Annotated in this window: 49 protein-coding genes, 1 tRNA gene, 1 other RNA gene and 2 pseudogenes; 22 read left to right on the top strand and 31 right to left on the bottom strand. The window is 65.2% G+C overall.

The window, feature by feature from the left end; all coding sequences use genetic code 11:
• The first annotated feature begins 72 nt into the window (after nucleotides 1–72).
• The 3 genes from AC1DIM_RS01030 (at nucleotide 73) to AC1DIM_RS01020 (ending at nucleotide 1,818) form a co-directional block, all read left to right on the top strand.
• Complete coding sequence (locus AC1DIM_RS01030; protein ID WP_477708635.1) at nucleotides 73–390, top strand: putative quinol monooxygenase; 318 nt, start codon at nucleotides 73–75, stop codon at nucleotides 388–390.
• Nucleotides 391–466: 76 nt separating this feature from the next.
• Nucleotides 467–760 (top strand): DUF503 domain-containing protein, encoded by a 294-nt coding sequence (locus AC1DIM_RS01025; protein WP_477708634.1) that lies wholly within the window; start codon nucleotides 467–469, stop codon nucleotides 758–760.
• Nucleotides 761–876: 116 nt separating this feature from the next.
• Complete coding sequence (locus AC1DIM_RS01020) at nucleotides 877–1,818, top strand: hypothetical protein (protein WP_477708633.1); 942 nt, start codon at nucleotides 877–879, stop codon at nucleotides 1,816–1,818.
• Nucleotides 1,819–1,887: 69 nt separating this feature from the next.
• Here AC1DIM_RS01020 and purL read toward each other — a convergent pair whose 3' ends face one another.
• The 3 genes from purL to purS are packed head-to-tail and all read right to left on the bottom strand — an operon-like array spanning nucleotide 1,888 to nucleotide 5,220.
• Entirely contained in the window at nucleotides 1,888–4,197 is a 2,310-nt protein-coding gene (gene purL / locus AC1DIM_RS01015; RefSeq protein ID WP_477708632.1) for a phosphoribosylformylglycinamidine synthase subunit PurL, read from the bottom strand.
• Complete coding sequence (gene purQ, locus AC1DIM_RS01010) at nucleotides 4,194–4,967, bottom strand: phosphoribosylformylglycinamidine synthase subunit PurQ (RefSeq protein ID WP_477708631.1); 774 nt, start codon at nucleotides 4,965–4,967, stop codon at nucleotides 4,194–4,196. The genes purL and purQ overlap by 4 nt, the downstream gene beginning before the upstream one ends.
• A 1-nt stretch (nucleotide 4,968) precedes the next feature.
• The gene (gene purS / locus AC1DIM_RS01005) at nucleotides 4,969–5,220 is read right to left on the bottom strand and encodes a phosphoribosylformylglycinamidine synthase subunit PurS (RefSeq protein ID WP_066287204.1); all 252 of its coding nucleotides are present in this window, start codon (nucleotides 5,218–5,220) and stop codon (nucleotides 4,969–4,971) included.
• Nucleotides 5,221–5,495: 275 nt separating this feature from the next.
• Between purS and AC1DIM_RS01000 the strand changes: the two genes are divergently transcribed.
• The 5 genes from AC1DIM_RS01000 (at nucleotide 5,496) to AC1DIM_RS00980 (ending at nucleotide 15,826) form a co-directional block, all read left to right on the top strand.
• Complete coding sequence (locus AC1DIM_RS01000) at nucleotides 5,496–5,681, top strand: hypothetical protein (RefSeq protein ID WP_477708630.1); 186 nt, start codon at nucleotides 5,496–5,498, stop codon at nucleotides 5,679–5,681.
• Between the two features lie 234 nt (nucleotides 5,682–5,915).
• Nucleotides 5,916–8,879, top strand: a complete 2,964-nt coding sequence (locus tag AC1DIM_RS00995) for an exo-alpha-sialidase (RefSeq protein WP_477708629.1) — start codon at nucleotides 5,916–5,918, stop codon at nucleotides 8,877–8,879.
• 197 nt (nucleotides 8,880–9,076) lie between these two features.
• Nucleotides 9,077–11,299: a beta-glucosidase gene (locus tag AC1DIM_RS00990; RefSeq protein WP_477708628.1), complete on the top strand. Its 2,223-nt coding sequence runs from the start codon at nucleotides 9,077–9,079 to the stop codon at nucleotides 11,297–11,299.
• A gap of 203 nt (nucleotides 11,300–11,502) precedes the next feature.
• Entirely contained in the window at nucleotides 11,503–12,519 is a 1,017-nt protein-coding gene (locus tag AC1DIM_RS00985; protein ID WP_477708627.1) for a LacI family DNA-binding transcriptional regulator, read from the top strand.
• A gap of 265 nt (nucleotides 12,520–12,784) precedes the next feature.
• On the top strand, nucleotides 12,785–15,826 hold the full coding sequence (locus AC1DIM_RS00980; protein WP_477708740.1) for a S8 family serine peptidase: 3,042 nt from the start codon (nucleotides 12,785–12,787) through the stop codon (nucleotides 15,824–15,826).
• An 80-nt stretch (nucleotides 15,827–15,906) separates the two neighbouring features.
• On the opposite strand, the gene AC1DIM_RS00975 is transcribed toward AC1DIM_RS00980, so the two are convergent.
• The 4 genes from AC1DIM_RS00975 to AC1DIM_RS00960 are packed head-to-tail and all read right to left on the bottom strand — an operon-like array spanning nucleotide 15,907 to nucleotide 18,300.
• Nucleotides 15,907–16,323, bottom strand: a complete 417-nt coding sequence (locus AC1DIM_RS00975; protein WP_477708626.1) for a YegP family protein — start codon at nucleotides 16,321–16,323, stop codon at nucleotides 15,907–15,909.
• Entirely contained in the window at nucleotides 16,320–17,261 is a 942-nt protein-coding gene (locus tag AC1DIM_RS00970) for a 3-methyladenine DNA glycosylase (protein ID WP_477708625.1), read from the bottom strand. Before AC1DIM_RS00970 ends, AC1DIM_RS00975 begins: the two co-directional genes overlap by 4 nt.
• The gene (locus AC1DIM_RS00965) at nucleotides 17,230–17,793 is read right to left on the bottom strand and encodes an SSI family serine proteinase inhibitor (RefSeq protein WP_477708624.1); all 564 of its coding nucleotides are present in this window, start codon (nucleotides 17,791–17,793) and stop codon (nucleotides 17,230–17,232) included. The genes AC1DIM_RS00970 and AC1DIM_RS00965 overlap by 32 nt, the downstream gene beginning before the upstream one ends.
• Nucleotides 17,794–17,817: 24 nt before the next feature.
• Nucleotides 17,818–18,300 carry a MarR family winged helix-turn-helix transcriptional regulator gene (locus AC1DIM_RS00960; RefSeq protein ID WP_477708623.1) on the bottom strand — a complete coding sequence of 161 codons (483 nt, stop codon included), beginning with the start codon at nucleotides 18,298–18,300 and terminating at the stop codon, nucleotides 17,818–17,820.
• Nucleotides 18,301–18,380: 80 nt separating this feature from the next.
• Between AC1DIM_RS00960 and AC1DIM_RS00955 the strand changes: the two genes are divergently transcribed.
• Both AC1DIM_RS00955 and AC1DIM_RS00950 read left to right on the top strand, forming a co-directional pair.
• Entirely contained in the window at nucleotides 18,381–18,623 is a 243-nt protein-coding gene (locus AC1DIM_RS00955) for a hypothetical protein (RefSeq protein WP_477708622.1), read from the top strand.
• Nucleotides 18,624–18,753: 130 nt separating this feature from the next.
• Nucleotides 18,754–18,969, top strand: a complete 216-nt coding sequence (locus AC1DIM_RS00950) for a hypothetical protein (protein ID WP_477708621.1) — start codon at nucleotides 18,754–18,756, stop codon at nucleotides 18,967–18,969.
• 95 nt (nucleotides 18,970–19,064) lie between these two features.
• On the opposite strand, the gene AC1DIM_RS00945 is transcribed toward AC1DIM_RS00950, so the two are convergent.
• Nucleotides 19,065–20,423 carry an aspartate kinase gene (locus AC1DIM_RS00945; protein ID WP_477708620.1) on the bottom strand — a complete coding sequence of 453 codons (1,359 nt, stop codon included), beginning with the start codon at nucleotides 20,421–20,423 and terminating at the stop codon, nucleotides 19,065–19,067.
• 239 nt (nucleotides 20,424–20,662) lie between these two features.
• On the opposite strand from AC1DIM_RS00945, the gene AC1DIM_RS00940 reads away from it, so the two are divergent.
• Together AC1DIM_RS00940 and AC1DIM_RS00935 are read left to right on the top strand one after the other, a co-directional pair.
• Nucleotides 20,663–21,613, top strand: coding sequence for an ABC transporter ATP-binding protein (locus AC1DIM_RS00940; protein ID WP_477708739.1), 951 nt, complete (start codon nucleotides 20,663–20,665; stop codon nucleotides 21,611–21,613).
• Nucleotides 21,610–22,761 carry an ABC transporter permease gene (locus AC1DIM_RS00935; RefSeq protein ID WP_477708619.1) on the top strand — a complete coding sequence of 384 codons (1,152 nt, stop codon included), beginning with the start codon at nucleotides 21,610–21,612 and terminating at the stop codon, nucleotides 22,759–22,761. The genes AC1DIM_RS00940 and AC1DIM_RS00935 overlap by 4 nt, the downstream gene beginning before the upstream one ends.
• Nucleotides 22,762–22,767: 6 nt before the next feature.
• Here AC1DIM_RS00935 and recR read toward each other — a convergent pair whose 3' ends face one another.
• The 4 genes from recR to AC1DIM_RS00915 all read right to left on the bottom strand — a co-directional run bounded on the left by recR (nucleotide 22,768) and on the right by AC1DIM_RS00915 (nucleotide 27,370).
• Nucleotides 22,768–23,367 carry a recombination mediator RecR gene (recR, locus tag AC1DIM_RS00930; protein ID WP_354217118.1) on the bottom strand — a complete coding sequence of 200 codons (600 nt, stop codon included), beginning with the start codon at nucleotides 23,365–23,367 and terminating at the stop codon, nucleotides 22,768–22,770.
• A 78-nt stretch (nucleotides 23,368–23,445) separates the two neighbouring features.
• Entirely contained in the window at nucleotides 23,446–26,817 is a 3,372-nt protein-coding gene (locus AC1DIM_RS00925; RefSeq protein ID WP_477708618.1) for a DNA polymerase III subunit gamma and tau, read from the bottom strand.
• Nucleotides 26,818–26,867: 50 nt separating this feature from the next.
• An RNA gene (ffs, locus tag AC1DIM_RS00920) (signal recognition particle sRNA small type) lies at nucleotides 26,868–26,964 on the bottom strand.
• Between the two features lie 40 nt (nucleotides 26,965–27,004).
• Nucleotides 27,005–27,370, bottom strand: a complete 366-nt coding sequence (locus AC1DIM_RS00915) for a hypothetical protein (protein WP_477708617.1) — start codon at nucleotides 27,368–27,370, stop codon at nucleotides 27,005–27,007.
• Nucleotides 27,371–27,648: 278 nt separating this feature from the next.
• Here AC1DIM_RS00915 and AC1DIM_RS00910 point away from each other — a divergent pair.
• Nucleotides 27,649–27,736 (top strand) — tRNA-Ser (locus tag AC1DIM_RS00910).
• 54 nt (nucleotides 27,737–27,790) lie between these two features.
• Here AC1DIM_RS00910 and AC1DIM_RS00905 read toward each other — a convergent pair.
• Nucleotides 27,791–28,708 carry an oxygenase MpaB family protein gene (locus tag AC1DIM_RS00905; RefSeq protein WP_477708616.1) on the bottom strand — a complete coding sequence of 306 codons (918 nt, stop codon included), beginning with the start codon at nucleotides 28,706–28,708 and terminating at the stop codon, nucleotides 27,791–27,793.
• 111 nt (nucleotides 28,709–28,819) lie between these two features.
• Here AC1DIM_RS00905 and AC1DIM_RS00900 point away from each other — a divergent pair.
• Nucleotides 28,820–29,551: pseudogene (locus tag AC1DIM_RS00900) on the top strand (M23 family metallopeptidase); the annotation flags it as partial.
• 74 nt (nucleotides 29,552–29,625) lie between these two features.
• Here AC1DIM_RS00900 and AC1DIM_RS00895 read toward each other — a convergent pair.
• Nucleotides 29,626–30,384 carry a hypothetical protein gene (locus AC1DIM_RS00895; RefSeq protein WP_477708751.1) on the bottom strand — a complete coding sequence of 253 codons (759 nt, stop codon included), beginning with the start codon at nucleotides 30,382–30,384 and terminating at the stop codon, nucleotides 29,626–29,628.
• Between the two features lie 118 nt (nucleotides 30,385–30,502).
• On the opposite strand from AC1DIM_RS00895, the gene AC1DIM_RS00890 reads away from it, so the two are divergent.
• Nucleotides 30,503–31,030, top strand: a complete 528-nt coding sequence (locus AC1DIM_RS00890; protein ID WP_477708615.1) for a glutathione peroxidase — start codon at nucleotides 30,503–30,505, stop codon at nucleotides 31,028–31,030.
• Between the two features lie 123 nt (nucleotides 31,031–31,153).
• Nucleotides 31,154–32,083, top strand: coding sequence for a phosphodiesterase (locus tag AC1DIM_RS00885; protein ID WP_477708614.1), 930 nt, complete (start codon nucleotides 31,154–31,156; stop codon nucleotides 32,081–32,083).
• A 42-nt stretch (nucleotides 32,084–32,125) separates the two neighbouring features.
• Here AC1DIM_RS00885 and AC1DIM_RS00880 read toward each other — a convergent pair whose 3' ends face one another.
• A complete protein-coding gene (locus tag AC1DIM_RS00880) occupies nucleotides 32,126–33,601 on the bottom strand; it encodes a stealth family protein (protein ID WP_477708613.1) in 1,476 nt (491 codons plus the stop codon).
• Nucleotides 33,602–33,864: 263 nt separating this feature from the next.
• Complete coding sequence (locus tag AC1DIM_RS00875) at nucleotides 33,865–34,794, bottom strand: Cof-type HAD-IIB family hydrolase (RefSeq protein WP_477708612.1); 930 nt, start codon at nucleotides 34,792–34,794, stop codon at nucleotides 33,865–33,867.
• Between the two features lie 174 nt (nucleotides 34,795–34,968).
• Between AC1DIM_RS00875 and AC1DIM_RS00870 the strand changes: the two genes are divergently transcribed.
• Together AC1DIM_RS00870 and AC1DIM_RS00865 are read left to right on the top strand one after the other, a co-directional pair.
• Nucleotides 34,969–35,268, top strand: coding sequence for a type II toxin-antitoxin system VapB family antitoxin (locus AC1DIM_RS00870; protein WP_477708611.1), 300 nt, complete (start codon nucleotides 34,969–34,971; stop codon nucleotides 35,266–35,268).
• Nucleotides 35,261–35,932: a LytR C-terminal domain-containing protein gene (locus AC1DIM_RS00865; RefSeq protein WP_477708610.1), complete on the top strand. Its 672-nt coding sequence runs from the start codon at nucleotides 35,261–35,263 to the stop codon at nucleotides 35,930–35,932. The genes AC1DIM_RS00870 and AC1DIM_RS00865 overlap by 8 nt, the downstream gene beginning before the upstream one ends.
• A 71-nt stretch (nucleotides 35,933–36,003) precedes the next feature.
• Here AC1DIM_RS00865 and AC1DIM_RS00860 read toward each other — a convergent pair whose 3' ends face one another.
• Both AC1DIM_RS00860 and AC1DIM_RS00855 read right to left on the bottom strand, forming a co-directional pair.
• Entirely contained in the window at nucleotides 36,004–36,645 is a 642-nt protein-coding gene (locus tag AC1DIM_RS00860; RefSeq protein WP_477708609.1) for a TetR/AcrR family transcriptional regulator, read from the bottom strand.
• Between the two features lie 39 nt (nucleotides 36,646–36,684).
• Complete coding sequence (locus AC1DIM_RS00855) at nucleotides 36,685–37,383, bottom strand: DsbA family oxidoreductase (RefSeq protein WP_477708738.1); 699 nt, start codon at nucleotides 37,381–37,383, stop codon at nucleotides 36,685–36,687.
• 186 nt (nucleotides 37,384–37,569) lie between these two features.
• On the opposite strand from AC1DIM_RS00855, the gene AC1DIM_RS00850 reads away from it, so the two are divergent.
• Both AC1DIM_RS00850 and AC1DIM_RS00845 read left to right on the top strand, forming a co-directional pair.
• The gene (locus tag AC1DIM_RS00850) at nucleotides 37,570–38,631 is read left to right on the top strand and encodes a glycosyltransferase family 4 protein (RefSeq protein ID WP_477708608.1); all 1,062 of its coding nucleotides are present in this window, start codon (nucleotides 37,570–37,572) and stop codon (nucleotides 38,629–38,631) included.
• Nucleotides 38,632–38,703: 72 nt separating this feature from the next.
• Complete coding sequence (locus tag AC1DIM_RS00845; RefSeq protein ID WP_477708607.1) at nucleotides 38,704–40,851, top strand: amylo-alpha-1,6-glucosidase; 2,148 nt, start codon at nucleotides 38,704–38,706, stop codon at nucleotides 40,849–40,851.
• A 9-nt stretch (nucleotides 40,852–40,860) separates the two neighbouring features.
• Here AC1DIM_RS00845 and AC1DIM_RS00840 read toward each other — a convergent pair.
• The 12 genes and pseudogenes from AC1DIM_RS00840 to AC1DIM_RS00785 form a co-directional block, all read right to left on the bottom strand.
• Nucleotides 40,861–41,398: pseudogene (locus AC1DIM_RS00840) on the bottom strand (N-acetyltransferase family protein).
• Nucleotides 41,399–41,428: 30 nt separating this feature from the next.
• Nucleotides 41,429–42,469, bottom strand: coding sequence for a Gfo/Idh/MocA family protein (locus AC1DIM_RS00835; protein WP_477708606.1), 1,041 nt, complete (start codon nucleotides 42,467–42,469; stop codon nucleotides 41,429–41,431).
• 4 nt (nucleotides 42,470–42,473) lie between these two features.
• Nucleotides 42,474–43,358, bottom strand: coding sequence for a TolB family protein (locus tag AC1DIM_RS00830; RefSeq protein ID WP_477708605.1), 885 nt, complete (start codon nucleotides 43,356–43,358; stop codon nucleotides 42,474–42,476).
• A gap of 11 nt (nucleotides 43,359–43,369) precedes the next feature.
• Entirely contained in the window at nucleotides 43,370–44,371 is a 1,002-nt protein-coding gene (locus AC1DIM_RS00825) for a sugar phosphate isomerase/epimerase family protein (protein WP_477708604.1), read from the bottom strand.
• Nucleotide 44,372: 1 nt separating this feature from the next.
• A complete protein-coding gene (locus AC1DIM_RS00820) occupies nucleotides 44,373–45,569 on the bottom strand; it encodes a Gfo/Idh/MocA family protein (RefSeq protein ID WP_477708603.1) in 1,197 nt (398 codons plus the stop codon).
• Between the two features lie 10 nt (nucleotides 45,570–45,579).
• Nucleotides 45,580–46,698, bottom strand: coding sequence for a Gfo/Idh/MocA family protein (locus tag AC1DIM_RS00815; protein ID WP_477708602.1), 1,119 nt, complete (start codon nucleotides 46,696–46,698; stop codon nucleotides 45,580–45,582).
• Complete coding sequence (locus AC1DIM_RS00810; RefSeq protein WP_477708601.1) at nucleotides 46,695–47,444, bottom strand: sugar phosphate isomerase/epimerase family protein; 750 nt, start codon at nucleotides 47,442–47,444, stop codon at nucleotides 46,695–46,697. The genes AC1DIM_RS00815 and AC1DIM_RS00810 overlap by 4 nt, the downstream gene beginning before the upstream one ends.
• A 46-nt stretch (nucleotides 47,445–47,490) precedes the next feature.
• Complete coding sequence (locus AC1DIM_RS00805; RefSeq protein WP_477708600.1) at nucleotides 47,491–48,384, bottom strand: carbohydrate ABC transporter permease; 894 nt, start codon at nucleotides 48,382–48,384, stop codon at nucleotides 47,491–47,493.
• Nucleotides 48,384–49,340 (bottom strand): carbohydrate ABC transporter permease, encoded by a 957-nt coding sequence (locus AC1DIM_RS00800; protein WP_477708599.1) that lies wholly within the window; start codon nucleotides 49,338–49,340, stop codon nucleotides 48,384–48,386. The genes AC1DIM_RS00805 and AC1DIM_RS00800 overlap by 1 nt, the downstream gene beginning before the upstream one ends.
• Nucleotides 49,341–49,352: 12 nt before the next feature.
• Nucleotides 49,353–50,681, bottom strand: coding sequence for an ABC transporter substrate-binding protein (locus AC1DIM_RS00795; RefSeq protein ID WP_477708598.1), 1,329 nt, complete (start codon nucleotides 50,679–50,681; stop codon nucleotides 49,353–49,355).
• A gap of 105 nt (nucleotides 50,682–50,786) precedes the next feature.
• On the bottom strand, nucleotides 50,787–51,602 hold the full coding sequence (locus tag AC1DIM_RS00790; protein WP_477708597.1) for a hypothetical protein: 816 nt from the start codon (nucleotides 51,600–51,602) through the stop codon (nucleotides 50,787–50,789).
• On the bottom strand, nucleotides 51,599–52,714 hold the full coding sequence (locus AC1DIM_RS00785; protein WP_477708596.1) for a Gfo/Idh/MocA family protein: 1,116 nt from the start codon (nucleotides 52,712–52,714) through the stop codon (nucleotides 51,599–51,601). Before AC1DIM_RS00785 ends, AC1DIM_RS00790 begins: the two co-directional genes overlap by 4 nt.
• Nucleotides 52,715–52,911: 197 nt before the next feature.
• Between AC1DIM_RS00785 and AC1DIM_RS00780 the strand changes: the two genes are divergently transcribed.
• Complete coding sequence (locus AC1DIM_RS00780; protein WP_477708595.1) at nucleotides 52,912–54,141, top strand: ROK family transcriptional regulator; 1,230 nt, start codon at nucleotides 52,912–52,914, stop codon at nucleotides 54,139–54,141.
• 17 nt (nucleotides 54,142–54,158) lie between these two features.
• Here AC1DIM_RS00780 and AC1DIM_RS00775 read toward each other — a convergent pair whose 3' ends face one another.
• Complete coding sequence (locus AC1DIM_RS00775; RefSeq protein ID WP_477708594.1) at nucleotides 54,159–55,121, bottom strand: D-2-hydroxyacid dehydrogenase family protein; 963 nt, start codon at nucleotides 55,119–55,121, stop codon at nucleotides 54,159–54,161.
• 160 nt (nucleotides 55,122–55,281) lie between these two features.
• Between AC1DIM_RS00775 and AC1DIM_RS00770 the strand changes: the two genes are divergently transcribed.
• Entirely contained in the window at nucleotides 55,282–56,478 is a 1,197-nt protein-coding gene (locus AC1DIM_RS00770; protein WP_477708593.1) for an MFS transporter, read from the top strand.
• The last annotated feature ends 174 nt before the right edge of the window (nucleotides 56,479–56,652 follow it).

Below are 56,652 nucleotides of genomic sequence, written 5' to 3'. Positions count from 1 at the left end.
TGTCCGAACAGCGTTTCCGGGACGCCATGGCCTCGGCTGGGTAGTTTAACCATCACCAACGGAAGGAAACCCATGATCTTTATCGTGGTTAAGTTCAAGGTCAAGCCCGACTGGTCCGGGCGCTGGCTCGGTCTCGTGGACGACTTTACGAAGGCTACCCGGGAGGAGCCCGGGAACCTCTGGTTCGACTGGTCCCGCAGCGTGGATGATCCGAACGAGTTTGTCCTGGTGGAAGCCTTCAAGGACGATGCCGCCGGGGACCACGTCAACAGCGCGCACTTCAAGCAGGCCATGGCTGCCATGCCGCAGGCCCTGGCCGAAACACCCCGGATCATCAGCCGCCAGCTCGACGGCGAGGGCTGGGACCGGATGGGCGAACTCACCATCTGACCCCCATCGATTGCTCCGTAGCGGCCCTTTTGACGCTTCATAACGGCGGTTACGGAGCAATCGATACGATAAGTGCATGTGGGTTGGCTGGATTGAATTCGACATCCTCCTGGGAGATGTCCAGAGCCTGAAGGAAAAACGTTCCGTCATCAGGCCGCTGCTCGCTGAGGTCAAGCGCCGCTTCGATGTCTCAGTTGCCGAGGTGGGGGACCACGATCAGTACCGGCGCTCGCAAGTGGGCGCAGGACTCGTGGCAGCGGACCGGGCGCACCTCGTGGAGGTGCTCACCGCCGTCGAACGTTTTGTGGCCGCGCGCCCGGAGCTTGAACTGCTCAGTGCCCGGCAGCGGGAGCTCCACAGCGAGGACTGACCCATCGATTGCTCCGTACCGGCCCTTTTGAAGCGTCAAAAGGGCGCCTGCGGAGCAATCGATGAAGGGTGTGGATAACTTCTGCAGTGTTCGCCGTCTTCTGCTCTGATGAAGCCATGAAGACCCCGCGCCCGCTGCCTGCGGAATTACAGGACCGCCCGTTCACAGTGGTTGAGGCGGCGCGCGCCGGGGTGTCGCAGAAGCGACTGCGACACCCGGCACTAAAGCGCCTCGGCAAGGGAATCCGGTCGGAAATCCCGACGGCGGAGCTCCCTTTGAGTGACAGGGTCCGGCCCTTCATCGAGGTCAACGAGCGATGCGCCGCGTCGCACGTCACCGCGGCGGAGATGCTCGTGCTGCCGCGCCGTCAGCAGACAGGGAATCCAGCGATGTTTCATGTGACCAGGCCTGAGGGCTCGGCACACCTGAACAGGCCGCATGTCATCGTGCACCGAATGAAGCTCTATAGCGACGAGGTCACCACAGTTGACGGGATTCCCGTAACCACACCGGAGCGGACGTGGCTGGACATGGCGGAAATGCTGACGGTGGACGAGCTTGTGGCCATGGGAGACAGCTGCGTTCGAGTACCGCGGGTGTCCTTTGAGGAACGGGACATGCCCCTGTGTAGTCTGGCCGACCTTCAGAGGATGATCGACAGGCATAAGGGAAAGCGCGGCCTGCGTAAGGCCAAGGAAGCCATCAAACTCATCCGGGTGGGTTCGGACTCGCCGCGGGAAACACTGCTTCGCCTGGCTATCGTGAGGGCCGGGCTGCCGGAACCGGAGTTAAACGTGCCCATCATTTCGGAAGATGGCGTGAGGCATCACGAGCCGGACCTGTCGTATCGGAAGTACCGGATCGGGGTGGAGTATGAAGGCGAACACCACGGTGAGGACGGGCAGATCGTCCGGGACATTGCCCGTTCCGAGAACTACCAGGCCCTGGGATGGACTGAGGTCCGCATCTCGAAGCGGCACATGCTGAACGACGCCAAGCCCGCGGTGGCCAAAATCCGCACGGCCTTGATCCAGGCGGGCTGGCGAAAGGGCCATTAAGTAACGATTGCTCCGTAACCGCCGTTTTGAGGGTTCAAAAGGGCGTTTACGGAGCAATCGAGGAAGGGGTTAGCCGAAGTACTTCGGCAGCGTCCCTTCGTGGGCTTCGCGGAGGGCCTCCAGCGACATGGTGTCCACGCCGTTGATCTCCAGCTGGTTGCTCGCGGCGTCCACCACGCCGATCCGGACGTGGGCAAAGCCGCGGGCCGTGCACATGTCCTTAAAGCGGACTTCCTCGGAGCGGGGCACGCCAACAATTGCGCGGCCCTGGGACTCGGAGAACAGGGCCGTGAACAGGTCAACTCCGTCGCGGTCCAGGACGTCCTGCAGCGCGATCCGGGCACCCACGCCGTAGCGCAGTGAGGACTCCACGAGTGCTGCCGCGAGGCCGCCTTCGGAGAGGTCGTGGGCGGAGTCCACCATGCCGTCGCGGGAGGCATTGATCAGGATTTCACCCAGCGCGCGCTCGGCGGCGAGGTCAACCTTGGGCGGAAGTCCGCCAAGGTGGCCGCGCATGTTGGCCCACTCGGAACCATCCAGTTCAGCCGCTGTTGTACCCAGCAGGTAAATGGCCATCCCGTCCTCACGCCAGCCTGACGGCGTGCGGCGCGCGACGTCGTCGAGCTTGCCCAGCACTGCCACCACGGGGGAGGGGTGGATGGGGGTGGTTCCGGTCTGGTTGTACAGCGAGACGTTGCCGCCGGTGACCGGGATGCCGAGCTCCATGCAGGCATCGGACAGGCCGCGGATGGCTTCGGCGAGCTGCCACATGACGTCCGGGTCCTCGGGGGAGCCGAAGTTCAGGCAGTCGCTGACGGCCATCGGCACGGCGCCGGAGGTGGCCACGTTGCGGTAGGCCTCGGCCAGGGCCAGCTGCGCGCCGTAGTACGGATCCAGGTAGGTGTAGCGGCCGTTGGCGTCGGTGGCCAGGGCAACGCCCAGGCCGGTTTCCTCGTCCACCCGGACCACGCCGGCATCGTCCGGGAACGCCATGGCGGTGTTGCCGCCGACGTAGCGGTCGTACTGGTTGGTGATCCATGCCTTGGAGCACATGTTCGGTGAGGCCACGAGCTCGGTGACGGCGGCAGCCAGTTCCGCGGGGCCGGCGGGGCGGCCGGCGTCCTGCACGGAGCCGGTGAAGGAATCGGACTGGACCGAGTCCTGCCATGAGGGACGGGCATATGGGCGGTCGTAGACCGGGCCGTCGTGTGCCACGGTGCGCGGGTCAACGTCCACGATGACGACGCCGTCCCACGTGATGATGAGGCGGCCGGTGTCGGTGACCTCGCCGAGCCAGGAGTACTCCACGGCCCACTTTTCCATCACAGCTTCGAAGGCTTCGATGTTCTCCGGGGTGACCACGGCCATCATGCGTTCCTGCGACTCGGACATCAGGATTTCGCCCGGAGTCAGCGTGGGGTCGCGCAGCAGCACGGAGGTCAGCTCAACCTGCATGCCGCCGTCGCCGTTGGATGCCAGTTCGGACGTGGCGCAGGAGATGCCCGCCGCGCCGAGGTCCTGGATACCCTCAACGAGGGAGCCCTTGAACAGCTCCAGGCAGCACTCGATCAGGACCTTCTCGGCGAAGGGGTCACCCACCTGCACGGCCGGGCGCTTGGAAGGCTTGGTGTCATCGAAGGACTCCGAGGCCAGCACCGAGGCGCCACCAATGCCGTCGCCGCCGGTGCGGGCACCGAACAGGACCACCTTGTTGCCCTTGCCCGAGGCGTTCGCGAGGCGGATGTCCTCGTGGCGCATCACGCCAACGGCCAGCGCGTTGACCAGCGGGTTGCCCTGGTAGATGGAGTCGAAGACCATTTCGCCGCCGATGTTCGGCAGGCCCAGCGAGTTGCCGTAGCCGCCGATGCCTGCCACGGCACCGTGCATAACGCGGGCGGTGTCCGGGTGGTCGATGGCACCGAAGCGCAGCGGATCCATCACGGCCACGGGACGGGCGCCCATGGAGATGATGTCGCGGACAATGCCGCCGATGCCGGTTGCCGCACCCTGGTAGGGCTCAACGAACGACGGCGAGTTGTGGGATTCTATCTTGAAGGTCACGGCCCAGCCGTCGCCCAGGTTGGTGACGCCGGCGTTTTCGCCGATGCCCACCAGCATGTCCTTCTTCATCTCGTCGGTCACCTTGTCGCCGAACTGGCGCAGGTGGTTCTTCGAGGACTTGTAGGAGCAGTGCTCGCTCCACATGACGGAGTACATGGCCAGTTCGGCGCCGGTGGGGCGGCGGCCCAGGACCTTAACTACCTCATCGAACTCGTTCTGCTTCAGGCCCAGTTCGGCCCAGGGCAGTTCGGTGTCCGGGGTCTTGGCAGCGTTCTCCACCGTGTCGATGTTGAACTTCTTGCTGGTTTCCGTGGTCACTTGGCGCCTCCCACAATCTTGTTCAGTACGGAGGTGAAGAAGCCGAGGCCGTCGGTATCGGACCCGCCGATGCCGTCCAGGGATTCGGGGCCGAAGCCAACCTCTGTGGCGTGCTCCGGGTGGGGCATGAGGCCCACCACGTTGCCGGCGGCGTTGGAGATGCCGGCGATGTCGCGGCGTGAGCCGTTCGGGTTGMAGCCCACGTAGCGGAAAGCCACGCGGCCTTCGGCCTCGAGCGCGTCCAGGGTTTTTTCGTCGGCGATGTACTGGCCRTCCTGGTTCTTCAGCGGMACMGTGATYTCCTGGCCGKCCTCGTAGTCCAGGGTCCACGCGGTGTTGCTGTTCTCAACCCGCAGGACCTGGTCGCGGCACAGGAACTTCAGATGGTCGTTYTTGATCATGGAGCCGGGCAGCAGGTGCGACTCGGTCAGGATCTGGAAGCCGTTGCAGATGCCCAGGACAGGCAGCTTGGCGTCGGAGTTCGCGGCGTCGATGATTTTGGCCATCAGCGGAGCGAAGCGGGCGATCGCGCCGGCGCGAAGGTAGTCACCGTAGGAGAAACCGCCGGGAATCACGACGGCGTCAACGTCACCCAGGGTGGTGTCCGCGTGCCAGAGCGGCACTGCGGTGCCGCCGGCCAGGCGGACCGCGCGCGCGGCGTCGCGGTCGTCCAGCGTGCCGGGGAAGGTCACGACGCCGATGCGGGCACCTGCGAGCCGCGGATTGGCGGCGACGGCGACTGCCTCGCCGATCAAAGGAAGCTCAGTCATGTCAGGCCTCGACGACCTCGACGTTGACGACGTCCTCGATCACGGGGTTGGACAGCAGGGTCTCGGCCGCTTCGCGGGCCTGGGCCAGGATCGCGTCCGTCACCTCGCCGTCGACCGTCAGTTCAAAACGCTTGCCCTGGCGGACAGAGCTAAAGCCGGTGAAGCCCAGGCGGGGCAGTGCACCCACGATGGCCTTCCCCTGCGGGTCCAGAATCTCGGGCTTGGGCATGACGTCAACAACGATCCGGGGCATCCGGCAACTCCTGTGCGTGAGCTTTGGGTAAGGGCGCAGCGGAGTGGTGCCGTCTTACGCCGTTCCAGAAATGTTGGGGGACCTGCTGTTTTGAACAGTGCCTTTAACAGTGAGGACGGGCGCTCCGCGAGCTTGCTAGCTCATTCTACCGGCCTGAGCCCCGGACCCCGTATTCGGTGGGCCCCGTCACTCTCATCGGCCGCTGAGGTCCCTCCGGGAGTGGAATAACGACGGCGGCTCTGGCCCCGCGGAGGCAGCGTCACTAGGATGGCGGAATGGCTGAGAAATCGAAATCCGTACTGTTACCGGTGATGGCCCTGGCTGTATTCGCCGGGTTAGGCCGCATGGTCATGCAGAAGATCAAAGCCGACCGGGCGGCCCGGGAAACCCGCATTGCCGGCCCCGTAGACGAAAAGACCCGCCAGTGGATCAGCGACGTGGTGCGCACCCCCAGGCAGTAGGCCAACCCCCACAGAACCAGGATTATCGAAGCGGGCGTCCCCAAAGGGGCGCCCGCTTTTCCGTATGCGCCAGGGCGCTCACCTGCGCATCTTTCGGAATCTCCTAGCCATGTGACGCTCTACACATTATGGTCATAGGATGTCGTATGTGGCACGTGGTATCCCTTGAGGGTAAGACCGCCCGCACGGCAAATTCTCCCGATTCCGCCGCGCTTTGCGGTGCCTTGAAAGGACATGAACTTGCGAATTTTCACCCCACGGAGCCGACGAAGGCGGGTTGCCCGCACGGCAGGAGCCGGCCTGGTGGCACTGGCACTGCTGGCAGGAACCGGCGTTGCCACGCAGGCCGCCCCGATCCCGCCGAGCAACCCGGCGTCAGCGCCCGGCGGCTTCACCGAGGCCAATATTGGTGCAGACCGCACAGCGGCCAACTTCTTCTACCGGATCCCCGCCTTGACCTACCTCGGCAACAACGTGGTCCTCGCCGCCTGGGACGGACGTCCCGGCAGTGCCGCGGATGCCCCCAATGCCAACTCGATCGTGCAACGCCGCAGCACTGACGGCGGCCAGACCTGGGGCTCTGTGCAGGTCATCGCCGCAGGATCTGTAGGCGATGCCAGCACTCCGAAGTACGGCTACAGCGACCCCTCCTATATCTACGACGAGGTAGCCGGCAAAGTCTTCGGGTTCTTCGTCTACTCCAAGGACCAGGGCTTTGGCGGAAGCCAGTTCGGCAACAACGACGCCGACCGCACAGTCATCTCCTCCGCTGTGATCGAGTCCTCGGACGGCGGCGTCACCTGGAGCCAGCCGCGGCTCATTACCAATGTCACGAAACCGGGCACCAGCAAGACCAGCCCCGTGGCCGGCGATGTCCGTTCCAACTTCGCGTCCTCCGGTGAAGGGATCCAGCTCAAGTACGGCCAGTACAAGGGCCGGCTCATCCAGCAATACGCCGGCGATGTCCGCCAGGCAGACGGCACCAACAGGATCCAGGCCTACAGCGTCTACTCGGACGATCACGGCGTCACCTGGCACAAAGGTGCCAACGTGGGGGACCGGATGGATGAGAACAAGACCGTTGAACTCTCAGACGGCCGCGTTCTGCTGAACTCCCGGGACAACGCCAACCAGGGCTACCGCAAGGTGGCCATCTCCTCCGACGGCGGCGCCACCTACGGGCCCGTGACCCAGGACACTGAACTGCCCGATCCGGCCAACAACGGTGCCATTGCCCGCATGTTCCCCTCGGCGGCGCAGGGCTCAGCCGACGCCAGCAAGCTCATCTTCACCAACTCCAACACCAAGACCGGCCGCGAGAACGTTTCAGCCCGGGTCTCCTGCGACGACGGTGCCACCTGGCCCGGCGTGCGCACCATCCGCTCTGGCTTCTCCGCCTACTCCACCGTGTCCCGGCTGGAGGACGGCAAGTTCGGCGTCCTGTACGAGGGCAACTACACGGACAATATCCAGTTCGCCAAGTTCGACGACGCCTGGCTGAATTACGCGTGCGCGCCGCTGTCCGTCCCCGCAGTCACCACCGCACCGGGCGCCACGTCGCAGGTAGCCGTCACCATGACCAACCAGGAGGCCGCCACCCTCTCGGGCGCCAACGCCACGGTCTACACCCCCAGTGGCTGGAACGCCACCACGGTACCCGTTCCCGACGTCGCTCCCGGCGCGTCTGCCACAGTCACCGTTGCCCTGACCGCACCCGCGAACGCCAGCGGCCCGCAAAACCTCAACGCGGCCTTCACGACGGCGGACGGCCGGGTTTCGCAGTTCACCTTCACCGCCACCGTTCCGGTGGCCCCGCAGGTGGGCCTCGCGATCACCGGAACGGCTCCCGCCCGCGATGTGGTCGCCAGCCCTTACCAGGCCGGCGAGGCCCTGACCTACGCACTGACCGTTAAGAGCACTGCCAACGTCACCGCCAACGCGGTCCCGGTGGCCGGGACCTTCGACTCCGGCTTCCTGCCGCCGACGGCCCCAAACTGCCGGTTCAACAACCTGGCTGCCGGTGCCAGCTACAACTGCACCACGGCCAAACACGTGGTGACGGCGGCCGACGTCGAACGTGGCTACTTCGTACCGGAGGCGAGCTTTAGCATTACCGCCAGCTCGACGCCGTCGCTCACGAAGACGGTCCCGTTCACGGGCGCTGCAGTCGCCCTGCGTGACGATCTGCTGGCCGCGGACATCAGCGGCGCGCGTGCCGATACCGGACGTGATCTTGGCACCCAGCCGTACGCTGCAGGTGACTCGGTTCCGTACACGTTCACCGTGGCGAACCCGAGTCCGCTCCTGGAGAAGGTGGTCCCCACCGCGGGCAACTTCAGCCCGTTCGTTCCGGACGGTCCGGGGAACTGCCGCTACAGTGCCCTGCCGGCCGGGCAAGGCTACACCTGCGCCACTCCGCGGCACACCGTGACCGGAGAGGAAGCCGACCAGGGCTTCTTCGTTCCCCGGACCACGTGGGAGATCAGCGCCGCGGGCCAGGCCACCAGGACGTACACGATCGACGGCGGCGAGGTGGACCTGAAGGTACGCGACGCCCAGTTGGCAGGGACCGTCACTGCCGAGTGGAACGACGCCGACGGCAGCCGCTTCGCCAGCGTGGGTGACACTGTTGTCTACACGTTCACCGTGGGCAACGCCGGCAACGTCGCCCTGACTGGCCTCACTGCCCCGGACGCTTCCATCAGCCAGGACGTCCTGGCCGTGGGTGGCACGGTGACGGCAACCCGTGAGCATGTCCTGACGGAAGCCGACATCGCGGCAGGCAAGCTCGGCGCTGTCTCCTTCCAGGCCAGCGCTTCCAACGGCGCCAAGGCCGTCACAGCCTCGGTATCCGGTGCTGATGTGGTTCTGAATCTGCAGCCGGCGCAGCCCGCAACGGACCCCGCCCTGGCCGTCAAGGACCTCGAAGGGCTGACCGCTCCCTTCGACCTGGGGACCCTTGACAAGTACCGCAACGGCCAGAAAGTCACGCTGAAGGGCCTCGACTACGGCCAGTGGTACTACGTTTACCTGAACAAAAAGAGCTACCGCATCGGCTGGCTCTTCCCCACCACGGACAACACGGTGGAGTTCATCCTGCCCTCCGACGTAAAGAACGGCCGCGACGACGTGGTGGTCCTGGACAAGGACGGCAAACAGGTTTCCTTTGACCGGCTGCAGGTGACGCCCAAGGGCTGAGTCCGGCTGGTTCCGTAACACCGCGGAAGGCTCCCTCGTGGGCCGGGCTCGTCCCGGGTCCCGCCCACGAAGGGGGCCTTTTCCGTGGCAACTCATGGCAACTCCTTGACCGGGCGGACCCTCAGCCGACTCAATGGATTTGCCCGGGGAACTCCCAGCAAGTGACCCATGGTGTCCAATCAAAGGAGATATGAGACATGGAAACAACCACACGGAAGAGGGTCAGTAGAACCCTCCGCGTGGGCATGGTGGTGGCGTTGGCGCTGGGGTTCACAGTGCCGACTGCCGCCACCGCCGAGGACCTGCCGTGGATGAACAAGGCCCTTGCGGCCGGGCAGCGTTCGGACCTGCTGATTCACGCGATGACGCTCGACCAGAAAGTCCAGCAGATTGCCATGAAGCCCGTGGCCAACACCACCATCCCCAACTGCGCCTTTTCAGCACAGGGCCGCCACGTCGAAGGCATCCCCGAGCTCGCCATTCCCACCCTCCGCATGACCAACGGACCGTTCGGCAATGGCGACTGCCTGGTGGCACCAACTTCCACCGGCCTGACCAGCGCCTTGACCGTTGCCTCGTCCTTCGATCCCGCCGTTTCGACGGCGTGGGGAGACATCATCGGCCAGGAAACCCGTGCGAGTGCCCACAACGTGTTGCTCACGCCCGGAATCAACCTGGGCCGTGTGGCCAACGCCGGCCGCAACTTCGAGTACTTCGGCGAAGACCCATACCTCGCCGGTGTCATGGCCGTCGCCCAGGTGAACGCCGTGCAGGCCCAGGGGGTCCAGTCGGTGGCCAAACACTTCGCCGCCAACGAACAGGAAACCGGCCGGAACACGATGGACACCATCGTGGATGACCGGACCATGCACGAGCTCTACCTGCTGCCGTTCGAAATGACCATCCAGGAAGCCAACCTGGCGTCGGTGATGTGCTCGTACCCGCACCTGAACGGCGTATACGCCTGTGAGAACAAGGAGCTGCTGACCGACTGGCTCCGCGACGACCTCGGCTTCGAGGGATACGTCATGTCTGACCGCGGGGCAACCCACAGCACCGCCCCCGCGATCAAGGCGGGCCTTGATCTGGAGTTCGCCAGCCCGCGCTGGTTCACCCCCGAATTCATTAAGGCGGCGCTCGCATCGGGCGAGCTTGTGGAAGCCGACATCGACCAGCAACTCCACCGCCGCTTCACCGTGATGTTCGAACTCGGACAGTTCGATGACCCGATCAATTCCCTGACGCCCATCGACTTCGCCACCAACGGACAGCGGATCCAGGACATCGGCGAGAAGGGCAGCGTACTGCTGAAGAACACCAACCGCACCCTGCCGCTGAAGGCGAACGCACTCAACACTGTGGCCTTGATCGGCGCCCCGACCTTCGCCGGTGCCGCGAAATTCAACTCCCAGGGACCCTCCGACGCCATCGTCGTGACCTCCCCCTACACGGTGACTCCCGAGCAGGGCCTGAACAACGCCCTCAACGCGCTCGGTTCAAACGCCACGGTCACCTATAACAACGCCACTGACATCGCCGCCGCCGCCGCCCTGGCAGCAACGTCCGACGTCGCCGTCGTGATGGTCGGTGACATCTCGCGCGAAGGCGTTGACCGCGCCTCACTTGCACTGCCCGTCCGGGACGGGGTGGACCAGGACGCCCTGGTGGCGGCGGTGGTCGCCGCAAATCCCAATACCGTTGTTGTGCTCAAGAACGGCGGCGCGGTGCTGCTCCCGTGGCTTGACAAGGTTCCGGCTGTCCTCGAAGCCTGGTACCCGGCGCAGGAGGACGGCAATATTGTGGCCAATCTGCTGTTCGGCATTGAAAACCCGTCCGGCAAACTGCCCATCAGTTTTCCCACCCAGGAACGCGAAGCGGCATTCGCCACGACTGCCCAGTTCCCGGGCATTGACCCCGACGGCGCCGGCCCGCTCCCGCTGACTGCCACCTACAGCGAGGGCTTGGAAATGGGGTACCGCTGGTACGACGCCAACAAGGTCAAGCCGACCTTCGCGTTCGGGCACGGCCTGTCCTACACCGATTTCGAGATCTCGAAGCTTGTTGTGACACCGAAGAAGACCGATGGCACGCACCAGATCGATGTGTCCTTCTTCATCAAGAACACAGGCGACGTTGCCGGTGCCGAAGTGGGCCAGGTCTATCTGGGCCTGCCGGCCTCGGCGAACCAGCCGCCGAAGCGCCTGGTCGGGTTCGACAAGGTCATGCTGAACCCGGGCGAGAAGAAGCGCGTCACAGTGACCATCGATCCCGGTGCAGCGAATCACCCGTTGTCGGTCTGGGACGAGGCAACGGACAAGTGGTCAACCCCCAATGGCGACTACACCGTGTACGTGGGCAACTCCTCAGACAACGTCGCACTGCAGCAGAGCATCACCATCCGGACGCCGGGCGGAAAATAGCCTCCTGCTTTCGACTGACCAGTAGTACATCCTGTCCCCGGGGCCGGCGCTCCCTCAAGCCGAAGGAGCGCCGGCCCCGGGCGTTTCCCCGGAGTAATAGAGGTGACGTAGTTGTCAAATTGGTTGACAAGCAAGGCAACCGGTTGCATGATCTGATAAGTCGTATTCCGCGGCTCTCGAAGATGAGAGAAGGTGGACCTTTGATGGACCAAAGCCTGCCCACCATTTACGACGTGGCGCGTGCCGCCGCAGTTTCCCCCTCAACGGTTTCGCGGGCCTTCGCCCGTCCCGGCCGCGTTAGCCACAGCACCGCGGAGCGCATCTTTGCCGCCGCCGCAGAGGTTGGATACAGGTCTACGCACGTCCGCGGCGGCGTTTACACAAGCGGCGAAAAACGTTCGGTGATCGCCCTGGTCATCGCGGACATGCGTAACCCGGCATTTGCCGAAATGGCCCGCGGTGCGGAGGCTGCCGCGGCTGCAAGCGGCTACGTGATGCTGCTTGCGCACACCCGGGAATCCGAACAGCAGGAACACCTCGCCATTGAGCGGCTGTTGCCCGCGGTGGACGGGATTGTCCTGACGAGTTCCCGGATGCCGGACCTCGCCATCCGGATGATTGCCAGGCAAAAGCCCACCATCGTGATGAACAGGGTCGTCTCTGATGTGCCCAGCGCAGTCTCGGACAATGCCCGCGGGATGATGCGTGCAGCCGAGCACCTGCGGGATCTGGGCCACCACACCATCGCCTACCTTGCGGGACCCGAAGCGTCGTGGGCGGACGGCATGCGCTGGCGTTCCCTGCGTGAGGCGGCCTCAGGGTTGGAGCTGTGCGTACGCCGCCTGGGTCCAGGCGTACCCACCGTCCGCGGTGGCGAAGACGCGGCCCTGGAATGGCTGCGAAACCGGACCTCCGCGGTGATCGCCTATAACGACCAGATGGCCATGGGCTTCATCCGCGCTCTCCAAAGGCGATGCATCAGCGTTCCGGAAGAGGTCAGCGTGGTGGGCTTCGACAACAGCTACGAAGCGGGCCTCGTTGCTCCTTCGCTGACCACCGTGGAGGCTCCGCTGTATGCACTCGGATCAAGCGCGGTAACCAACCTGCTGGCGTTTGCCCGCGGCGCACAGCCCCGGTCGGGGCAGCCGCTGGTCCTGCCAACGCGCCTCATAGTCCGGGGATCGACGTCCGTTTCGGCTGGTCTTCCGGCATCCGCTTGAAAGTTGGATGATTGACCCACAACGCGGATGTGTTCTATGTCATATTGAGCTCTCATTCTGTACTGTTTGTAACGGCTGGTCACAGCATTACAAAACCTGTAATGCGATATGCCGTTCCCAGCTGCTCCAGACCGGCACCGTGGCCGGCCGTTCCTCGTGAAAGGTGTAGTCGCTCGTGAAATCAACTGCAAAACGCCCCCTCCGGGGCAGGGGACTCCGGAAAGCGACGGCATTTGCCGTTGGCCTGCCGCTACTCCTCACCTCGATGGCGATGAGCCCCGCTACCGCGGCGCCCGCCGGGCTGAATACGGCAATAACCGCACAAAAATCCGCGGCGAGTGACTTCCAGGATGGCCGCTACATTGTGGTCCTCGCGGCCAAGGCCGCGGCCGCCTATGACGGGGAGACCCCTGGCCTGCTGGCTACCAAGCCACAGAACGGCCGGAAGCTTGACGAGGACAGCCCTAATTACAAGGCCTACGACGCGCACCTCCGCAAGACCCAGCGGGACGTGGCCTCCCAACAGGGTGTGACGCCGTCGAAACAGTTCACGGCGGCCCTGAACGGGTTCACTGCAGAACTGACGGCAGCGCAGGCAGGCGAACTTTCCAAGGACGCCAGAGTGCTGGCGGTGGAGCCCGACGTCCAACATGCCCCCGACTACACCACCGGCGATTTCCTGAAGCTCACCGGCGAGGAAGGCGCGTGGGAGACCCGATTCGGCGGCGAGGAGAACGCCGGCAAGGGGATTGTGGTGGGAGTGATCGATTCGGGTTATGCCCCGGATAATCCGTTTCTCCAGGGTGAGCCGGTTAAGCCTCTCAGCGGCCCCGCGGAGATGGGCGTGCCCTACCGCGCCGCCGACGGCCGGATCGCCATGCTTAAGGCTGATGGCACCACATTCGAAGGCGAGTGCCAGAAGGGTGTGGGTACCGGGGCCGGGTTCGACGGGACGCTGTGCAATTCCAAGGTTCTCAGCGCCCGCTACTTCGCTGACGCCTACCTGCAGTCCGTGAAGCCGGAAAACAGGGCCCCGCAGGAGCTGATCTCCCCGGTCGACGTGGGTAGTCACGGCACGCATACGGCCACCACGGCTGCCGGCAACGCCAACGTTGAGCAGGTGCTCGACGGCATGAGCTTCGGCAAGAGCTCCGGCGTGGCACCCGCCGCAAAGGTTTCGGTCTACAAGATCTGCTGGGAGGATGACAACCCGGCTACCGGCGGTTGCTATACCTCGTCATCAGTCGAAGCGATTGATGCCGCCACAAAAGACGGCGTTGATGTCCTGAACTACTCCATCTCAGGCAATACGGACAGCACCACTGATCCAGTGGCGCTGGCTTTCCTTAATGCTGCCGCGGCCGGAGTGTTCATCGCCGCCTCCGCCGGTAACTCCGGGCCGGTCGCGTCCACCGTCAACCATGCGTCGCCGTGGCTGACCACGGTGGCGGCCTCCACTTTCCCCAGTGAACTGCTTGGAACAGTCAAGGTTTCGGACGGAACCCTGTACCGCGGTGCCTCCATCATGAAAACCGAAGTCACAGACAAGCCGGCGATTGTTGCTGCGGCCGCTGCAGCCGCAGGTGCGGCCAACCCCAGCCTGTGCGGACCCGGCACTCTCGATGCGGCCAAGGTGGCCGGCAAGGTCGTAGTCTGCGACCGCGGCGTGGTGGACCGGACGGCCAAGAGCCTTGAGGTACAGAGCAAGGGCGGTGTGGGCATGATCCTGGTCAACCTCACCAACAGCTCGGAAGACGCCGACAACCACGTCCTCCCCACCGTCCACGTCAACGCCCCCAAGAGCCTGGAACTGAAGTCCAAGCTCGAGGGAGACGCCGCCCTCACGGTCAGCCTCGTCAAGGGCGACCTCACCGATGAACCGCTGCCTCCCGCCCCGCAGGTGGCCGGGTTCTCGTCCCGGGGCCCCACCCTGGCATCCGGCGGGGACCTCCTCAAGCCGGACATTTCCGCCCCTGGCGTCAACGTCCTTGCCGGCGTTTCCACCATCGGCAACAAGGGCGCCCAGTTCGGGTTTATGTCCGGTACGTCCATGGCAGCACCGCACATCGCCGGTTTCGGCGCCCTGGTGCTCAGCAAGCAGCCGCACTGGAGCCCTGCGACGGTCAAGTCCGCCATGATGACCACCGCCTACCCGCTGGTCAACGCTGACGGCACGCCCAACCGGAATCCGTTCGACGGCGGCGCCGGTCAGATCGACTCCCTGCGTGTGCTCGATCCGGGCCTGGTCTACGACTCGGGCATCCAGGACTGGCTGGGGTTCCTGAACGGGCAAGGTGTGGCTACGGGCGCGCCGCAGGCCGGCACGGTCGCCGCCCAGGACCTGAACCTGCCGTCCATTGCCCTGGGCAGCCTGGTGGGTGAGGTGCAGGTCAAACGCCAACTGACGGCGCTCGTCCCGGGCATGTACCGGCCGCAGGTGGAGATGCCGGGCTTCAAGGTTAAGGTAGAGCCGCAGGCGTTGAATTTCGCCAAGGCAGGTCAGACCCGTGAAGTGACCCTCACCATCCGAAACGTCAGCGCTCCGGTCGGTAAGTTCACCACCGGCACACTGACCTGGAAGGGTCCGCGGACCGTCACCTCACCCATGGCCGTGCGGCCCGTCGACGCGCGGATCGCGCCGTCCTTCTCCTTCAGTTCCGCCACCGGAACCGGCAGCGGAACCATGGACCTCGTGTCCGGCTCCGATGCTCCCCTTGCCGTGGCAGTGGAGGGTCTTGCCCCGATGAGCCAGGCCGCCGTTTCCAAGACGCCGGGTGCTTACGCGGCAACCAATGATCCGCACAACGCCCTCGTGAGCGTGACGGTTCCGGCCGGTACCACTTTTGCCCGCCTTGGGGTGCAAGCGGAAAAGAACGACGTCGACTGGGACATGGTGGTTTACGCACCGAATGGCGCGGGCGGGTTAGTGCCCATACAGGTGGCGACGGCTTCGGCCAGTGAGTTCCTGGAGCTGGAGTCGCCGCAGGCCGGCACGTACTACATCGTGGCCAACCTCTACTCCACACCGGACAAGGGTGCCGCCAAGGCAACGGTCCAGGCGGCCTCCCTCTCGGGTGATGCCGGGAACCTGACGGTCACTCCGAATCCGATCGTGGCGCCGAATGGCCAAGCCACGGCAACAACGCTGAACTGGACGCGGCTCTCGGAGGGCTCCTACCTGTCCCGCCTCAAGCTGGGGGAAAACGGGATCAAAACCCTGGTCAATGTCCAGGTGGGAGCCGCTGCCGCAAAGGCCCCGGCGGGTGCTCCGCTTATGTCGCCCGCGGACAGGATCCCGGCCGGCTAAGGCGGGGATAAGTAGCAGATAGCACCATCAGGGGCGTCCCGGTCGGCTTTGCTGGCCGGGACGTTTCATGTCCGGGACGTTCATGTCCGGGACGATCCAGTTGTTCCGAACGTCCCGCCGGCCCCGGGTGTCCCGCCCAGCAACGCGGACAGTGTGTTCCAGCGGGCGATCTCGCAGCCGTCCGTGCGCCGGAAAACTGCCTGCACCTGGCGTCCGTGAAAGGTCCCGGTGACTTCGGCCACTTGGGGTCCGCCGTACTGCTGCGTGCAGAGCCGCGGCGGTCCCGGTTTGGGGAAGAAGATGTCCTCGCCGAACTGCTCTATAGCCTCCAGCGCGGCATCGGGCGCCGGGAGGGTGGAGCCGCCCTGGACCCTGCCGCCCGCTGCCACCAACCGGAAGAGATACTCGCCGGCGGCGGGCTCCTCCCGGAGCCTGATGGCCAGGTCCACACTGTCGCTGGGTTCCGGGACCGGTTCAGGGACCGCCGTGCCGGTCATGACAGTGCCGCCGCGGAAAGCGGGGCCAGTGCCTGCGCCAGGCGATCCCGGAGGACAGCAGCCTCGGCCGCGAAGGCCCGCTGGTGCTCCACATAAGCGGCTTGGCCCCCGGGTGTTTCGATCGCGATGGGCGGCAAGCCCCACTCTTCGAGGTCGTAGGGCGAGGCCTGCATGTCCATGGCGCGGATCCGCCAGGACAGTTCGAAGCAGTCCATAACCAGCTCGCTGGGCAGTGCGGGCAGGAGTTTGTAGGCCCACTTGTAGAGGTCCATGTTGGCGTGCAGGCACCCCGGCTGTTCCATGTGCCGCTGGTTTTCGCGGCTTGGTGCCAGCTCGTTGAGCCCGCTGGCGTCCGGCGTGTAGAAGCGGTAGGCATCGAAGTGCGAGCAGCGGATGCGGTTGTCCTCCACCACCTTGTCCGTGCCGGCGGACCCCAGCCGCAGCTGAAGATATTCGTGACGAAGGTCGAATTTATCCTGGCGGTAGACCATGGCCCATTCGTGCAGCCCAAAGCAGCCGAACTGGGCCGGCCGGGCCGCGGTTCCGCGGAGGATGATGGCTGCGAACGCTATCGCCTCACGCCGGTCAGCCAAAAAGGCGTCGCGGTCCAAGGTGACCGCCACGCTCCCCGACGGCAGCCCGGCGGCGGTGAGTTCGCCGTCGTCGAGCGTTCTGTAGTGCTTCCATCCGGTGCGGGCGGCCGCACGTTCACCGGTGAGCACGACGCCGGCGCCCGGGTGCCAGCGCAGCAGCTGGCCGGGTTTCTGGGTGTAGTAAGTGAAGAGGAAGTCTTCCACCGGGTGCTTGCGCCCTGCCGAGCGGCGGGCAAGGTAAGGATCGGAGTAACGACGGACGCGTTGCTGGTGCGCTTCTTCGCGGGCACGCCAGGCATCGGCCGTCAGCAGGCTAAAGTGCTCCACCGGTGGCACCCAGGACATCCTCGGCTGCTTTCCAGGCTCCAATTTCGCAGCCGTTGGTCAGGGCGAAAGCGGCTTCCACGGGGGAGTCGTCCACAATGCCGGTCACCGTTGCGGTCTGCGGGCCGCCGTACTGCTCTGTGCAGACCCGGTGGGCGTCCTGTGGCGCAGGGCTGAGGAGGGCTGCGTTGTTCTTGAGGGCGGCGCAGGCAGCATCAGCCTTGGGGTGTTTGCTTTCCGCGGTGGGGACTCCGTCACGGCAGACAAGGGTGTAGTTGACGGCCGGTTCGGTAGCGGACGGCTTCACCATAATGGCAAGCTCGGCGTTGCCGGCGCCGGGGCCCGCTGTCGGGGCCGGGAGTGCTGTGGGGGACGGTGCGGGAACGGTGGTCTCGGTGTCCGGGGACGGGGTGTTTGAGGTGCCTTGGGAGGCGGATGAACTGACCGTCGGGCCGCCGGACGATGGGGCAGGATTATTGGGCGTCGCCGTGCACGCGGCGAGCCCGGCCACGGCAAGAATCGCCAAGAACGGCCGTACTGTTCGCAAAGGCATGAACCCTCCTAGGTTGCTGCCATTTTACGCGCTGCCGGCGTCCGCGTGTTCTGCCCCGGTAGCGGCAATGAGCGCCATCATCGAGCTGTGCAGCTCGCCTACCTGTTCCCGGGTCAGGCCCAGCCGGTTCATCATGGTGCCTGGGACCGCCAGTGCCTGCTGCCGAAGCTCGGCGCCTGCGGGAGTCAAGCCAACGGCCAGGCTGCGTTCGTTCCCGTCCACCCGCTGGCGCGTGACGAAGCCCGCTTCCTCGAGCCGCCGAAGAAGTGGTGAGATGGTTGCCGGCGCCTGGGCCAGGGCTTCACTGATGTTGCGCAGAGTCCGGGGGGCAGACTCCCACAGGCAGAGCATCACGAGATACTGCGGGTGGGTCAGGCCCAGCTTGTCCAGGACCGGCTTGTAGGCGCCCACCACGCTCCTGGAGGCCACGGTGAGTGCGAAGCAGAGCTGCTGCTCCAACAGGAGATCGTTGTCCTGATGCCGCGCGGGGTCAGAAATGGACGTCATCACAATCCTCCAATAATTAGTGCACTAATTATTAGCGTACACTGGACGGAGTAATTGGTTCTATCGAAGGGTTTACTGCCATGGGCAAAGGCAACTCGGCGGACAAGGCGAACGGGTCCCAGCGGTTCATGCGGGCCATGGGCAGGCTCCGGGTCGTTCTCGGACCGGCCAACCGCAGTTCCCTGGTGCATGACATGACCGAAGAGAACCGGGCTCTCCTGATCCAGCGTGAGCGGGAAACCCAGCAGTGGGAAACGGTCACCCGCCCTGACGGCAGCACCTATGTTGTGCCCCGGAACCCGGGCGACCAGTCCTTGCGCTGAGCTCCTTCGGTCGGCCCGTCCGGGTCGGCAACTTCTGGTCCTTTTTTGGGATCCGGGCGTAAAATGGGGGCACTGACTCCAGCAGGAGCCAGTTGCTCTTCGCCCGCACAGTGGGAAGGGGGTGGAAACAATGGGACATGCTCTCACCGGTTTTATGAATACCACCGATCGGCTCCGGTTCTTCTTCGGGCCGGCATCACGCCTGGACACTGACACTCCAGTAGTGCACACGCATGATGACTTCGAGCAGGCCTCCGAGGAGGACCTTTCCCACTTCGTCGTGGAAACCGATTCCGAGGGACACCACTACGCAGTGCGCCGCGAAGTACCCGGCAGGCAAGCCTGAACCAGACCAAAAGCAACGCGGGGTCACTTCCAGCCCAATGAACGAAAGTTATTGAGCCGGAAGTGACCCCGCGTTGTTCGTAAAACAGGGTGCGGCTAGCGGCCGGTGCCGCCGTAGACGGTTGCCTCGTCGTCGCTGTCCAGGTCGAAGGCCTTGTGGATGGCGCGAACGGCGTCATCGAGGAGATCAGCGTGCGTGACCACGGAGATCCGGATCTCTGAAGTGGAGATCATGTTGATGTTGATCCCTGCGTCGGACAAGGCCTTGAAGAATGTTGCGGAGACGCCGGGGTGGGACCGCATACCGGCTCCGATGAGCGACAACTTACCGATCTTCTCGTTGTACTCGATGTTCTCGAAGCCGATGTTCGGCTGGGCGGCCTTGAGCGCAGCCAGGGCTTCAGCGCCCTCGACGATGGGGAGGGTGAAGGAAATGTCCGTCCGGCCCCTGCCATGCGTGGAAACGTTCTGAACGATCATGTCGATATTCGAGTGGGCGTCAGCGATGACCTGGAAGATGGCGGCGGCCTTGCCGGGGATGTCCGGCACCCCCACAACGGTGACCTTGGCTTCGGAACGGTCGTGTGCGACGCCGGAGATGATTGGCTGCTCCAAGGCAACTCCCTCTTGAGTGGTGATCTTGTCTTCGGCGCTGGGAATGACCCAAGTGCCTTCGTTCTGGCTGAATGAGGACCTGACGTGCAGGGGCACACCGAAGCGGCGCGCGTATTCGACGCAGCGCAGATGCAGAATCTTCGCGCCGGATGCCGCGAGCTCCAGCATTTCCTCGCTGGAGATCGTGTCGATCTTCCGGGCGGAATGAACCACCCGGGGGTCGGCGGTGTAGATGCCATCCACGTCGGTGTAAATTTCGCAGACGTCTGCTTCCAGCGCGGCCGCCAAAGCCACTGCCGTGGTGTCCGAGCCGCCGCGGCCAAGAGTGGTGATTTCGTGGGTGGTGCGGCTCATGCCCTGGAACCCGGCAACGATGGCGATGTGCCCCTTGTCCAGGGACGTGCGGATGCGGTGCGGATCGACGTCGATGATCCGGGCCTTGCCGTGGATGCCGTCCGTGATCATGCCGGCCTGGGAACCGGTGAAGGACTGGGCAGAGGCGCCGAGTTTATTGATGGCCATGGCCAGCAGGGCCATGGAGATGCGTTCGCCGGCGGAGAGGAGCATGTCCATCTCGCGGGCGGGGGCGGAGTCGGTGACCTGGCCGGCGAGGTCCAGCAGTTCGTCGGTGGTGTCACCCATCGCGGAGACGACCACTACCACTTCGTTGCCGGCGCGCTGTGCGTCGACAACCCGCTTGGCGACGCGCTTGACGCCGTCGGCATCCGAAACGGACGAACCGCCAAATTTCTGCACGATCAGCTGTTTGGTGACGGCAGCGCCTTCGGGCAGCGCCTGCTGCTTCGTGGCTGCGTGCACTTCGGACGTGGGCGTACTCATGCGCGTACCTTCACTGGATCAATCGGAGTTCGGGAGGTCAGGCACGGCCATTTGCGGCTGGACGGCGTGACGTGTTCAGGCCAGTTTATCGCCGCCGGCCGCAGGCGGGGAATTGTGACCGAATCTCAGCCTTTCGGCGGACGCTTCGGCCGGCCCCCCCAGCGTAGTCTCGGATAGTCAGTAAGCATGCAATGGTTTGGGGGACAGGTGCTCGGGGAATGACAGCAAATCAGGACGAAATGGATTTACCGTCCGGGCCGAGGGGCCCTGGCACTGACGGTATTACTGCGACGGCGGTGAGCCGCAGCTTCGGGCAGGTTAGCGCCGTCGAGCACATGGATTTTGATGCTCCGGCAGGCAAGGTTACCGCCCTGATCGGGCCCAACGGGGCCGGCAAAACGACCCTGTTGCTGATGCTGGCCTCATTGCTGGCGCCGGATTCCGGCACCATCACGGTGGAGGGGCTTGATCCACGGCACCACCATGCCGAGGTGCGCAGGCGGATCGGCTGGATGCCGGACACACTGGGGGTGTGGGAGTCCCTGACAGCCCGCGAGATCCTCTCCCAGATGGCACGCTTCTACCGCCTGCCCAAGGCTGGAATCCCGCAGCGCGTGACCGAGATGCTGGACCGCGTCCGCCTCAGCGACCTCGCGGACCAGCCTGCCCGCGTCCTGTCTCGGGGGCAGCAGCAGCGGCTCAGCCTGGCCCGTGCCCTCATCCACGATCCGTCCGTGCTGCTGCTGGACGAGCCGGCGTCCGGGCTGGACCCGGGATCGCGGGTGGAACTGCGCGTGATGCTGCGGCAGCTTGCGGCGGAAGGAAAGTCCGTTGTGGTCTCGTCCCACGTGCTCAGCGAGCTTGACGAAATTGCCGACGCCGCGGTGTTCGTCAACCATGGCCGCACCGTCCGGCATCAGACCACGGAGGAGGCTTCCGCGGCGGGCAGGCGCTATGCCGTCTCGGCTCAGGATGCGGGGGCACTCGCTGCCAAGCTCACCGAACTGGGCCTGACCTTCCGGGTGGAGGACGGCCGCCAGCCGGCCGTCAGCCTGGTGCTGATGAACGACGACGACGCCGCCCGCCTCCTGCGCGACCTGGTGCTCGCCGGCGTCGCGGTCAGGTCATTCGCCCCCGCCTCGGGTGCGCTGGAAGAGACGTACATGAACCTTGAGGGGGAGCAGCAATGAGCCAGACATGCGCAACGCAGCGCCCACCTGCCCCGGGCCGGGGCGTCGGCTACCTCGGCGGTATGCGGGACGTGGTGGTCCTTGAGCTCAAGCAGCGGCTCCGGTCCCGGGGCTGGTACATCATGCTGGCTATCTGGTTCTTGCTCACCGGCCTGGTGACGTGGTTGACGTGGGCGAGCTGGGAAGCCCAACGGGCAGCACGGGGAACCTACACCGACATCAACCCTGCCGATATTCCCGGGCCGGGATCGATGATCTTTGAAGTGGTCCTGGCCTTCGTCCTCCTCTTCGCGTTGCTGGTGGCGCCGGCGCTGTCCGCCAATGCCGTAAACGGCGACCGGGCAGGAGGTACCTTGGCCATCCTGCAGGTGACCCTGCTGACGCCCGGCCAGATCCTGTGGGGCAAATTCGTGGCGGCATGGTGTGCCGCGCTGGCTTTCCTGGTTGCCAGCACCCCGTTCCTGGTGATCGGGGTGGCCCTCGGCGGCATGACGCCGGGCCATGTCCTGGTGGCACTGCTGATGCTGGCGGTTGAAGTGGGCGTGGTGTGTGCCATCGGCGTCGGAATTTCAGCACTGGCGGGGCGGCCGCTGTTCTCCATCGTGGTCACGTACCTCGCCGTGGCCGGACTGGTGTTCGGCTCCCTGATCGCGTTCGGGCTGGGAACCGGGCTCTCGCAGGGCACCATCATGGCCAACCAGGCACAATACCGTGGCTACGCGCCGTACCAACCGTTGGAGAAGCAGCCCGCGCCAACGGAACCTGACTACACGTGTTCCGGACCGCTGCGGTCACAGCCGGCCGTGCACACCGAACGCGTGGCCTGGATGCTCGCCATGAACCCCTACGTGGTGGTGGCCGATGCCATCCCGTACCCCGTGCGGACCTCCAATTCCTTCGGAATGTCATCACCGGTGGGGGCTATCGAAACAGTGAGCCAAGGTGCACGCTACGCCATGGCCGGTCCTGAAGGCACTTACCCGTGCGCCAACGGCCAAGCCAAGCCGCAGTATCTGGCCCAGACCACTCCGTTGTGGCCGTTGGGGCTTGGCCTGCAAGTACTGCTTGCCGGGCTGCTGATGTGGCTGGGCCGGCGCTCGCTGCGCACCCCGGCCCACAGGCTTGCGCGGGGAACCCGCATCGCCTGAGCCGGTCTAGATCAGCGCGTTACGACGGCCCTCAAAAGCTCGGCCGAGGGTGACCTCGTCGGCGTACTCAAGGTCTCCGCCCACGGGCAGGCCGGAGGCGAGCCTGGTGACGGCAATGCCGATTGTCTTCAGCATCCGGGCGAGATACGTCGCCGTCGCTTCACCCTCGAGGTTGGGGTCGGTGGCGATGATGACTTCCTGGATGGCGCCGTCGTTCAGCCGTGTCAGGAGTTCGCGGATCCGCAACTGCTCGGGTCCCACCCCGGCGATGGGATTGATGGCCCCGCCCAGTACGTGATACCGGCCGCGGAAGGACCGGGTGCGCTCCACCGCCAGGACGTCCTTGGATTCCTCCACCACACAGATGACGGACGGGTCACGCCGCGGATCCCGGCAGATGTTGCACAGTTCCTGCTCCGTGACGTTCCCGCACACGGTGCAGAACTTCACGCGCTCCTTCACCGTGGTGATTGCCTCGACGAGGCGTTTCATATCCTGCGGATCGGCTTCGAGGATGTGGAATGCCAGCCGTTGGGCGGACTTGGGACCTACACCGGGAAGGCGTCCGAGCTCGTCGATCAGCTCTTGGACTGCACCTTCGTACACGTTTTCCTCTTTTGGTTTGGCTTGGATGATGAATGGAGCCGGGTGCTTGGGTGGCGCCGGCGGCTGGAATCCAGCGGACTAGAAACGCGGAACGATCGGGGTCCCGTCCGGGGAACGCTCCTCGATCAGCTTCCCGCCCAGAATACGCTCGACGGCGGCGCGTCCAAACACGCCCGATTCCTCGATGGTTTCGTCATCCGCGCTCGGGATGTCCTGGACGTAGGTCGCGGCTGCCGCGCGGGCCGGGGCCTTGGCGCGGCCGGCCTCGGCCTCGGGGCTGTTGGACAGCCGCTGGTAAAGGCTTTGCCTTGCCTGGGTCGCCGAAGCGGACGTTGCCGGGGCAGGCTGCAAGGGTGCCGGAGCCACGGCCGGAGCCGCCGACGCCATGGCGTACTCGCGGACCTCGGCCCGTTCCGGGACAGAGGTCTCCCGGTCCGGCGCCGGAGCCTGACTTCCCGGGCCACCGGGTTCAGGCGCGGCACCCTCAAGAGCGGGGCTTTGAGGTGTCCCTGCATCCGTTGAGGCGACGTAGGCCGCAGGGAGACCGGCCCGGGAATCGGGGCTCTCGGGTGCAGCCACATGCACAGAAGGGACCCCGGCTGCACTGATGCCGGCTGCAGGGATATCGGCTGCCGAGTCGTCCAAGGGACGGCCGGGCGCTGCCGGCGGTAGGCTCCAGCTGGCGTCTGCTTCGGACTGGGTGCTGACCGAAGCCTGCGGGATCTGGGCGGTGGCGGGCTCGTAGTCAGGGGCAGGCGCGGCGGGTGCTTCGTCAGGCGTGGACGTTGCCGGGATCTTCCCCACGTTAGGTTCGGTGCCTATTACCCAAACGCCCGGTGCCTGCTCGACGGCGCGGCCCCACGGGTCGTGGGACGTGTCGGGTGAGGGAGCGATTGGGGCAGCAACCGTGGCGGTTGGCGTACTGCCCGCGGCCGGCCGGGCGCCAGTGCGGGCTGGCCGTTTGCCGGACTGGGCCGCTGCGGGCCCGGGTTGCGACGGCGAGCGTCGCGGTTCGGCCGGAGCGGAGGGATCCCAATCCATGGGCGGTTCCTCCTCCAGCGGAGGAGCATCCTCGTCCCGCGGGGGACCCCAGTCGTCGTCGGAGTAGGCGTAGGAACCGGCGTCCGGCTCGGGGGGACGCGGCTGATCCTGCTGATCCGGCCCCTCCGCCCGGTGAGACTCTTCGGCTGACAGCTCGACGGCGGGCGTGCGCGAAGCGGCCGGTGCAACAGCAGTGGGGGCCGTCCTCGTCACGGCCCGGGCGGCTTCGGCGGCCGGCGTGGCACCGCTGCCCGCAGGCGCGGCTTCAGCGGCAGGCGCGGGGGCGGCTTCAGCGGCAGGCGCGGGGGCGGCTTCAGCAGCAGGGGCAGGGGCCAGCCCCCAGGCGACGTCCGCCGAGCTTGGCGGGGTTTGCGCGCTAACGGGTGCTTTTGGGTTTGGCTCAGAGCTCGCTGAGCTATTGGTGCCCCCGGCGACGGCAGTGATCTGGCAGTCGATGCCCACCGTTTTGTGGATCGCCTGCCGGAGGTTCTCCGAGTGGTCGGCCCGGCCGAACGCGCCCGCCAAACCGGTTGTGGTGAAAGCCAGAGTCAGGACCTGGCCGTCGAAGGCGCCCACCTGGGCGTTCGGTTCCACCAGGGCCCATGTGCTGCGCTTGATCTTGGACAGTGTCTGAAGGACCTCGGGCCAGGCGCGGCGCAGGACCTCAACGTCACCTGTCGCGGCGGGGCCAGCTGGTGCCGACGGCGCGGACGGGGCGGCCCGCTCCTGTGCCGCAGGCCGCTCCTGTGCCGCTGCCTGGGGACGGGTTCCGGCGGGCTCGTCCACTGGCCAGTCGCTGGTGCTGACCCGCGGCGGGGTCAGCGGTGTCCTCGCATCGTCGGACCCAACTGCCTGCTGCGCGGCCGGGACGGGGCCGGGCGAGGCTGTCGGCGCTGATGACTGCGCTGAGGAGGGTGCTGAAGAAGCCGCGGACGCAGGACCCGGAGATGTCTGAACCGGTGCTGCCGGAGCGGACGTTGCCTGCGGCGGTGCTGCTGGAGCCGATGCCGCCTGAACCGGCCCTGGCTGAACGGGAGCAGCCTGAACGGGAGCCGCTGGCGCAGGTGCTGGCTGGACGGGAGCAGCCTGAACGGGAGCCGCTGGCGCAGGTGCTGGCTGGACGGGAGCGAGCTGAACGGGGGCCGCTGGCGCAGGTGCTGAAGCCGGGACCGCCGGAGCGTGGGCTGCCGAAACCGGCGCGCCTGCGGATGCGGCAGCCCCGGCGTCGTCCTTCGCGGCGTAGTTGAGCCGGCGCTCCACACGGTCGATCCGGGCAGCGATGCCGCGTTCGGTCTGTTCCGAACTTGGGAGCAGGATGCGGGCGCAGAGAAGCTCGAGGTGCAGCCGGGGTGAGGTGGCGCCGGTCATCTCGGTCAGTGCTGTATTGGTGACGTCCGCGGCACGTGAGAGTTCAGCGGCCCCGAGGTTGTGCGCCTGGTTCTGGAGCCGGGCGATCTGGTCTGCCGGCATGCCGCGCAGGATCACCTGGGCGCTTTCGGGCATCGCTTGGACGATGATGAGGTCGCGGAAGCGTTCCAGCAGATCCTCGACGAATCGGCGGGGATCGTGGCCGGTCTGGATGACACGGTCCACCGCCTTGAAAACCGTGGCGGCGTCGGACGCGGCCACGGCTTCCACCACGTCATCGAGCAGTGACGCGTGGGTGTAACCGAGGAGGGCCACAGCCAGTTCGTAGTCAAGGCCGTTGGCACCGGCGCCGGCCATGAGCTGATCCAGCACGGACAGGGAATCGCGGACCGACCCGCCGCCGGCCCTGACCACCAGGGACAGCACACCCGGGGCCACAGGCACATTTTCCTGTTTGCACAGCAGTTCCAGGTACGCCATCAGGGGCTCGGGCGGTACCAGCCGGAAGGGGTAGTGGTGGGTGCGGGAGCGGATGGTGCCGATGACTTTGTCCGGCTCCGTGGTGGCGAAGATGAACTTGATGTGCTCCGGCGGTTCTTCGACGATCTTGAGGAGGGCGTTGAAGCCGGCCGGCGTGACCATGTGGGCCTCATCGATGATGAAGATCTTGTAGCGGTCACGGACGGGGGCGTAGGTTGCGCGTTCGCGAAGATCGCGGGCGTCGTCCACACCGCCGTGGCTGGCGGCATCGATCTCGATGACGTCCAGGGAGCCCGAACCGCCGCGGGCAAGTTCAACGCAGCTGGGGCAGGTTCCGCAGGGCGTGTCCGTGGGGCCCTGGGCACAGTTCAGGCAGCGGGCCAGGATGCGGGCGGAGGTGGTCTTGCCGCAGCCGCGCGGACCGGAGAAGAGGTAGGCGTGATTGACCCGGTTTTTCCGCAGGGCCGTCATCAGCGGCTCCGTGACATGTTCCTGTCCGATAACGTCAGCGAAGGAGTCCGGACGGTATCTGCGGTACAGGGCGGTGGTTGTAACAGTCACGTGAAAACCCTACCAATCCGGGCCGACAGTATGCCGCCCTGTGGGGGAATAGTAAAGACCCCCCATGCACCCGCCAGAGCCCATTTACCCTTGCTACCTTCCGGTCCTGGGGGAGTTCAACAGGATGACGCCACATGAGGGGCCGCAGACAACTTTACCCGAACTTTTGGCTTGCCTCGAACCGGCGTCAGAGGCCGGGCTTTGCCGGTTCTCCCGGTTGGCGTGGCTCACGTCGCCAGCCGTTGACCGGCCAGGTCATAAACGCAGGTTCCTCGTACGGGTGGGCCTCGCGCAGGGCCAGCACAACGGCGTCGAGCATCTCTTCCTCCACAACGCACTCGATCCGGAGTTCAGGCACCTGCTCTCCCGATCCCACGGTACCGAGGAAGGGCTCAGCGCCCGCAAGCGGGGTGAACCGGCCGGTCCCCGGTGCCGCAAAGGAGCAGTGCGAATAGTTACCGATCCTGCCTGCACCGGCCTCGCCGATCGCCCGGAGCAGCGCCTCAGCGTGGGCCTCCGGAACATAGACAACCAACGCGTGCAGCTGTGTCATGGCTTCATCCTGCCAAGGTGCCAGCGTAAATGGGAGGAATTTCATTGCTTATCCGGCGGGCAGGGCCGATCATGGGTATGTACACCGATTGGGGCAATCTCAAGATTGTGAGCTGCGGGGCCTGGCTGGAGGGCCGGACCCGGCAGCTCAACGGTATTCCGTAGGAATGGGCGCATTGGGGGCGTCCATTTTGACGTTAACGGGCGCTCCCCGAGCTCAATTGGGCGATGCTGGAAAGTTCAGGTAGTCTAGTGTCTGCTTTTGATTCAGAAGCAGCTGGAGAATTCGCCTAGCGGCCTATGGCGCACGCCTGGAACGCGTGTTGGGTTAACGCCCTCGGGGGTTCAAATCCCCCATTCTCCGCCAGTGAAAAACCCGGTCCTGACCCTGTCAGGACCGGGTTTTTTCATTCCCGGCCGGTCAGTCGCGCTGATACCCGAGCCGGCGCAACCGCGACCGGGCAGCCTGCTCGCTGGGGCCGGGCCCGCGCCCCAAGGCAAGATGTACGACGCCGAGACTCACCTTCGTCGCCAGCCTTACCGGGAGCGGGAAGGGGCCCAGCCGGGGAATCTCCAACCCCAGCATCTGGCGGTATTGCGGCTCCAGGCTGAATACGGCGCCGGCGAAGATGATCCGGTAGCCGGGCCGCAGCAGCGGGTGCAGCGGCGGGTTGCGGATGAAGCCGACGGTCTCGGCAACCCGGCTGTCCGCCAGCAGCTCGCCGCTGCGATAGTAGCTGTCCAGCTGCAGCCTCATGTCAGCCTCAGTCAGCGGCGGATCCTGCACTCCCATCAGCCTGCCGGCCTGGGCCCATTCGCTGACGTACGCATCAGGGCCGCCGGGGATCCTGCTGCCCCAGATCTCATGGGATGTGACGAAAGCGTCAACGAATGCGAGGTGAACCCAGCGGGCCAGTTCGGGATCGTTGGCCGAATAGGAATGCACAGCGCCGCGCCGGTCGCTGTAGCTGCCTTGGACAGGCACGTGCAGGCGCCGGACCCTGTCTGAAGCTTGTTCGGCGGCGGCTGTAGAGCCATAGGTGACAGTAAAGATCCACTGGATGGTCCGGGCCAGCCTCCTGAGCGGATCGGCCCGGAAATCGGAATGCTCATGGATGCCGGCCAAGGCGGCGGGGTGCAGTGACTGCATGAGCAGCGCCCGGATGCCGGCGACGATAGGGGTCATGGAACCGTGCACCGCCCAGACCGCTGAACCCGGAAGGTGATAGCCGGCGTCATTCCCGTCCGCCAGCCGTGGAACCCACTCAGGCAGGGCGTCCGCGCTTCCAGTGAAAACGCGCTTCAGTTCGCCTTGCCATTCCCTGAGGAAATTGCGCATGAAACCATTCTTGCCGATGACCGGGCGGGGAGGGATTGCCGCAGAATCCACAAGTATTCCTCAAGCTCGGGACAAGGGGTTCACAGCCCGGGGGTTGTGTGGTCCCATGGGATGGAAAGCTCGTCCGGATTGGGGTCCGACGGGCCAACCGGGAGTCAGCGAGTGGGAAATCATTGGGGTTCCGGCCGGGACAAGCAGTCTCCTGGCGCCTGTGCGAGGGCTGCGCGCGCGCTGGCAGCCGGCGCGGCCATCGTTGCGGCTGCGTTCGCCCTTGGGCTACCGGCCGCCCCGGCGCTCCAGACCGGCGGCGCTGCACCGCAGGCCGTCACCGACCATGTGGGTGCATCCGCCTTGAATCCGGCTATCCYGACGGACGGCAGGTCGCTGGTCCCCTTCGGCCGCACCATGGTCAGGACGATCGCAAAGGATGGAAAGGCTCCGCTGAATGTGGCTTCCGCGCAGCTGAGCCGGCCGCCGGAAGGCTCCCTGATGTCCCCCCTTGAAGTACTCACGGCAAGCTCGCCCTTCGGGTTCCGCATCAGTCCCATCTCGGGCCAGGCAGGGGACTTCCACCTCGGCCAGGACTTCGCCGCGGGCTGCGGCACTAGGGTGTATGCCGCCGATACCGGCGTGGTCCGGGCCGCTGGGTGGCATCCCTGGGGCGGTGGCAACCGCGTGGAAATTGACCACGGCAACGGCCTGATCACCACGTACAACCACTTGGAGGCCATCGCCGTCCACACCGGGGACGCCGTGCAGGTGGGCCAGGTCATCGCACGGGTGGGCACCACCGGCTGGTCCACGGGGTGTCACCTTCATTTTGAGACCATCCTCCATGGCGTACACACCAATCCGCTGAACTGGACGCTCTTGCCGATCCATCAGGTGGACACGCTGGCGGACATTGCCATGGTCAGTTACGAGGGCAAGGCCGCGGACGGGGCCAGTGCCCAGCCGTGGGCTATTCCGGTCGCCACGGACAACAGCCACACTGTCCTCCACGGTGAAGAGGAACTGCCTGCACCGCCGGCGGCGACGCTCGCCGTGCCGGCGACGTCAACTGCCACGCCAACGGCATCTCCGTCACCAACAGCAACCGCAACCCCGTCTGGGACTGCTTCGCCGTCGACGACTGGCACCGCCTCGCCGTCCGGCACGGCTTCGCCGTCGACGACTGGCACCGCCTCGCCGTCCGGCACCGCTTCGCCGTCGACGACTGGTTCCGCGACGCCACCGCCGACTGCGACCGCAACGCCTGCGGCTACCACGCCTCCGCCCTCGGGGACTTCGTCGCCTGCGACGACGACAGCACCTGCGACGACGTCAGCACCTGCGACGACGTCAGCACCTGCGACGCAAACGACGCCAGCGCCCGGCGCCCCTCCTCCGTCAGGGACTGCGCCGGCCACTGGTTCGACACCGCCGGCGGCGGCAACTCCGACGGCGACTTCCACCGCAGCACCTCCGGTGACGGCACCGCCACCCCCACCTGCTACCACGGCAGCACCTGCACCGGCGACGCCAACAACTCCGCCGCCCGCCGCCCCCGTGCCCACGTCGGCACCGGCAGCAAGGGCTCCCTCTGAATCAGAGCACCCGGCGACGCCACCAAGCACGACTCCGGCTGCTGCGGCTCCGCCCGGAACCACCACATCGTCGCCCGAAACATCAGCCACAACCACTGCGTCGGTGCCCGCCCCGACGAAACCCTGACAGAAATCTCCCAGCGATCGCCAGTACTGTTGATGGTTGGCAACGAATCACCTTCATAACCAACCTTCCAAGGACGGCGCTGTGACCTCTCTTTACACCATCCCGCTGACGCTCAACGACGGCACCCGGACCGACTTCGGCCGGTTCAAGGGAAACGTGGTGATGGTGGTCAATGTGGCGTCGCAGTGCGGACTGACACCGCAGTACGCCGGCCTCGAAACCTTGTACGAGAAGTTCCGGGACCGGGGCTTTGAGATCCTCGGTGTGCCGTGCAACCAGTTCGCCGGTCAGGAGCCGGGCACGGACAGCGAGATCGCCGAGTTCTGCGAGCGGAACTTCGGTGTGTCCTTTCCCCTGACGGCCAAGGCCAACGTGCGGGGCAAGGACCAGCATCCGCTCTATGCGGAACTGACCAAGTTCAAGACCAGCGTGCTGCCCGGCCTGGTGAAGTGGAACTTTGAGAAGTTCCTGATCAACCGTGCCGGCGAGGTGGTGGGACGCTTCGCCCCCACCGTCGTACCCGACTCACCCGAGGTCCTCGACGCAATTGAGCAGGCACTGGCCGAATTTGATGGGCCGGAAAGCCCGTCAGGTCATTCAGTCGCGTAAATCTTTTGCTTTTTTCCAACTTGGCCGCAGTAATTTACTCAAAGTTTCCCCAATATCTGGTTTGATAAAGGTTACTGAAGGGTAGAAGGGAAACGCCGTTTCCCACCAACCACAGAGGCAGCAATGAAGCACATCGAGGCCGAACATCCCCGGCCGCGCCACTTCCTTCTCCACCTGAGCGACCCCCACCTGATGGGAGGTCCGGATCCCCTCTACGGCGCAGTTGACAGCGAATCGAAGCTCATCCAGCTTTTCGATGAAGTCCGGGCTTCCGGCGCGCGGCCCGAGGCCGTGATCTTCACCGGTGACCTCGCTGACCAGGGCCATCCAGAGGCCTACGCAAAGCTAAGGGCAATCGTTGATCCCGCCTGCGAAGACCTGGGCGCGCGTGTCATCTGGGCGATGGGAAACCATGACAACCGGGCCAACTTCCGGACCGGCCTGCTGGATCAGCCGGCCAGCGATACACCGGTGGATCACAGCTACTTCATCAACGGCCTGCGCGTCATCACTTTGGATACGTCGGTCCCCGGCTACCACCACGGCGAGCTGAGTACCTCGCAGCTGGAGTGGCTGGCCCGTGAGCTGGAGACACCCGCGCCCGACGGCACCATCCTCGCGCTCCACCACCCACCGGTCCCGTCCGTCCTGGACCTGGCCGTCCTGGTGGAACTGCGCGATCAGGCAAGCCTGGCCGCAGTGGTCCGCAACTCGGACGTTCGGGCCATTCTCGCCGGGCACCTGCATTACTCAACCACAGCCACGTTCGCGGGGATCCCAGTGTCCGTGGCATCGGCCACGTGCTACACCCAGGATCTCAACGTTGGAGTGGGCGGCACGCGTGGCCGGGACGGCGGGCAGGCGTTCAACCAGGTGCACGTCTACGAGCACACCATTGTCCATTCCGTGGTTCCGTTGGGCAGCACGCCCACCGTGGGCGAGCACGTAACCGCCGAGATGACCGCCGAGCGGCTGGCTGCGGCCGGTATCCGTATCCCGGACAAAGCAAAAGTCGGGACTCCCACCAAGGTTTCCCTGCCTTACGCTATCTAGCGGCAGCGCCCAGGGCAGGGGTGCGGTCGGCTGTTCCCGGCTTTACAGTTCCCAGGGCGCCTTAATGGGGTAGTACTTCTCCAGGAAGTCCGTTACCAGCCGGGCCCGTTCATCCGCCGGGACTTCCGGGAAGCTGCCGTCGTTGAGGCAGAAGAAGTCCATGTTCCGCTTGGACAGCAGTTTGGGCAGGTAGTTCAACCCTGCACGCATGGTTGTGTCTACGTAGCGCACTTTGGCCGCTGTCTGGGTGACAGCCCGGCCTGTGAGCAGGGCGTAGTAGTGGTAGAACGAGTTGGTCACCGAGATGTTGTCCGCGGCGCGGAACCGGCTGGCTGCCGTCTTCTGGAACTCGTCGGGGAACTCCCGCTCCATGGTGGCCACCACGCTGCGCCGCAGGGGCGCGGCAGTGTGCTCGAGGTGCCTAGTGGTGATGCGGCCAAAGCGGTCCCAGAGCAGCTTGCGGTTAACGCGGGCCGCGTTCTCGAAGCCGCTGCGCTCGGCGTCGTTGTCGCCCAGCCCGATCCGTGTCTCGGCCTCGATGAATTTGGTGATGCCGCCCGGCGTGAAGAACAGGTCAGGCCCGACAGGCCGGCCGAAGAACATATCGTCGTTGGAATACAGGAAGTGCTCCGAGAGGCCTTCGATGTTGTGCAGCTGGCATTCCACCGCCTGCGAGTTGTGCGTGGGCAGCACTGACGGGTCAGAAAAGAACTCTTCGCTGCGGACGATGGTCACGGACGGGTGCTCGGCGAGCCATTCCGGCGCAGGGGAGTCCGTTGCGATGAAGATACGGCGGATCCACGGCGCAAACATGTACACCGAACGCAGGGCGTACTTGAGTTCGTTGATCTGCCGAAAACGTGCTTCGTTGTCGTCGCCTTCGCCGAGAACCACACCCTTCTGCTGGGCGCGGCGGGCGGCGATGTACTCAGGGGAACTGCCGTCCACCCAGGAGAACACCAGGTCAATGTCGAAACTGATGTCACTTGCGTGGTCCGCGAACATATTCTCGATGGTCGGCCAGGAGTGGCCGTACCGCTCCACGGTGCCACGGACAGCGTCCTGCGCGAGCATGGTTCGGCGGGTGAGGGAGTTCTCGATGGGCAGGGTGATCTGGTTACCGTCGAAGCTCCAGAGCTCAATCTGGACGCCGGCAGAGGAACCGAACTCGAAGCCGCCGTCAGGTTCAACCCGGGGACGGTAGATCCGGAAGATGCGGGCCTGCCGGTTGCGCGAGAGCTCCCCATCGGCCACCAGGACGGATGATTTCTTCTTCGCGTCAACCGTCATGGAGTAGACGGGCTCGTTGCGGCAGGCTTCCACCAGGGCGGTCCGCAGCTTTTTGCGGTTCTTCCAGTCCAGGGCGATGACAGGGCGGTCGTTGTTTCCACGGACCAGGAGGTAGTCCAGGCCAGCGCCGGCCAGCACGTTGCGCAGGAACAGCAGATCCTCAACCATGGCCTGGTAGGGGGTCCGGTTGTGGTTAATGAGGGCATACCGGCCTTTGTGCCGGACCACATCCTCGCGGTGCTTCAGGCGCGCCTCGGCAGCCGGGGAGGTTACCTCGGCATGCGTGCGTGGTTCTGCCGACGCCTGGCCGCCGTAATAAATCTCGTCCTGGACAGGCGCTTCTGTGACGGGTGCTTCTGTTGCTTCTGTAACGGGTGCTTCTGTAATGGTTGTCTCCGTCGCGGTTAACTGGTATGCGGTATTAATTGAATGATAGCGGTAGCCTCAAAACGCACGGCTCCGGGCAGGGCGGCGCGCCACCAGGCAGGGGCTCAGCTGCCCACGGACTCCCGCCAGCCGCGAAGGAAAGCCGCGCCGGCGTCGTCGTGGATTACTTCGCTGCCAAGCCCCAGGTCCGTTGCGGTGAGCACGTCATAGGGTTTGACCGGAACGCCGTCCGCCGGGCGGACGTCAACGTGCTTCACGGAATGGTCGTTGTGATGCAGCCAGTCGGCCATGGCGTAGTCAGTGCGGGAGTCGCCCATGGTCCGCCAAGCCTGCGGCGTGATGCCCTGTGCCGCCAGCAGTTCCACAGCGCGGCTGGCTCCCAGATCCTTGCCCAGCCGCACCGACTCAATATCGGTGGAAATGATGGTGGGGTCAAAGCGGTAGTCCACAACGTCGTCGGAATTCGGTGCGTGATGGTCAAGGCGGACCACACCCAGGCCGTGGCGGACCATCAGGTCCATGGCGTCCGAGTCGAAGAGCTTCTGCTCGGCGAGGTAATCGGCGGAGGGCACCTCGATGTGCTGCTCCACGGACACCATGGCCCGCTTCGTCTCGTCGAAGAACATGTGGGCCGAATAGTCCTCGGCCACAAGCCTGCGAACGTCATCGCCATAGGCCTTGGGCACGGCCAGCTCGTGGTCAACGTGGATGGGGCCGGGGCCGGCAGCGGTATAGCTGAACCAGACGGCGCCCTTTTCGCAGATGGCGTGGATGACGGTTCCGGCCGGCATACCGACGGCGATCATGGGTTCCATGACCTGTTCCCGGATGAACGTATCGGAGCGGCCGGTGTTGAAGATGACGGGAATACCAGCGCTCGCCAGTGCCACCATGTCGGCGATGATGCCCGGCTGCACGTCACGGGTCACCGGGCTCGCCACGGGACCGTCCACGTCCAGCAGAAGGGCGAGCGGCGGGGTGGACGGCAGGCGGACGCCGGGGGCGGAGCTGGCGGGGAAATCGGATGCAGTCATGGGTCCATTGTGTCAGCCGCCGGCCTGCGTCCCGGCCTGCGTCCCGGCCCGCGTCCCGGTGCGATCGGCCCAAAGCCGGCGGCCCTGCAACGGATGGTCACTGTTTGGCTACAACCTTGAAACGGCGCGGGCCGGACTCTTCTCTTGGGCCGTCAAGGTGCCTAGGGTTGCAGGGTGATCTTCAAAGCTGTGGGCGAGGGACGCCCGTACCCCGACCATGGTTACACCACGCCCAAACAGTGGGCGTCACTGCCGCCGCGCCCCGTCCGCCTGGACGAACTGGTGACCACTAAGCGGACCCTGGACCTTGAGGCGCTCCTGGCGGAGGACTCCACGTTTTTCGGCGACCTTTTCCCCCACGTGGTGCAGTACCGGGGAACCCTCTACCTGGAGGACGGGCTGCACCGCGCCGTCCGGACAGCGCTGCACCAGCGCACCGCCATCCATGCCCGAGTGCTGGTGATAGATGGCTAGGAAACCTAAGGATGCACGGGTCCTCCACGGGCACCGTGTTGTTACCGGCCCGGAACTGCGCGCCACCTTTGAAGCGGCGGGGGATCCCGACGATCCCGTCCGGCTCCGCCGCAGGGTCATGCACGGCGTGGTGCTGGTCCTGCTGCTGGGCCTCATTGCCGGGGCCATCATCACGGCGCTCGCCATCATCAACGGGCATTTGAAGCTCCCGTCGACGGCGGCCAGCGACGAGCCCCGGAGCACGTGTCCCGTGACCACCTTCGACTACACCCCGCCAGAACAGATCAACCTCAACGTCTTCAACTCCACCAGCCGGCCCGGACTGGCCCGCACGGCGGCGGACGAACTCCTGGCGCGGAAGTTTGTGGTCGGGAACGTGTCCAACACCGAAGCGGGCTACCGTGGCGTGGCTGCAGTGGTTTCGGGTGCGGCCGGACAAGCGGCGGCCTTCACCGTCCAGCGGAATGTGCCGGGCTCCGACTACTTCCAGGACGGCCGGACCGACGCCAGCGTGGACGTGATCCTTGCCGGCGACTACAAAGAGCTGGCCGCTGCGGACCGGGTGGACCAGACTCCCGGTACGCTCAGCTGTCCGCGGGAAAGCCGACGGATCGCCGACGACGCCAAGTGGCCTGTCATTCCGACGCCCACGCCCACGCCCTAAGTGTTGCTCTATCACCTTTGGTTGCCAAACCTGCCGGATAACGACCGGGACTGATAGAGCAACGCAGGGGATTAGGGCAGGGGCGCCTTAGCGCTGATGGGAGCGCCGTCGTCGTCGAACCTGGCTCCGGCGCCCAACTGGATGAACCGCACCGTCCTGGCGATACGCGCCTCAAGTTCGGCGGGTTCATTGCTGCCGCGGGCGGCACTGGAGGACAGGGTCCCGTGGATCAGTTGTGCCTGCTGGCCGATGTCAGCCTCCGGCAGGTAGCCCTGCGCCATGCCGTCGCGCAGGATGCCCTGCAGCATGACGCTCAGTTCACCCACATGGTCGGCGAGTTTGGCAAAGGACGACGGCGACAGCACCGCCGCCATGGCAGGTCCGGGCGGGAGGTGGCGGCGGCTGAGGTCCTCCACCTGGGTGCGGACGTACAGCGCCAGACGCTCGACGGGGTTGTCCACCGCGGCAAGGGCGTCCCGCAACTCGGCGAGGAACCGCTCGGTCTCATCCAGGGCGTAGGAGATCAGCAGCTCTTCGATATCGGCGTAATAGTTGTAGACCGCTGTGCGCCCGACGCCGGCATGCCGTGCGACGTCTGTCATGGTCAGCCCGGGCAGGCCATGGGTAAAGAGCAGCTCACCAAAGGCCGTCAGGATCCGGCGCTGCGTGTCGGCGCGTTGCGCGGCGTTGGTGGCCGCCGAAATCCTGGGCATACAGACACTTTATCGCGATGTGTCAGTAAACGGGGTGGGCTAAACGGCGCAGCCGTCCGGGCCGCAGGCATCGCCGTCCGCGGCGTTGACCAGTACCAGCGGGCTGGCCTCCTGCCAGGCCTGGTTGAGCGCAGCGGTGAACGTTTCCGCAGGCTGGGCACCGGAGAGCCCGAACTTACGGTCGATGACGAAGAACGGCACACCGGTGATCCCCAGTGCGCGGGCTTCCTCGAAGTCGAAGCGGACGGCGTCGGCGTACTTGTCCGTGGTGAAGAGCTCAGCTACTTCTGCGGCATTGATGCCCAGCGCGAGGCCCAGTTCCGTGAGGTAGCCCTGGCTGCCGATGTCCTTGCCGTGCTCGAAGTGGTCACTCAGCAGGCGTTCCTTCGCGGCATCCTGTTGCCCGTGCCGGGCAGCAAGGTGGATCAGGCGGTGGGCGGTGAAGCTGTTGGCCACCACCACCTGGTCGAAGCGGTAGTTAAGGCCCTCACCCTTGGCCTGGGTGCTGACATGCTCAAACATCTGGGCGACCTGCTGCTGGGCCATGCCCTTGATCCGGCTCAGGTATTCAAGTTCGGTGCCTTCGTAATGCTCCGGGAGGCTGGGATCCAGCTGGTAGCTGCGCCACGTCACGTCCACGGAGTCGCGGTGCGGGAACTCGGCCAAGGCAGCCTCAAACCGGCGCTTTCCGATGTAGCACCAGGGACACGCGACGTCTGACCAGATCTCAATCTTCATGCTGGCCACAACCGTCTCCGGGCGGAAGGCATTCCCGGTGCGGTGTGTTCGCTTTGTCACGTCGGGGGTTGAAATGGGACCCCGGGCAGGGTAATAGTCAGAACAGCAGGTTAAGCAACGGCCTTTCTTGAACTCACTTCACTCGCCATTTCTGGGGGCGTGGCATGTGTCCTCACGGAGGAAAGCATGCGGATAGGACTTATTGCAGCACCATGGATTCCCATTCCACCAGCCGGATACGGGGGCATAGAGCGGGTTGTTGACTCCCTTGCCCGGGGTTTTATTGCGGCCGGGCACGATGTCATGCTCGCCGCAGCGTCGGACAGCGTCTGTCCGGCACCTTTGGTACCAGGGATGCGGCCTTCCGAACCAGCGGAAATGGGCATGGCACTCTCAGAACTCAGCCACGTCATCAGGGCCTATGACGGCTTGGGCGATGCGGACATCATCCATGACCACACCCTGGCCGGGCCGCTGGTGGGCCGGAGGAGATCCAGAGCCCCTGTTGTAACCACCATTCACGGCCCCCTCATTCCGGCGTCGGCGGATCTGTACCGTGCGATGGCGGGCGACACAGCCATCATCTCCATCTCGCGTGACCAGGCCTCAAGGGTCCCCGATGTGCCCATCACGCAGGTGATCCACCATGGCATGGACGTCGCCGGTGTGCCTGTTGGCTCAGGGGGCGGAGGCTATGCCTGCTTCGTCGGCAGGATGTGCCCGGACAAGGGCGTGGTTGAAGCCATCAACATTGCGCGCAGGGCAGGCATCCCGCTGCGGATTGCGGCCAAGATGCGCGAGCCGGGGGAGATTGAGTACTTCCGCTCAGTGGTTGAGCCGCTCCTGGGCACCAACGAGGAGTTCCTCGGCGAGTTGGGGGACGCCGACAAGTACCGCCTGATGGGTGAAGCGATGGCATTCCTCAATCCCATTCAATGGCCCGAACCATTCGGACTGGTCATGATCGAATCACTTTCAACAGGCACACCCGTGGTGGGAACGCCTATCGGCGCTGCTCCTGAAATCGTGGATGACGGCAAAACGGGTTACCTGGCGCCGACGGACGAGCTGCACAGGTTTCTTCCGCTTGCCGCCGCGCTGGACAGATCGCACTGCAGGGACAGGGCAATCAAGATGTTCAGCACGGAGAAGATGGTGCTCAACCATCTGGATCTGTTCGCAAAACTCGTGGAAAAGAGTCGGGAGACAGGGGCTCCGGATGATTCTTACGTCCACCAGAATCGCTGAAGGGGGACACTTGTCCGGGCGCCGGAACCGGGTCCGATTTCCATCCGGCGGCCCTGAGGAAGGAGCGCAGCCATGACTGCTTGGAATGCCGATACGGAAGCGGATATCGGCGGGGCCGACGCCGTAACCCTGGTGGAAGGGTCTTCCTTCTGCATCTCGTCCCACAGTGGTGACATCAGCTCCGAGGGAGGAACAAGCGGGGCGTTCTATCAGGACACCAGGGTGTTGTCCCGGTGGATCCTGCGCATCAACGGTGCGCTCCGTGAACCTCTGGTCGCGCACCGGCCCGACGCCTACGAGGCCACCTTCGTGGGCCGCGCCAGGTGGCCGGACGGCCGGTTCGACAGTCCACTGGTGGTCCGTCAGGAACGTCACATCGGACCCGGACTCCAGGACGACATCACCCTTGAGAACTATTCCTCGGAAGATGTGGACTGCGACATCGAACTCCTGGTGGACGCGGACCAGGCCGATCTCTTCGACGTCAAGGGGGGCCGCCCGATCAATGAGGACAGCCTGACCCGGACTGTCAACGGCGCAGAACTCCTGGTCGAAGCTGTCCGCAACGGTCAGCGGCGCGGCTCGGCGATCCGGGCCGCGCGGGCCGAAGTGACCGTCGACGCCCTTCGGTTCCACGCGCACATCCCGGCGCGCGGCAAGTGGTCCACCAGCGTCATAGTGGTCCCCCTCATCAACGGTGCCGCCCCGAATGAACCCTTCACTGAAGGGGGCTTGCCCCGACACCGGACGGGCGTGCAGCGGCACCTGGCGTGGGAAGAAAATGTCCCCCGCCTTTCCCTCGCGGACGCCAGCATCGAGGCTACGCTGCAGCGGAGCCAAACCGACCTGGGGTTGTTGAGGATTTTCGACGCTGAGCATCCGGACCGCGCTGCCGTGGCGGCCGGTGCGCCCTGGTTCATGGCGCTGTTCGGCCGGGACTCGCTGCTCTCCTCCTATATGGCCCTGCTGGTGGACTCGACCTTGGCTGCCGGAACCCTCCAGACCCTGGCGGGCCTCCAGGGCTCCAAAGTCGATAACGACTCCGAGGAAGAGCCCGGACGCATTCCGCACGAAGTACGCCTTGGGGTGACGGCCGGCCTCTCCCTGGGGGGAACCGCGTATTACGGCACTGCCGATGCCACCCCGCTGTTTGTCAGTGTGCTCGGTGAGCTCAGCAGGTGGGGGCTGTCCGATGACGTCATCGATTCCCTGCTGCCGCATGCAGACCGGGCCCTTGAGTGGATTGAGAAGTACGGTGACCGCGACGGTGACGGCTTTGTGGAATACCTCCGGCCCAACACTCACGGCCTGGTGAACCAGGGGTGGAAGGATTCCTGGGACGGCATCAATTTTGCCGACGGGCGGATGGCGGAGGCTCCCATCGCGCTCTGCGAAGTCCAGGGCTACGTCTATGCCGCCTACCTCGCACGCTCGCTGCTGGCAGGCTCCGCGGGGGACGCCGAGACAGAACACCGTTGGGCTCAGCGTGCCGCATCGCTGAAGAAGGCTTTCAACGAGAAATTCTGGCTGCCGGACAAGGGCTACTACGCCGTAGCGTTGGACAAAGATAAGAACCCGGTGGATTCCTGTACCTCGAACATGGGCCACTGTCTGTGGGTTGGCATCGTGGACGAGGACAAAGCGCCACAGGTGGTGGAGCGGCTGATGTCGCCGAAGATGTTCACCGGCTGGGGTATCCGGACGCTGGCCTCCGACATGGCAGCCTACAACCCGGTGAGCTACCACAACGGATCGGTGTGGCCACACGACTCCGCCCTTGTGGCTACGGGCCTGATGCGCTACGGGTTCGTGGCGGAGGCCAAACGGGTGGCGCGGGGGATATTTGATGCCGCCGCCCATTTTGACGGTCAACTGCCGGAACTGTTCTGCGGCTTCGACCGCAGCGAATACTCGGGACCGGTACCCTACCCGACGGCGTGTTCCCCGCAGGCCTGGTCCGCGGCGGCGCCTATCCAGCTTGCCCGTATCCTGCTCCGCTTTGACCCCGACTTTACCCGCGGTGTTGTCCACCTGGCCCCGATCCTGGCCGAGGACAAGGGAGACTTCAGGGCCGACAACGTGCGGCTGGGACATGCCAGGGTTTCCATCCGGGCGAACCGGCAGGAAGGAATTATCGACGGCCTTCCACCCGAACTGAAGCTGCTGAAGGAGCCACGACCAGCCCTGGACGATGGGCTCGCTGGACAGGCCGGCGATTAGGGCAGTCGACTACTGAGGCAACGCGCGTTCCATCACGAAGTCGTGCTCCACAGTGCTGCCCAGCCTGAAGGACTTGGTGCCGACCTTCCGGAAGCCAGATTTTTCGTAGAAGCGGATAGCCCGGGCGTTCTGGCTGTTGACGCCCAGCCACACCCCGGCCGCGCCGGCGGCAGCCGCCGGGTCAAGGCTGGCGTGCATCAGTTCCGCCGCGGCGCCCAGCCCGTGGTGCTCAGGGTGGACGTAGCACTTGCTGAGTTCGACCGAGGGCAGGAGCGTCAGGGCGGAGGCCACATCCGGGTCCGCCGCGGGACGGTTGACGAGCAGGCTGTAGCCGCGCAGGCTGCCGCGCACATCAATAACCAGAATGGTGACAGCGGGGTCAGCAAGGTATCCGCGGAAGTGCTCCTCACTCAGAGTGTTGGCCAGGTGGGCGGCAATGTCCTCCGGTGACGACGACGGCGGGCACGCCAGCGGAAAGGTGACCGCCGCGAGTTCGGCGAGTGCACCGGCGTCGTCCGTTGTGGCTTTTGCGGATGGTGTGGGTCATGCAGAAAACTCTAGCCGCCGGCCAGGACTGTCACTTGGCACCAACCAGGGCGTCAGCCGGGTAACTCAGCCCAATCTGGCGGCGGATCTCGTCCATCGCCGCCATCACCGCCACGCTCTGGCCCGGCGGCAGGACGGTGCCGGCGGTGGAACCGGACACGATCAAGCGTTCGAGTTCCGCTGCCTGGTATTGCATGCCCCGGCCGCTCACTGGCTGGTCGAACCGCTCGAGGACGTTGCCCTGCGCATCAAAAACGGTAAAGGGCGTGGGGTTGTACCAGGTGGGTTCGATGTCGATCCACCCGGCCGTCCCGATCACCACTGCACGGTTGGGGCCAGCCGCATCGAGTTCACAGTCAATGATGGCCTGCTGCCCTGGCCCATACTCGAAGATCGCCGCGGTCTGGCGGTCCACGCCGGTTGCTGTCATGGAGGCGCTGGCCCGGATGGATTCCGGAGCTCCCAGGATGTCGATGGAGAGGGAGACAGGGTAGACGCCCAGGTCAAGCAACGCTCCGCCGCCCAGGGCAGGATCGTTGAGCCTGTGCGCGGGATCCTTGGGGAGATTTTGGTTGTGGCTGGCGATGACCTTCCGGACCACCCCGATGGCGCCGTCCGCGATGACTTCACGCAGGCGGATCATATGCGGGAGGAAGCGGCTCCACATGGCTTCCAGCGCCACCAGCCCCTTGGACGCGGCCAGGTCAAAGACCTCCTCCGCTTCGCGGGCATTCATGGTGAAGGATTTCTCCACCAGCACGTGCTTCCCGGCATTGAGGGCGAGCAGGGCGTTCGCATGGTGGAACGGGTGCGGCGTGGCGATGTAAACGACATCCACGGCGGGGTCTGCCACGAGCGCGCCGTAGCTGCCATGCGCGGCTGCCACACCGTGCTGTTCCGCGAACGCCCTGGCCGATTCCAGTGAGCGGGAGCCGACCGCCTGTACGGTGAAGCCATGCTCTTGCAGGTCCTGCGTTTGAAGCCCGGCGATGAAGCCGGTGCCGAGGATCCCCCAGCGGATTTTCCCGTTGGACGTGCCGTTGCCGCCTGCGGTGCCGTTACCTGGAGTCATGGGCTTAGTCCTTTGAGGGGTCGGTGAGCGGGTACGCCACAAACGCAAAGCGCCGGGAATCCGGCGACCAGCTGTTGACGTTGAGGGTACCTTGGCCGCCGAAGAGCGGCCAGGTCTGAAGCGGCCGTGCCCAGTCGTCAGTGGAAACAAGGACGACGGCGACCGGCAGGTCCGCGGGGTGGCCTGCCGTTCCGCCGGGAAACCGGATGTAAGTGGCGAAGCGACCGTCGGGGGAGAGGTGCGGGAACCAGTCGACGGTCCTGGATTCGAGGAGCCGTTCGAATCCGGTTCCGTCTACCTGCACCCGGGCGAGCTGGGCGTGGCCCGGGGCCGTGGTGAAGGACTCCGTATTCAGGTAGAGCCATTTGCCGTCCGGCGAATATTCCGGCCCGTCGCAGTGCCCGCCGCCAACGTCGATTCTGGCGGGAGCGCCGCCGTCGGACGCCATGGTCATGAGGCGACCGGGCTGGGTAAAGTCACCCGCCTCGATAGCCACGTAGGAGAGTTCCTTGCCGTCCGGGCTGACGCCGTGCAGGAAATGGAAGGACCCGTCGTCGGCCGTGATTCTCTCGGTTTGACCGCCGCCGAGCGGCGCACGGTAGATGTGACCGTCGTTGGCCGACAGGAAAATGTGCCTGCCATCGGGGGCCAGGACGTGGTCATTGTTGAGGTCCGGGACGCCGTTGAGTGGGACCTCCGCGGGCTCGCCGCCTGCTACGGCCAGCGTCCACAGCTTTCCGTCCCCGTTGAGGACAAGTGAGGAGCCGTCCAGGGTCCAGTTCGGTGCTTCAAAAAGCACATCGTTGGTGCCGTAGAGCAGCTCGGCCTGGCCGGTGACCGACGCGATCCACACCTCGCAGCGTTGACCTGGTTGAAGGGTGCGGATCACGTCGGTTGGTCCTAGTCTTTGCTGCTGAAGGCGGCGTCAAAGGAGGTGTTCGACGCCGGGAAGTCGAACTTCTTCAGCGCGGCGAGGGCTTCGGGGGCGCCGTGGAGGCGGTCCATGCCGGCATCTTCCCATTCGACGGAGATGGGGCCGTCATAGCCGATCGCGGCCAGCGCCCGGAAGGAGGATTCCCACGGCACGTCGCCGCGTCCGGCGGAGACGAAGTCCCAGCCGCGGCGCGGGTCGCCCCAGGGCAGGTGCGAGCCCAGGACGGTGTTCCGGCCGGTCTGACGGAGCTTGGTGTCTTTACAGTCCACGTGGTAGATCCGGTCCTTGAAATCCCAGATGAACGAGACGGGATCGATACCCTGCCACATGAAGTGGGACGGATCCCAGTTCAGGCCGAACGCTTCGCGGTGGCCGATCGCTTCGAGGGTGCGGACGGTGGTCCAGTAGTCGTACGCGATCTCGCTCGGGTGGACCTCGTGGGCGAACCGGACGCCGCATTCGTCGAAAACGTCCAGGATGGGGTTCCAGCGGTCCGCGAAGTCCTGGTAACCGGCCTCGATGACCTTCTCGGGGACAGGCGGGAACATGGCAATATACTGCCAAATCGAGGATCCGGTGAAGCCGACGACGGTGTCCACGCCGAGAGCCTTGGCGAGCCGGGCAGTGTGCTTCATCTCCTCGGCCGCGCGCTGCCGGACACCTTCGGGGTCGCCGTCGCCCCAGACCTTCGACCCGACGATGGCTTCGTGCCGGAAGTCGATGGGGTCATCGCACACGGCCTGGCCCTTGAGGTGGTTGGAGATGGCCCAGACTTTAAGGTTGTACTTCTCCAGGACGGCGAGTTTGGACTCGACGTAGCCGGGTTCGTCCCAGCGCCAGGCGTCCAGGTGATCACCGGAGACGGCGATTTCGAGGCCGTCGTAGCCCCAGCCGGAAGCCAGGCGCGCGACTTCCTCGAACGGGAGGTCGGCCCACTGGCCGGTGAACAGGGTGTACGGGCGGGGCATGTCAGGCTCCTTCAGAGGCAGGGACGAGTGCGGTGGTGAGCTGGATGATGGCGGATTTGGCGTTGGCGGACTCTTCGATGGCGGCCAGGACCCGCTGCACGGCCAGGCCCTCTTCGAACGACGGCGACGGCGGGGTGCCGCCCTCGATCGCGGCGAGGAAGTCCCGGATTTCGTGCGTGAAGGTGTGTTCCCAGCCGATCACGTGGCCCTGGGGCCACCAAGCGTCCATGTAGGGATGCCCAGGTTCGTTCACCAGGATCCGCCGGAAGCCCTGTTCCCGGACGGGCAGGGTGGCGTCCAGGAAACCGAGCTCGTTGATGGTTTCCAGGTCGAACAGGAGGGAGCCCTTGTCCCCGTAAATCTCCAGCTTCAGGCTGTTCTTCTGTCCGGTGGCCATGCGCGAAACCTCCACGGAGGCGATGGTCCCCGAGTCCAGGGTCAGCGTGGCCCAGGCGGCGTCGTCGACTGTTACCTCTTCCGGGCCGTCCGCCCCGGGGCGGCTGGTCACGAAGGTATGCAGCCGGCCGGAGACTTCGGTGACGGAACCGCCCAGCAGGAACATGACCTGGTCGATCGCGTGGGACGCGATGTCGCCCAAGGCGCCGGACCCGGCGGTTTCCTTGTTCAGCCGCCACGTCATGGGGGAGTCGGCGTCCACCAGCCAGTCCTGCAGGTACGCGGCGCGGACGTGCCGGACCGTGCCAAGCCGGCCTTCGGCGATAAGCTCCCTGGCCAGCGCCAGGGCCGGCACCCGCCGGTAGTTGAACCCGATCATGGATTGGACGCCACGTTCCCGGGCGGCCCGGGCAGCGTCAGCCATCGCCTCGGCCTCGGCCAGGGTGTTCGCCAAGGGCTTCTCGACCAGGACGTGCTTGCCCGCCTCAAGCGCCGCGATGGCGATTTCGGCGTGCATCCAGCCGGGGGCGCAGATGTCCACAAGGTGAATGTCGTCCCGCTCCAGGACCGAGCGCCAGTCCGTGGCGGACTCCTCCCAGCCGTATTTCGAGGCGGCCGCTGCGACCTGCCCGGCGTCCCGGCCCACGAGCACTTTCTGCTCGAAGGCCGGGACGTCGAAGAAGGACGCAACATTCCGCCAGGCGTTGGAGTGGGCCTTGCCCATGAAGGCGTAGCCGATCATCGCTACGCCGAGGGGCGGCCCGTCCCGGTTGGTGCCATTTTTGCTGTCAGGAGGGTTCATGGTGTGAGTCCTAGAGAGTGGCCGCTGTGGGGTCCCAGTCCTCGGGGAGGGCCTGGGACGCCGGGGCGGAGCTTTCGACGTCGACGAAGGTGCCCGATTCCACGGACTCGGAAATCGACACCATAGTGTCGAGCACGTGGTAGGCGAGGTTGCCCGTGGCGCGGTGGGGAACTCCTGCCCGGATGGCCCGCGCCATGTCCAGTACGCCCATGCCACGGCCGTTCGTGGGGCCGGTGGCGGGGATAACCGTCCACTCGTTGTCCCCCGCACGCCAGAGCCGCACGTCGCCGTCGAAATAGTTCGGATCCGGGAGCGAAATGGTGGCTTCGGTGCCGGTGATTTCCACGAAGCCCATCCGCTGCCGCGGGGACTCGAAGGAGAAGACGCTGTGCGAGGACTGGCCGCCCTCGAACTGGGCCATGGCGGACACATGGGTCGGGACCTCCACCGTGAACTCCTCGCCAAGTTTGGGGCCGGACCCGATGACCCGGACTTCCTTGGCCTTGGAGCCGATGGCAGCGACCTTGCGCACGGAACCGAAGGTCTGGACCAGCGCAGTGAGGTAATACGGGCCCATGTCGAACAGGGGACCTGCGCCGTACTGGAAGAGGAAGGCCGGATTGGGGTGCCAGGACTCCGGCCCCGGCGTCTGGAACGTGGTCATGGCCGTCAGCGGTGTGCCGATGTCGCCGCGCTCGATCAGCCGGCGGGCCGTCTGCAGCCCGGCGCCAAGGAACGTGTCCGGTGCGCAGCCCAGCCGCAGCCCGGCAGCGTCGGCGGCCTTGAGCAGCCCCAGCCCGGATTCGCGGTCCAGCGAGAACGGCTTCTCGGTCCACACATGCTTGCCGGCGTTGACRGCGGCCGTGGCCACCTCCACGTGGGCGGACGGGATGGTCAGGTTAACGATGATTTCGACGTCGGGATGGTTCAGTGCCGCGTCCACTCCGCCGGATTCGGCAATCCCGTATTCCTTCGCGCGGGCCGCTGCGGCATCCTCGAAAAGGTCGGCGATGACGTGGACCTTCAGGTCAGGGAAGACGGTCAGGTTGTCCAGGTACTGCTTGCTGATGTTCCCGGCGCCGATGACGGCGACGCCTACCGGCCCGCGGCGGGAGGTGGTGCTGCTCATGCCTTCGCCCCTTCGGCTGTGTTTGCGGTCAGGTAGGCGAGGCTTTCGGCGATGCCTTCGAAGATGTCTCCGGCGTAGTCGTCAAACTCCACGACGCCAACCTCGAGGGACTTGGCAGCGGCAATGACGTCCAGAACCGCTACTTTTCCCTTGCCGGCGGGCAGTTGCGCTTTGGTGTCCGTGTTCAGCGGGCCGTCCTTGATGTGGATGAACTTCACTTTGTCGCCCAGCTTCGCCAGGATGTCCACGGGGTCCTGGCCGCCCACGGCAACCCAGTAGGTGTCCACTTCAAGGACCACTTCGGGGTCCAGCAGGTCGGCGAAGTACTCGAGAGCTGTGCGGCCCTCGATGAGGGACTCCAGTTCCCAGGCGTGGTTGTGGTACCCGACGCGGATGCCATGTTCGGCACCTTTCTTGGCTGCTTCGTTGAGCTTCGCCGCGGTGGCCTGGATGTCCTCGGCCTTCTGCCAGTGCTCGGCAGGCAGATATGGATCGATGACGGTGCTGATGCCCAGTGCCTTGGCGGCGGCGAAGATTTCGTCCTGGTCCTGGCTGAGGAGGGGTGCGTGGCCTGAGGGTGCGGTGAGGCCGTTTTCCTTCAGGGCTGCACCGAGCTCTGCTGCCGTGGCCACGAAGTTGTAGGGCTCAACCTGGGTAAAGCCGATCTCCGCGACCTTACGGATGGTGCCGGGCAGGTCCTCCTGGATGGCGTTGCGCAGGGTGTAGAGCTGGAGTGAGTAAGACATGGGATTCCTTTGCATAGCTATGTTTTGGGAAAGGCAGGGTGCCGGTCTAACGGCCGGCGAGGGATCCGCCGATGCCGCCGACGCTGAAGTATTTGTTCAGCGTGGCGAAGACGATGATGGGCGGGAGCATCATGACCACGGCGAGGGCCATGACGGAGGTCCAGTCGGTGGCGTTCTGCTGGAAGAAGGACTGCACACCCATGGGCAGGGTGAAGATTTCATTCGAGCGCAGGAACACGATGGCCACCAGGTAGTCGTTCCACGCCAGCAGGAAGGCGAAAATGGCCGTGGAAAGGATGCCGGGGAGTGAGTTGCGCAGGACCACCTTCGTGAAGGAACCGAACACCGAACAGCCGTCAATCCATGAGGCCTCTTCGAGGCTGATCGGGATTGAGTCGAAGTAGGCTGCCATCATCCAGGTGGCCACCGTCATGGTGGAGCCGACATAGATGATGGTGATCCCCAGCAGGTTGTCCACCAGTCCCATTCCGGCGAACAGGATGAAGAGCGGGACCACTGAGGTGATGATGGGCAAGGACTGCATGACGAACAGCAGCAGCGAGTAGCCTGACACTGCCTTACTGCGGCCCCGGGACAGTACGTAACCGGCCGGGGCAGCCACCGCTACGGCAACCACCACTGTGGATAGCGTGGTCACGAGGCTGTTCTGCAGCCAGGTCGCGGCGAGCGTGCCCGAAAAGACGTTGGCGAGGTTTTCGAACGTCAGGCCCGTTGCAGTGCTGTTGGGTCCCGGGGTGAACGCGAGGACCACGGTGACCATGATGGGCACCAGCACGATCGCGGTGATGACCAGGATGGCAGTGAACCGCCACCAGCGGCCCCGATCGCCCGCATCGGAGAGTGCACGGCGCTTGTTGCCGGAGTCAGTGACTCCCAGAGCCGGGCCGGATTGGGGATGGGCGTGGACTACTGCGCTCATTATTCAACACTCGACTTTCGGATCTGGCGGTACAGGACAACGGAGATGACCACCAGGGTCATGGTCATAAGGAACGCGATGGCGACGCCGGGGCCGGTAGCGAAGTCCTGGAAGACCGTGCGGTAGGCCAGGACCACCAGGGAGGTGGTGGCACTGACCGGGCCGCCGCCCGTGAGCAGGTAGATGGTGGGAAAGTCGTTGACGCAGAAGATGGTCATCAGGATCCAGGAGATGTACGTTGACCGGGCGATCAGGGGAAGCGTGATCTGGGTGAACTGCTGCCAGGGTGTGGCGCCGTCCATGCTCGCCGCTTCGTAGACGGTGGTGTCCACGGACGCGAGAGCTGCCGAGATCATCATCATCATGAAGGGGAAGCTGACCCAGACYTTGAAGACCATGACCRTGAYGGCGGCGAGGTTGGGATCAGCCAGAAAAAGGGGAGTGCCCAGCCCCAGGTTGCGGAAAAGCGACGGAACCAGGCTGTCSGGGGTGGCSACGAGCCAGTTCCAAGCGGTGGASGACACAACGATGGGAACCACCCAGGGCAGCAGGAGGAGGACCTTGAAGGTGCCGCCGGCGGGGATCCTGGTACGTAGCAGCAGTGCGAGACCCAATCCCACCAGCCATGATCCGAAGACCCCCACGATGGTGAACATCAGGGTGAACTGCGCTGCCTTCCAGAAGGCCGGGGAAGACAGGACCCTCGCGAAGTTGTCGCCGCCGATGAAGTTTCCGGTCTGAAGCAGGTTTCCGTCGTGCGTGGCCTGGACGGCCGCGTAGATGAGTGGATAGCCGTGGATCAGGACCAGCAGGACCACGGACGGGAGCAGGAGCCAGAAGAACGTCCTGGTGGTTTGCGCGGACAGCTTGCTCTTGCGGTTGCCGCTCCCGCCCCCGCCGGGAGCGATTCCCTTGCGGGCCCGGCTAAGTCCGGACGGCGCTGTAGAGGTTGTCATGGGGTGGCCGCTTTACTTCTTCAGAACCGATTCGAGGGCGGACTGGAAGGTCTGCAGCGCGGTCTTGGCATCAGACTTGCCGGTAATGATGGTCTGGCTGAACTGGTTCAGGGCCTGGCCGCCGTCGAGGGCTGCGAGGTTGGCGTTCAGTGTGTTGCCCTGGGACGCGAACGTCTTGGCGATGGGCTGCCAGTCCTTAACGATCTTGACGTTGTTGGGGTCGGACGCAAACTCGGGGATCTCGGTGATGGACTTGAACACCGGCAGGGCGGACATGAGCTTCTGGCGCCACAGCTCCTTGAGCTGACCGAGGTAGTAGACCAGGAATTCCTCGGATGCCTCCTGGGACGGGGTGTTGGTGTACATCATGATGTTGTTGGGGAAAACGATGGTTGCCTTGTCCCCGTGCGGGCCTTTGATGGGGTCCGCGACGAGCAGGTCACCGGAGGTGTCGCCCACGCGCTGCGGAACGTTGACCTGGAACAGGCCGTAGCCGGCCTTGCCGTCCTTCCACTGAGCGGACATGTTGTCCGTGGTGTAGCTGACGGCCGCGGGATCGACGATTCCGTTGGACACCAGTTCCAGGACGAATTCCATGGCTTCGACGTTGCGGTCGTTCATCAGGTCGAGCTGGCCGTCCTTGGTGAACACGCCGCCGCCGTTGTTGACCATCATCATGATCATGGAGTGGTTGGCGTAGTTGTTTCCTGACCCGGCACCGGTGGTGAAGCCGAAGGCGCCGACCTTCTTGAGTGCCTTGCCGGCTTCGAGGAGCGAAGGCCAGTCAGTCGGAAGGGCCACGTTGGCCTTCTCGAACAGCGACTTGCGGTACCAGAAGACGCGCATGTCCAGCTGCCACGGAACGGCTACGTAGCCCTTGTCAGTCTTGAAGGGGTCCAGCACACCCGGCAGGAAATCGTCGAACTGGCCATTGGCCTTGAGCTTATCGATGACCTTGTCCGCATATGCGATCTGGCCCTGCTGCTCGAACTGGAAGGCCTGGAAGCCGCCGCCGGTGGACACTGCAGGGCCGGTTTTGGACGCGATTGCCGAGGAAAACGTCTGGTAGAAGTTGTTCCACTGGATGATCTGGTAACTCGCCTTGCTGTTCGTTCCGGAGAAGCCCTCAGCAATCTTCTTTGCGGCGTCGTTATACGCCGGGGTGGCCCACGGCATATCCCAGAACTTGATGGTCCCGCCCGCACCGCCACCGCCGCCCTGGGACGCGGAGCCTCCGCCGCAGGCGGCCAGGAGGGGAACCGCGGCCGCCGCTGCGGTGAGGCCCAGGAATCCCCTTCGGGAGAGGGGGGACGAAGCGATGGAGGATTTGGTAGACACCATGGTTTCCTTTCAGGGCCCGGAGCGGAGTGAATGCCCGGGCCCCTCTCGACAATGAGCGGATACTGAATTGCGGTACTGGAACTGCTGGTAGTGCGGTGGTGCTGTCTAACGGTTGAGTTGGCTGAAGAGCGACATAACGGCTGTGAACTTCGCCAGGTCGGTTGACCGGGTTCCGGCAGAAAGATGGGAGTGGACCCGGGACCAGCTGGTCCGGTGGGAGGATTCGTACAGTGTGGGAAGCGTCGTTGCTCCGTCGTGGGTTACCGCGCGGACCACTGCCGGCCACGCCGCCGCGGCGTCCGGCAGCACAACGTCGGCACGGCCGGTTGAGGTGAGGATCGAGACGCTGGCGGTGGCAGGCAGCACTGACGTGAGGATGCCCTGCAGCGCGACGGGCGCCCCGCTGGCCAGGACGCCGGCAACGGTGTAGCCGTTTGCGTTGCGCTGGACCATCCGCACCTTCAGCACCTCGATGCCGCACTGGACCAGGACGGCGAGCTGATCCGTCAGCAGGTGCAGGGGATCCGTCCCCGGACCGGCCACAGCAACCGAGTCGAGCAGGACGGCATCGTCGAGCGCGCCGGCAACCACGCCGTGAACGTTTTCGCTGGCAGGGGCCAGCGCCGTGTTTCCAGCCCACTTCTGGTCGAGTACCACCACAGCAGCGGCGGCATCGGCGACGCCGGTGAGTGCGGCCGCGTCTTCGGGTACCGGGCAGGAGACCACTACGCCCTTGGCACCGTTATGGATCGCGGCGGCCGCCCGTTCGGTCCAGCCTGCATGGCCGGCGATGGCGGAGACGTCCGGCGCGGAGGCCGGGGCGGCGGGAGCAAACGAAAGCGGAAGGGAAGCGACGACGGCGGACACGGCACCGGCTGCTTCGGCCTGCGGATCCGCGTACACGGACAGTTGCGTGGTCATGCGTTGATCTCCTGCTCTGCAGTTGCCTCGCCGGCGGTGCCGTTGGGAGCGTCTCCCCGGGCTGTATCAACCCGGGCTGCGGCAGCCTCGGCGATCGCCAGCGCAAACTCAAGGTCGTGGATCAGCGCTTCGGCGGCCGGCGGCTGGCCGATACCTCTGGCCAGCTCCGCCAGTTTTCGCCACTCGCCCTCGTAGCCGTTGTGGCCGAAAGGCCCCAGGACAGTGGTCTTGCCAGCTGTCCGGATCCGGGCTGTCGCCGAGCCGGCCTGGACATAGGACGGGGTGAAGTCAATTTTCAGGGCGGCGTCGTCGCCGATTGCCTCAAACTCCCAGGACGGTTCCCAGGTACCGTTCATCGCCGCGCGGAGCTCGATCGCGACGTTTCCGGCCCGCAGGGAGATGACGTAGCCAAACGGGCGGACGATTTCGGCGTGCAGGACCTCTACGTCCGCGAGGTCGGGGGTGAAACGGCGCACCAGGGGCAAGTCGTGGATGGCGAGGCCCATCACGCCGCCGGTGAGCATCGCCTTGATGACCTCGGGATCGGTGGAGTCGCGGGCCGGAACCTGTGTACGGCCCACAATCTCGGTGGCGAAGTCTTCGAAACGGGGGTTGGGCGGAAGAACGATGGAGGACCGGACTGTGTGGACCTGCCCGGGTAGGTCGCCCCAGGCCTCCTCCGCAGCGAGCCAGCCCGGGTCGAAGGTGTGCATGGCGCCCACGATGATCGGAACGCCGGTCTCGGCCGAAACGGCGGAAATGGCGGCAGCCTCTTCGCCGTTCATCGCGAACGGCTTTTCGCACAAGACAGCCTTCTTGCCTGCCCGGCAGGCCGCGATGACCTGTGCGGCGTGGAACTGGTGCGGGCTGCAGATGGCTACAACGTCCACTGCCGGGTCGGCGAGGAGCTCCTCCATGCTGGTGCTGAAGCGCGCTCCCACCCGGCCCGCCACCGACTCGGCCACGGCGGGGTCGAGGTCCATGATGTGGAGGACTTCGAGAATGTTCCCCAACCGTGCGAGGGACGGAAGGTGGATTGCCTGGGTGACGGGTCCAGCGCCCAGGAAACCGACGCCGATGAGGGCCGGGGATCCGTCTGCTTGGCTCGACAAGTTGTTTACCTCTTTGTAATAGCTGGAGCGTGGTCCGTTTGTAATAGCTGGAGCGTGGTCTGCCGGTACCTGGTTCAGTGACACCGCTCACACCCAAGGTAGGAGTACTTTTGCCGGGCGTCAAGCAAAAGTTGAAAAGTAGCTGACATTCTTTGGGCGGCGTGACATGCAGAAGCCCTTCGTGCTATCACTGACTCATGAGTCAAATGTCCGGGAAAGAGGCTGGCATCGCCGGCTCCGACGCCGCGCCCGACGGCGCCGGGAGCCTTTCCCGTGCCGGCGACCTTTTCCAGTTGCTCCGCGACGGCAAGGCCCGCACCCGCGCGGAGCTGGCACTGACCACCGGGCTGGCCCGGTCAACAGTGGCCGCACGGATCGACGCGCTGATCTCCTCCGGCCTGGTAAGCCCCGCAGGCGAGGCGAGCTCCAGCGGCGGCAGGCCGCCGTCGCGCTTTGCCTTTAACCCGGCCGCCCGCTCGGTTTTGGCGGTCGACGTCGGTGCGACGCACGTAATCGTCGCCGTCACCGACCTGGGCGGGAACGTCCTTTCCGAACGCCGGCTGGCGCAGGACGTGGCTGCCGGCCCGGAAACGGTGCTGGACACCGTTGCTGCCGAAGGGCTGGCGGTCCTGGCCGAGGCGGGACGGGGCCTTAGTGACCTGGCCGGAGTGGGAATCGGATTGCCGGGCCCTGTTGAGCATGCCACCGGCCGCCCCGTGAAGCCGCCCATCATGCCCGGGTGGGATGGGTTCGACGTCGTCCGCTACGTCCAGCGATCCCTGCCCGTCCCGGTGCTCGTGGACAACGACGTGAACATCATGGCGCTCGGTGAGCGCACGGCGCACTGGCCCGATCACGAGAATTTCCTCTTTATCAAGGTTGCGACCGGCATCGGCGCCGGGATCATCAGCAACGGTGAGCTGCAGCGCGGCGCCAACGGAACAGCCGGCGACCTGGGCCACGTCCGTGTGCCCCGGGGCGATGACGTGCTGTGCCGGTGTGGGAACTACGGGTGCCTGGAGGCGCTGGCATCCGGGCCGGCCGTGGCTGCGGAACTAGACCGCCACGGCGTACCGGCCCGCAAGGGCAGCGATGTCCTCAGGCTGGTCAGCGACGGCAACCTGCAGGCCATCCAGGCCCTGCGCCAGGCCGGACGCGACGTAGGAGACGTCCTGGCCATGGCAGTGAACCTGCTCAATCCCTCAGTGATTGTCATCGGCGGCAGCCTGGGTCAGGCCGGGGAGCATCTGATGGCGGGTGTCCGCGAAGTGGTGTACAGGCGCTCGCTGCCCCTGGCGACCACGCACCTGCGCATTGCGCTGTCCATGGCCGGGGACCAGGCGGCAATCTTCGGGGCGAGCCAGATGGTGACGCATTACGTGTTGTCGCCTGCGGCAATCGAGTCCACCATCCAGGCGGCCGGCTAAGCGGATTCAGCCGAGGGTCACGATGCCGTAATCACCCGCACCGGCGAACCTTCAAGCCAGGCTTGGACGTCTTCAAAGGCGCCCCCATAGAACTGCCGGTAACTTTCCTGCGTGACGTATCCGAGGTGCGGGGAGAGCACCGTGTTGGGGGTGCTGAGGAGTGGATGGGCCGGCTGGATGGGCTCAAGGTCAAACACATCCAATGCTGCTCCCCGGATCCAGCCGTCGTTCAGTGCGCGCACCAGGGCGTCCTGCTCAACCAGGGGACCGCGGGAGGTGTTCACCAGCAACCCTTCAGGGCCAAGGAGCCGCAGTTCGCGCTCACCCACTGTCCCCTCGGAACGGGGAGAGAGCCGCAGATGGAGGGTGGCGACGTCGGAATTCCTGAAAAGGTCCTCCTTACTGACCTTGCGGGCTCCGGCGTCGGCAGCGGTCTCCGCGGTCAGGTTCTCGCTCCACGCAAGCACCTCCATGCCGAATGCCTGCCCGAACGCCGCGATGTGGCGCCCGATCTTTCCCAAGCCAACAACGCCCAGGGTCTTGCCCGACAGTTCCATCCCGACGGACGTTTGCCACGTACCGGCCCGCAGCGAGTTCTCCTCGGCCGGCAGGTTGCGGGCCAGTGCCAGCAGCAGCGCCCACGTCAGTTCGGGGGCGGCGGTGGGGGAGCCAGGCGTGCCGCATACGGTGATGCCGAGTTCATCCGCCGCGGCGACGTCGATGGCCGCATTAGCCATGCCGGTGGTCACCAGGAGTTTGAGGCCGGGAAGCCGCTCCAGCACCGAACGGGGGAAGGGGGTCCGCTCCCGCATGGCCACGACGATCTGGAAGCCGGCCAGCGCCGCCGCGAGGGCGTCCTCCGACTGGAACGGCTCCCGGAAGACGGACGTGGAGACGCCGGACTGCTGCAGGGAGGACCAGTCGGCGAAGCCGTGAGCCACGTCCTGGTAGTCGTCAAGGATGGCAAGCCGTTGCTGCATGTCTGTTCCTTTGTCCGGAGAAGCGGGCTGCGCGAGTTTTTGTCCAGATAATGCCAGGTCCCGTCATTCTAGGGCGCATCATCTGAACAAAAACTCCAACATGGCGAGTCGTGATAGCAATGGGGGTGATGAAATCATTTTTAACCTTGGAGGGCATGCCATGAGCGGACAGTTCCTGGCCAAGGTTCCCAAGGCATGGATATTGCTCGCTTGCATCGGCCTCCTGGCACTGAACCTGCGCGGACCTTTCGTGGCCGTCCCCCCGGTGGTAGACGTGATCCAGGCCGAACTCGGGTTCTCACCTGTCGTCTTGGGACTGCTGACCAGCATCCCGGTGCTGTGTTTCGCCGTGGCAGCCTCGCTGGCTTCCCTGACCGCCCGGAAATTTGGTGCCGAATTCGCCGTATCCCTCACCATCCTTGGCGTGCTGGCTGGCGTGATTGTCCGTTCAGCCGGCGGCGCAGCGCTGGTGATCACGGGAACGGTCATCATCGGCCTGGCCATCACTGTGGGTAACATCGCCGTGCCGCTGATCATCCGCCGGGACTTCTCGCCCATGCGTCAGGGCACCGCCATGGGCGTCTATACGGCAGCGCTGAACATCGGCTCGTTCCTGACATCGATGGTGACGGCGCCGCTCGCCGAGCTGGCTGGCTGGCGGGTAGCCCTCGCCTCCGTGGGCGTCCTGGCCGTGGTGGCCATTGTTTTCTGGACCTTGGCGGTAGGGCCACGCGCCGCCTTCGTCCCTTCAGCCGCAACCGTAAACGTGGGGGACGTGCATCCGGCAGTCAAAGGCTCCGGCTGGATCACCGCCGGCCTGACTGCTGGCTTCACCGGGCAGGCGTTCTCCTACTACGCCGTGACAGCGTGGCTGCCGAGCTACCTCAACGATGAGCTGGATATGTCCGCCTCTGCCGCAGGCGCGGGGTCCTCGCTCTTCCAGATCTTCGCCATCGTCGGTGGCCTGGGCGTTCCCTTCGCCGCCAAATACTTCAGTACGACGACGGTGGCGGTCACCTTGGGGCTCATGTGGACGGCGGTGCCCGCCGGGCTGATGCTGGCCCCGGACCAGTGGTGGCTGTGGTCCATTTCCGGTGGCGTTGCGCAGGGCGGCGGCATCACGCTGATCTTCATCGCGATCATCAAGCTGGCCAAGGACCAGGCATCGGCCGGCCGCATGTCCGCCACGGTTCAGGGTCTCGGTTACTGTTTTGCTGCCGTGGCCCCGCCGCTGGTGGGGTTCGTCCACAACTCCACGGGGTCCTGGACGCCGGCGCTGCTGCTGGTGTTGGGGTCCACGCTGATGTTCTTTGTTTGCACCACTGCCTCCGTGCGCCTGGTGCCCAAGGGCCGCTGACCCGGCACGCCGCCGTCGTAATTCTTCCCCCGTCCTTCCCAACGCTCTCTCACTTAATGCGGCTTAACGGCCGGCGCTCTCTCACTCTCTTGAAGAGAGTGAGAGAGCGTCCAAGATTTTTTCGCATTAGGTGAGAGAGCGTTGCCGTCATCGGAGTGGGTGTTCCGTCGCCGG

This window comes from Pseudarthrobacter sp. 01T43 (assembly GCF_056398665.1).
This window is presented reverse-complemented; position numbering and strand designations above follow the sequence as displayed.

Coding starts and splice junctions, on each gene's coding strand:
- AC1DIM_RS01030 (WP_477708635.1), top strand. CDS start 73: ATGATCTTTATCGTGGTTAAGTTCAAGGTCAAGCCCGACTGGTCCGGG.
- AC1DIM_RS01025 (WP_477708634.1), top strand. CDS start 467: ATGTGGGTTGGCTGGATTGAATTCGACATCCTCCTGGGAGATGTCCAG.
- AC1DIM_RS01020 (WP_477708633.1), top strand. CDS start 877: ATGAAGACCCCGCGCCCGCTGCCTGCGGAATTACAGGACCGCCCGTTC.
- purS (WP_066287204.1), bottom strand. CDS start 5,220: ATGCCCCGGATCGTTGTTGACGTCATGCCCAAGCCCGAGATTCTGGAC.
- AC1DIM_RS01000 (WP_477708630.1), top strand. CDS start 5,496: ATGGCTGAGAAATCGAAATCCGTACTGTTACCGGTGATGGCCCTGGCT.
- AC1DIM_RS00995 (WP_477708629.1), top strand. CDS start 5,916: ATGAACTTGCGAATTTTCACCCCACGGAGCCGACGAAGGCGGGTTGCC.
- AC1DIM_RS00990 (WP_477708628.1), top strand. CDS start 9,077: ATGGAAACAACCACACGGAAGAGGGTCAGTAGAACCCTCCGCGTGGGC.
- AC1DIM_RS00985 (WP_477708627.1), top strand. CDS start 11,503: ATGGACCAAAGCCTGCCCACCATTTACGACGTGGCGCGTGCCGCCGCA.
- AC1DIM_RS00980 (WP_477708740.1), top strand. CDS start 12,785: ATGGCGATGAGCCCCGCTACCGCGGCGCCCGCCGGGCTGAATACGGCA.
- AC1DIM_RS00975 (WP_477708626.1), bottom strand. CDS start 16,323: ATGACCGGCACGGCGGTCCCTGAACCGGTCCCGGAACCCAGCGACAGT.
- AC1DIM_RS00970 (WP_477708625.1), bottom strand. CDS start 17,261: ATGTCCTGGGTGCCACCGGTGGAGCACTTTAGCCTGCTGACGGCCGAT.
- AC1DIM_RS00965 (WP_477708624.1), bottom strand. CDS start 17,793: ATGCCTTTGCGAACAGTACGGCCGTTCTTGGCGATTCTTGCCGTGGCC.
- AC1DIM_RS00960 (WP_477708623.1), bottom strand. CDS start 18,300: ATGACGTCCATTTCTGACCCCGCGCGGCATCAGGACAACGATCTCCTG.
- AC1DIM_RS00955 (WP_477708622.1), top strand. CDS start 18,381: ATGGGCAAAGGCAACTCGGCGGACAAGGCGAACGGGTCCCAGCGGTTC.
- AC1DIM_RS00950 (WP_477708621.1), top strand. CDS start 18,754: ATGGGACATGCTCTCACCGGTTTTATGAATACCACCGATCGGCTCCGG.
- AC1DIM_RS00945 (WP_477708620.1), bottom strand. CDS start 20,423: ATGAGTACGCCCACGTCCGAAGTGCACGCAGCCACGAAGCAGCAGGCG.
- AC1DIM_RS00940 (WP_477708739.1), top strand. CDS start 20,663: ATGGATTTACCGTCCGGGCCGAGGGGCCCTGGCACTGACGGTATTACT.
- AC1DIM_RS00935 (WP_477708619.1), top strand. CDS start 21,610: ATGAGCCAGACATGCGCAACGCAGCGCCCACCTGCCCCGGGCCGGGGC.
- AC1DIM_RS00915 (WP_477708617.1), bottom strand. CDS start 27,370: ATGACACAGCTGCACGCGTTGGTTGTCTATGTTCCGGAGGCCCACGCT.
- AC1DIM_RS00905 (WP_477708616.1), bottom strand. CDS start 28,708: ATGCGCAATTTCCTCAGGGAATGGCAAGGCGAACTGAAGCGCGTTTTC.
- AC1DIM_RS00885 (WP_477708614.1), top strand. CDS start 31,154: ATGAAGCACATCGAGGCCGAACATCCCCGGCCGCGCCACTTCCTTCTC.
- AC1DIM_RS00875 (WP_477708612.1), bottom strand. CDS start 34,794: ATGACTGCATCCGATTTCCCCGCCAGCTCCGCCCCCGGCGTCCGCCTG.
- AC1DIM_RS00865 (WP_477708610.1), top strand. CDS start 35,261: ATGGCTAGGAAACCTAAGGATGCACGGGTCCTCCACGGGCACCGTGTT.
- AC1DIM_RS00860 (WP_477708609.1), bottom strand. CDS start 36,645: ATGCCCAGGATTTCGGCGGCCACCAACGCCGCGCAACGCGCCGACACG.
- AC1DIM_RS00855 (WP_477708738.1), bottom strand. CDS start 37,383: ATGAAGATTGAGATCTGGTCAGACGTCGCGTGTCCCTGGTGCTACATC.
- AC1DIM_RS00850 (WP_477708608.1), top strand. CDS start 37,570: ATGCGGATAGGACTTATTGCAGCACCATGGATTCCCATTCCACCAGCC.
- AC1DIM_RS00845 (WP_477708607.1), top strand. CDS start 38,704: ATGACTGCTTGGAATGCCGATACGGAAGCGGATATCGGCGGGGCCGAC.
- AC1DIM_RS00835 (WP_477708606.1), bottom strand. CDS start 42,469: ATGACTCCAGGTAACGGCACCGCAGGCGGCAACGGCACGTCCAACGGG.
- AC1DIM_RS00825 (WP_477708604.1), bottom strand. CDS start 44,371: ATGCCCCGCCCGTACACCCTGTTCACCGGCCAGTGGGCCGACCTCCCG.
- AC1DIM_RS00820 (WP_477708603.1), bottom strand. CDS start 45,569: ATGAACCCTCCTGACAGCAAAAATGGCACCAACCGGGACGGGCCGCCC.
- AC1DIM_RS00810 (WP_477708601.1), bottom strand. CDS start 47,444: ATGTCTTACTCACTCCAGCTCTACACCCTGCGCAACGCCATCCAGGAG.
- AC1DIM_RS00805 (WP_477708600.1), bottom strand. CDS start 48,384: ATGAGCGCAGTAGTCCACGCCCATCCCCAATCCGGCCCGGCTCTGGGA.
- AC1DIM_RS00795 (WP_477708598.1), bottom strand. CDS start 50,681: ATGGTGTCTACCAAATCCTCCATCGCTTCGTCCCCCCTCTCCCGAAGG.
- AC1DIM_RS00790 (WP_477708597.1), bottom strand. CDS start 51,602: ATGACCACGCAACTGTCCGTGTACGCGGATCCGCAGGCCGAAGCAGCC.
- AC1DIM_RS00780 (WP_477708595.1), top strand. CDS start 52,912: ATGAGTCAAATGTCCGGGAAAGAGGCTGGCATCGCCGGCTCCGACGCC.
- AC1DIM_RS00775 (WP_477708594.1), bottom strand. CDS start 55,121: ATGCAGCAACGGCTTGCCATCCTTGACGACTACCAGGACGTGGCTCAC.
- AC1DIM_RS00770 (WP_477708593.1), top strand. CDS start 55,282: ATGAGCGGACAGTTCCTGGCCAAGGTTCCCAAGGCATGGATATTGCTC.